Here is a 56,951-nt window from a genome sequence, read left to right on the forward strand (position 1 = left end):
AACTAGTCGCGGATAAGGAACGAGTCGATGCCATGATTGAAAAATTGGCAAGTGCCTACGAAGATCCTGATGAGCTTCGCCGATGGTATCAAGGGAGCAAAGAACGCTTGGCAGAAATTGAGGCGTTAGTAATGGAAGAAGTTGTTGCTGAAAAAATCAGTGAAAATGCTAAGCTTATCGAGAAAACGATGAATTATGATGCAGTAATGAATCCCACTAAGGAAAGTGAAACCGAAGGAGAATAAATAGATGGGTTATTCAGAAAATGTGATTAGGAATGCCAGCGGTTTGGTGCCAATGGTTGTCGAGCAGACCTCAAGAGGCGAGCGTTCCTATGATATTTATTCAAGGCTTTTAAAAGAAAGAATTATCTTTCTTTTGGGCGAAGTTGAAGATCATATGGCGAATTTGGTTGTCGCTCAACTTCTGTTCTTAGAATCAGAAAATCCTGAAAAGGATATTGCATTGTATATTAATTCACCGGGTGGTGTCGTGACAGCGGGACTGGCAATCTATGACACAATGCAATTTATTAAACCGGATGTAAGTACTCTGTGCATAGGTCAGGCTGCGAGTGCTGCAGCACTTTTGCTTTGCGCCGGTGCTGAAGGCAAGCGATTTTGCTTGCCGAATTCTCGGGTCATGATTCATCAGCCTTTAGGTGGTTATAGAGGACAGGCTTCTGATATTGAAATCCACGCCCGTGAAACGTTAGCGGTGCGTGAACGTTTAAATAGTATTATGGCTAAGCATACTCAAAAAACGCCTGACCAAATCTTGCGAGATACCGACCGTGATAATTTTATGAGTGCCACCCAAGCCTGCGAATATGGTTTAATCGATAAGGTTCTTTACGATCGCGAAGCCATGACTAAATCCGAGTAATAGGATTGCCAATCTGTTATAATTAATGACAGGTTGGCAATTTTGCTGGCTTTATTATTTCAATTGTCTAAAATTTTACTAGAGTATTTAGTTTAGCTAGTTAGCAAGTAATAATTCGCAGGGAAGGGAGACTCGTTATGTAATACTCCGATCTTATGCTGAAATTGCGAAATGCAATGAGAAAGGTTGGCTAATAAGATGTTTCCTGTACAGAGTGAGTTGTTACTAGCAGTAAAGAAGGGGTTTGTAGATGAGTAGAACCGGTAACGGCGATGGCGACAAAGTCTTGTATTGTTCATTTTGTGGAAAAAGTCAGCATGAAGTAAAAAAATTGATTGCTGGTCCTTCTGTTTTTGTTTGTGATGAGTGCGTCGAATTATGTAACGACATCATCCGTGAAGAGACTCAAGATACTCCAGAAGAGACTGAAACTCGCCTGCCTACACCCAAAGAAATTTCCAACTTTCTTGATGAGTATGTCATCGGCCAACCGCATGCCAAGAAAGTACTATCTGTTGCTGTTTACAATCATTATAAACGATTACAGCATAAAACAGAGGATGGGATTGAGTTAGGCAAGAGCAACATTCTGCTCATCGGTCCTACAGGAAGTGGTAAAACGCTGCTTGCACAAACACTCGCTCGATTGCTAAACGTACCTTTTACCATGGCAGATGCAACGACATTAACCGAAGCAGGTTATGTGGGTGAGGATGTAGAAAACATTATCCAGAAACTGCTTCAAAAATGCGATTACGACGTGGATAAAGCGCAACAAGGTATTGTGTATATCGACGAAATCGATAAGATTTCACGTAAATCTGACAATCCCTCGATTACCCGTGATGTTTCAGGGGAGGGCGTACAACAAGCGCTACTAAAATTAATTGAAGGAACGATTGCTTCTGTACCGCCCCAAGGGGGACGTAAACATCCACAGCAAGAATTTTTACAAGTGGACACCTCCAATATTCTATTTATTTGCGGAGGCGCTTTTGCTGGACTCGATAAGATCATTCGCGAGCGCAGTGATAAATCAGGTATCGGTTTTTCTGCACAACTGAAAAATCAGAAAAATCCCAAGGATATCGAAAAAATCCTTGAGCAACTTGAGTCTGAGGATTTGGTTAAATACGGGCTAATTCCAGAGTTCGTGGGAAGATTACCCGTAGTAACTACCCTGCATGAACTCAGTGAAGAAGCGCTAGTCGATATTCTGACCTGTCCTAAAAATGCACTCACTAAGCAATTCCATGCGCTATTTAAAATGGAAAACGTTGAGCTTGAATTCCGTGAAGAAGCATTGCGCATGATCGCTAAGAAAGCACTCGAACGAAAAATAGGTGCTCGAGGATTGCGTGCCATCCTTGAAAATATACTTTTAGACACCATGTATGAGTTACCTTCGCTTGAAGGGGTTAGAAAAGTGGTGATTGACGAAAACGTCATTAATAACACCAGTAAACCCATCCTTATCTATGAAGGTGAGGAAAGCAAACAAACTGCTGCAGGTGGAAGGGAATAGTAGTAGGACTTGTTTACTTTCTACTATCTTAGCCAAACATGGCAAAATGTAAACAGATTCTTGAAGTCGCGTGGCAGGCACCTGTAGCCTGGATGGAGCGCAGCGTAACCCGGGAATCCGTGGTATAAAATCCCGGGTTATGCTGTGCCACCCAGGCTACAGCCAGATAATTGTAAGATGTGCCAAATATGTGCTGTTTCTCATAGATTATCGTTTTGAATAAGGGCTCATTATGTCTAGCGAAAGCGAAAATGAAATCATGCCGTCTGAAAAGGAAGTAATGTCACCTTTACCCGTCTTACCTCTTCGGGATGTTGTCGTTTACCCGCATATGGTCATCCCTTTGTTTGTGGGCCGGGAAAAATCCATTAAAGCGCTCGAAGCGTCAATGGTAGATAATAAACAAATTTTTTTAGTTGCACAGCGAAAATCCTCCAATGATGATCCTGGAGTTAATGACGTTTATACAGTAGGAACGGTTTCCAGCGTTTTGCAGCTATTAAAGCTTCCCGACGGTACTGTGAAAGTGCTCGTGGAGGGGGAGCAGCGTGCCCGAGTTAGCTCATATACACTCGAGCAGGGTTTTCTCGAGGCAAACCTGGAACCCATTGAAGAGACAAACGAAGCATTAAAAGAGCAGGAAATCGAAATTTTAATGCGTTCATTGATGTCACAATTTGAGCAGTATATTAAACTGAACAAAAAAATTCCTCCCGAAGTATTAAGCTCTTTAGCTAGCATTGAAGAGCCGGGCCGGTTGGCAGACACCATTGCTGCACACTTAAGCTTGAAAGTAGATGATAAGCAAGAGTTGCTCGAGACTATCGATATCGGCACACGTTTAGAGCGACTAATGGCTGCTATAGAAGGTGAAATCGATCTGCTCCATGTGGAAAAAAGAGTGCGTGGTCGGGTTAAACGCCAGATGGAAAAAAGCCAAAGAGAATACTATCTCAATGAGCAAATCAAAGCGATTCAAAAAGAATTGGGTGAGCTGGGTGAAGAAGGCAATGAAATAGAGCAATTGGAAGCCTCTATTAAAAAAGCAGGTATGCCGAAGGAAGCCAAAGAAAAATCTTTATCTGAATTGCAAAAATTAAAGCTCATGTCGCCAATGTCGGCTGAAGCTACCGTAATCCGCAATTATTTGGATTGGATGCTTAGTGTACCTTGGAAGAGAAAAAATAAAATTCAGTTTGATTTACGCCGAGCTGAAAAGTTATTGGATAAAGAGCACTATGGGCTTGAAAAGGTTAAAGAGCGCATCATTGAATACCTTGCTGTACAACAGCGGGTCAAACGCTTAAAAGGCCCCATTTTATGTTTAGTAGGGCCTCCGGGAGTGGGTAAAACCTCTTTAGGGCAATCGATTGCTAATGCGACCGGAAGGACTTTTATCCGTATTGCACTGGGTGGTGTGAGAGATGAAGCAGAGATTCGCGGTCACCGACGCACCTATATTGGTTCTATGCCCGGTAAAATTATCCAAAAATTGTGCAAGGCGGGGGTAAAAAACCCCCTCATTATGCTCGACGAAGTCGATAAAATGGCGATGGATTTCCGCGGGGATCCCGCTTCGGCTTTACTTGAGGTGCTGGATCCAGAGCAAAACCACACCTTTAATGACCATTACCTTGAGGTCGATTATGACTTAAGTGATGTCATGTTTATTGCGACGGCTAATTCCTTAGAAATCCCCGCACCATTGCTTGATCGTATGGAGGTAATTCGCTTAGCGGGTTACACTGAAGATGAAAAAATAAACATTGCGACAAGCTATCTAGTCCCCAAACAGCTTGTTCTGAATGGACTTAAACCAGAAGAAATAAGTATTGGTGAGAGCGCAATTCGCGAGATTGTTCGCCATTACACTCGCGAAGCCGGCGTACGTAATTTAGAGCGTGATATCGCCAGTATTTGCCGTAAAGTGGTGAAGGAGATTTTAACAGGTAAACGAGTAAGAAAAGTCTCTGTGTCACGTACTAACATCGAAAAATACTTGGGTGTGAAGAAATTCCGTTATGGCCTTGCCGAAGAGTTTGATCAGGTAGGTCAAGTGACTGGTCTCGCTTGGACGAGTGTAGGAGGCGAGTTGCTCACTATTGAAGCATCTATGATGCCAGGTAAGGGCAAAACAACGCACACTGGGCAGTTAGGCGAAGTGATGCAAGAATCTATTCAGGCAGCAATGACTGTGGTTAGAAGCCGTGCCAAGACATTTGGTCTATCCGATGATTTTTATGATAAAAATGATTTTCATGTTCACGTTCCAGAAGGGGCTACTCCTAAAGATGGTCCCAGCGCGGGCATTGGCATGTGTACTGCTCTTGTTTCAGTAGTGACCCAAATACCTGTGCGCGCGGATGTGGCTATGACAGGCGAAATTACGTTGCGTGGTCAGGTTCTGCCGATTGGGGGTTTGAAAGAAAAACTTCTTGCTGCGCATCGCGGTGGCATAAAACACGTTATCATTCCTGAGGAAAATCGGAAAGATCTAGAAGAAATTCCAGATAATGTCTTAAGGAAACTGGCTATTCATCCAGTAAAAACAGTGGAAGAGGTTTTAGAACTGGCTTTGCAACGAAGTCCTATCGTGAAATCCACTGAATCATCTCCCTCTGAGGTTATTTCCAGCGAAACTTCTAAAAAAAGTAAAAATAAAGATTTACACGCCCATTAATACCGGGTATATTTCACACCGTTGCCCGCTACTGGCGGGCGATGCAAGGATGTGACTGCTTGACTGAGGTAGATGATTTTGTTCTAATCAAACCTCGGATAAGGAAGAATAACTGATAGGGGAAAAGATGAATAAGAGTGAATTGATTGAAGCAATTGCAAGTGGCTCAGGTGTAACAAAAGCAGACGCTAGTCGAGTTCTCGAAACTTTCATGATGACCGTCACTGACGCCCTCAAAAGAGGCGATCAGGTTGTTTTGCCAGGCTTCGGCTCTTTCTCCACTGGCAATCGCTCTGCGCGCACTGGCAGAAATCCACAAACTGGAGCGACGATTGAGATTAAAGCGTCAAGAGTTGCTAAATTTAAAGCTGGTAAATCTTTAAAAGAAGCTGTACAAGAAGGCTAAGTTTTTTGGGTGCTTAGCTCAGCTGGGAGAGCATCGCCCTTACAAGGCGAGGGTCGCAGGTTCGATCCCTGCAGCACCCACCAAGAATAGGAGTGGTAGTTCAGCAGGTTAGAATACCGGCCTGTCACGCCGGGGGTCGCGGGTTCGAGTCCCGTCCACTCCGCCAGATTAACGCGCCGAAGGGCGCGTTTTTTTTATCAGCTGTGTTAAATGTAATCGATCAAGTCCCCTATGTTTTCGCCCAAATTGCACCGTTCGGCGGTAGGAGGCTAATGATCATTACGAAAATTTGCGAATTGACCAATATGGAACTTCGAACATGTTGCAGAAGCTGAACGAACGCATACAGGGTATTATAGCCTGGGTAGTTATTATTCTAATTGCTATCACCTTTACCCTATTCGGAGTAGACTATTACATGCAAGGTCACCAAGCATCGGACGTTGAAGTCGATGTGAATGGACATGCGATTAGCAAACAAGCTTTTGATATGAGTTATCGTCGAATTCGCCAGCAACGTGATCCTTCACAAATGACTGCTGCCAGCGAATCGGCTCTTAAGAAGCAAGTGCTTACCGCCATGATTACCAATGAAGTAAGCGTGCAAGCAGCGAAAAAAGCGGGCTTTGCAGTCGGCAACCAGCAAGCAGATGCTGCCATTCTCAGTATTCCCCAATTTCAACAAGATGGTCACTTTTCACCGGAGCGGTATCAGCAAGCATTGAGCGGCGCTATGTTTACCCCCGAATCCTTTCGAAATGAAGTAAAACAAGGCATGCTATTGAATCAACAACGCTTCGCATTCATCGGCACTGCTTTTGCCTTACCTAATGAAATCAAGCGGTTCGTAAAACTTTATATGCAAACGAGGGACTATGAGTATTTAGAAATTCCTGCTTCTTTATTTATTAAAAATAATTCGATTTCGGATGCTGCAATCAATAATTATTATCAGCACCATCAGAAAGCATTTTTATCCCCTGAGACAGTCAGCATCGATTACGTCCGTCTCTCAACGCAACAAATAAAAGATAAGATTCAAATTACTCCTGAAGAGATAAATGCTTATTACGAAGAAAATAAGACTAATTTCCTTACCCCGGCGCAATGGCAAGTAGCGCACATTCTTTTCGCAGTTCCAGAAGACGCGTCTGATGAGGCTCAAAATCAAATAAAACAAAAAGCGGATGAAGCCTATCAAGTCTTGCAACGCAATCCGGAACAATTTAACGAGTATGTAAAAACTAAATCGGATGACAAATTATCCATTGCGAATAATGGGTTGCTTCCGTGGTTGGTTGCAGGTCAATCCGGTTTTGATAAGTCATTGGCGAATTTAACTCAACCTGGGCAGATTTCTTCCCCAGTACAATCACCGCACGGGTATGAGATTTTTAAGCTTATTGCTTATAAGCCGGCGACCATAAAACCCTTAACCGAAGTAGAGTCTAGTATTAAAGAGCAATTGCTCGTTGATCGTGCTCAAACGCAATATGCTCAAGCTTTAGAGCAGCTGAGTGATTTAAGTTACCAAAGTCCAGATTCATTAACCCCTGTCGCAGACGCTTTAAAATTACCCATAGAACATACGGAACCCTTTTCACGTCAAGGTGGAAGTAGCGAGTTAACTAAAAATAAGCAAGTTGTGAATGCGGCCTTTAGTCACGATGTACTGAATCTTGGCAATAACAGTGATCCTATACAAGTGGATAATGACAGTGTGGTTGTTTTACGAGTAAACCAGCACTTTCCTGCAGCAGAAAAGCCATTGGTTGAAGTCAAAGACTCTATCGCTAAGAAACTTGCGCTAATGAACGCTGAGCAGCAAGCGAAACAATTGGGTACAGAGTTACTGTCGGACAAAGAAGATGAAAGCCAGCAAGTTAAATTGATGCAGACGAATCAATTGCAATGGCGTGCAGTAGAAAAGGCCACCCGAGATACTGATAAAGCAGATCCGGCAATCAATGATTTAGCGTTTAGTCTACCAAAGATTAATAGCCGTGATGGCCGTGGTTTAAATAATGGCAATTACGTGATTGTGCGTTTAAAGCAAATCAATGATGGCCAATTAGAGTCGTTGGATAAAGAGCAGCAGGCAAGTATAGCTCAGCAAATTGAAGCGAGCTATGGGGTAATGGATTATGATTTGTACATCAACAATCTGATTCAAACTGCTAAAATAGAAAAACCTAAGTAGTAGGGGGAAAAATGCCAGGTAAACTAACAAACAATATGCTTGCTCAGCTGCAAATGGGCTTAGTGAGAGATTATCAGGATTTAAAGGCGGAAAGAAAGACATACGAACAAATTTGTATTGAGTTGCGTAATCGAATTGAATACGATTTATTCTTTAATAACAGCAGTTCCATATACAGGCTTGAGCCTCTAGAAACACAGAAGGTTTATACCGTTCTAAATACATTTTTAAATGCTGCACAACCTGATACTTTAGATGAAGAGAGTTATAGACCCCCGTTAGCTTATCAGCCAATCATAAAAGTCGAGGTTTTTGAAAATTACTTGCCGCGCCATCATTCCTGTTATTGCCCAACAGATAGCCTGCTTTTTGATTGGTTATTGATTGACGCCTTTTTCGCCCATCACCATCATGGCTCATATGTGAGTCCAAGCATAGGCTATTCAGGTTCTCACAACCATGGTTATTCAAGCAGTGGTGGAGGCAATGATGAAAAGAAAGCTGAGCTTTGGGCGGTACTTGCTTTAATTGCTCTGATTTTGATAGGAGTTGTGCTGACAACCCTTGCATTAGTTTACCTTTTTAGAACGTTTGCTGATAGTATGGAGCGTTTATGGCATAACGAGGGAATACGTCAAGCACTGGTTTCCATGTTGAGTGTAGCTGCATTTGCTACAGCGTCAGGCGTATTGTCCTATTTATACCTCACTGCACCACTTACTGCTCTTTTTTTTGCAGCTGGTATTACCAACCCTATCGGTCTACTTGTTGTAAGTATTATTTGCTTATCACTGATTGGGGCTGCGCTGGGAACTGCACTTATCAACTTTGCACAGACGAAAGCAATTCAACACTATAATCCCCATGCCCTCGATCCTCGAGATGCACATCGTTACACCATTGATGAAGAAGCCATAACAGAGGCTGGGCTTGATCCGATTAAAATAACAAGTGCTATCGCAACCCTTCGCCTACAACTTGGTAAAGACGGTGCAAACAATTGGTGGTTTTACCGTGATAGAAAGGATCAAGAAATCGTTGAGACAATTAGAAAATTGCGTCGTGGCGAACTCCGTTCGCTGGATATAAAGATTGATAATAACAATACACTTCACTTCGATTTTCGTCCTTTCCAAGCGCCACCCGTTGTGTATGTTCATTCATATAATCCTATGCCATCAGCGCCTTATGGTGCTACCATGGCTGATCAGCCGCCAAGTTATTACCCGCCGCACAACATTGATCCTTATTCGCACTCGCATACAGGCAATGTTCCGATGGGTTCACCCTACGGGGGACAGCCTCCTCAATATCCTTATGGGGGACAGCCTCCTCAATACCCTTATGGGGGACAGCCTTCTCAACACCCATATCCAGAGCAACCGGCTCAATATCAAGACCCCTCTCATCCTTATTATGGGCCTGGATATCAATAAAGCAGAGGCGGGTCATTTGACCCGCCGCTTTTATTGAGGTTGGAAATTATTGTTATCTGAAATGTCTGGGTGAGTTGTTCTGCTTTCCTGAAGCTTGATCGATTTCTCTTGACTGGAATTAAAGAAATCAAATTTTTTCTTAAGCGTTTCCGGGCTCATGATCGGTCTGTAGGTGATCTTTAAGTGGATATGTGGATACTGTTCCAATTCTTGTTGAATGATGTGTAATTCTTCCTCAGTAAAACCGTTAAGAATGGTTATTTTCTTTAAAGTCTTTTCATTGTTTTTAATCAACGATAGGAGATTCGCTAAATTTTCTTGAGATGGAATGAAGTCATGAATCACGATGCTTTCAAGCTTGGGAAATTTCATTGCTTTCAACATGCTACACGCGGCAGCAAATTCTTCTTTTTTTTCCGGAGGAGGAGGGAATGAGTGCGAAGGGAGAGCATCCACTATGCTTAAATATTTTATTTCACTAAAGAATGAATAATCGAAAGGACTATTAGACGCTGCTGTTGTTCCCATTTTTTTCCATTTTTCAACCATTTGCTTTAAAGTGGGTGAATTTTCCTCCCAATTTGTATTAAGGCTTAACTCTACGGAATCCTTAGACAGAAAAGGAAGGATTAACTCAAATTCTTTATCTGAAACAGAGGTGTTTACTTTTTTTTTGGCTTGTTCTTCCCGTAAGAGGCTAAGCTTTTTCTCTTTTTCATCGTCGTATAAAGAGGCAGTTGATTCTTGATTAGTAGAAAGTTTAGGCATTTTCTTAAAAGAGCGGGTGAAATGAAGTCCATTTGCTGAGTGATTATTGTTTAACGGATTATTTTGCAGTTGCCTCTGTTGACGTTCCTGTATTTTTGGTTCGGAGTCTTTTGAAGAAATGGCTAGCTTTGGATTATCCTCTTCCTTTATTTTCATTTGCTCAGGTGTACTCATAAATGCTCCTCAACGATAGTTGTTTGTATTGGATACTCAGATTGAAACATAATTCTACAAATCTGTGGTACATCAAAATATCATGAAGCTAGCAATTAAAATAGTTCTCTCAGCAAACAAATTTTATAAAAATTAGACCATATAAAGTTTTGATAAGTAAGAATGAGTGTTACCGTTGGGTAGAAGAATAAGCGTAGTCGTGACTCAGTTACTAATTTTTGAGTATCCGTGTTAAGAGCGTCCAGACCCAAGATAAGCCTCTAATAGTAATATACCCGTGATCCTTCAAAACGCTATTTTTGGTCTATTGCTTTTTCCGCCCGGGATTATTTTAAAACCTCGCAATAGGGCTTGCTATTACTCGTTTTTAAAATAATCCCAGCCAAAAAAACCAAGTTGCCCAAAAATAGCGTTTTGAAGGATCACGGGTATTTATAAAATCAAAAAATCTACTTTCCGCGCTTTATTGGAAAAAGACTTCTATTCTGATCGGAATGTATAACCCGCGCATAAAGCGCGGGAAGTAGGCAAAAAACAGGGATTAGGTTCAAAAATTAGAGGTGTTTGCTTAGGCTAGATTCGGGTTCGTTTGTGTGTCTAAAATATTGTGATGTTAAAGGGTTAACCCATCTTACCCAAATCGGACATCGCTACTGCATGATAACCAGCATCCACATGCACCACTTCTGCAGTAATTCCAGAGGCTAAGTCAGAGCATAAGAAAGCGGCGGTATTGCCTACTTCTTCTGCTGTGACATTACGCTTCATGGGCGTTGTATCAGCATAGGCAGCTTGCATTTTACGGAAATCCTTGATGCCAGCAGCTGCTAACGTTTTAATTGGGCCTGCAGAGATTGCATTAACGCGAATGCCACGTGGCCCTAAGCTAGAGGCCAAGTAGCGGACTGAAGCTTCTAAGCTTGCTTTAGCAATACCCATGACATTGTAATTGGGCACTGCTTTCTCAGCCCCATAATAGCTCAGTGTTAGAATCGCGCCTTGAGTCTCCTGCATCATAGGTAGGGCTGCTTTAGCGAGGCCTATTAGGCTATAGGCGCTGATGTCGTGGGCAATATGGAAGCCTTCACGATGCACACTCTCAATAAAATCACCACTGATTTGATCCGCTGGTGCGAAAGCGACGGAATGAATAAGAATGTCCAATTGATCCCAATGACTACCCAATTGTTCAAAAACGGCTTGAATATCAAGATCATTGGCGACATCACAAGGAAAAGTTAATTTAGAATTGAATTCAGCGGCCATTGTTTCGACACGGCTTTGCAATTTCTCATTTTGATAAGTGAATGCTAATTCAGCACCTTGTTCATAAAATGCTTTGGCAATGCCATAGGCGATAGAGCGATTGCTTGCTAGACCAACAATCAGTGCTTTTTTTCCACGTAAAAATCCCATCGTTTTCTCCTCTAACCGTTTGTGTGCTTTGCGAGTAACTCACGCATTTTTGCCTGAATCATATCAATGGCGATACGATTCTCTCCGCCTCTTGGAACAATGATGTCTGCATACCGACTGGAAGGTTCAATGAACTGTAAATACATTGGTCTGACTGTCGTTTCATACTGATGGACCACCGATTCGAAAGAACGCTGGCGCTCAACCACATCACGTTTCAAGCGGCGAGTTAAGCAAACATCCAAGGGTGTGGACATAAAGATACGGATGTCCATGATTTCGCGCAAGGCTTTGTCTGTAAATAAGAGAATCCCTTCTAAGACGATAATAGCATGCTGGCCTACTCGACGCGTTTCGGATAACCGAATATGCTTCGAATGGGAATAAATAGGAATCTCCACGGATTCCCCTTGTTGTAATTTTCGAAGATGATCACAAAGCAGGGCATGATCGAAGGCGTCAGGGTGGTCGTAATTAATTTTTTCTCTTTCTGTGAAGGGGAGATGACTATTGTCTTTATAATAAGCGTCTTCTGAGATTACCACGACTTGTTCAGAGCCCAATTCAGTAACAATCGTGTTAGCTAGAAGACTTTTCCCAGAAGCGGAGGGACCAGAAATCCCGATAATAATTGCTGCTTGTTTGTTCATGACGCCACTATTCGAAATTTTGTGCAAATGGTAAGGCTTTATGACGATAAATTCAATTCGTTTCTTCTTTTTGCCGCTTTAGAAGAACGTATAAAGCACCTTCACCACCGTCCCGTGCCAAAGCACTGTGAAAGGCTAAAACCTGCGGAAATTGAGTTAACCAGCGATTAACCAGATTTTTTAATACAGGTGCCTCACCTCGATGGCTGCCCTTACCATGAATAATTAAAAGACTCCGACGAGCTAAATCAGTTTGCTGCCCAATAAATTTAATTAATGCTTCCTTCGCATCATCCGGCCTAAGGCCGTGTAAGTCCAATTTTGCTTGCCAAGGAATTCTTCCTGCTTTTAATTCTCTTAATCGCTTATTAGGAATACGATGACTACTATAGAACAAGATTGTGTTTGCCTGTACTTCCTCAGCATAATAATCAGAAAGATAAACGGTAGTTGTTCGAGCTACAGGTATTCTTTCTTGCTTACGGTTTTTGGTCCCTGTTGAGCCTAAGTTAATCTTATCACTCTTTTTTAGAGGCTTGACATCGCCCATCATTTTACGAAACAAAGCTTTGTCGTCTTCGGACAAAGAATCATCAGACATAAGGATACTGAATTAACCGAAAGCATATATGAAGAGTATATACCCGTGATCTTTCAAAATGCTAGTTTTTGGACGACTTGATTTTTTTGGCTGGAATTATTTTAAAAACGAGTAATAGCAATCCCTATTGGGAGTTTTTAAAATAATTCAGGCGGAAAAAGCAATAGACCAAAAACTAGCATTTTGAAAGATCACGGGTATAACCCATTTATGATAAGAATAACGAAAGGATTCGTATCTTAGGATCCGCTTAAAGTGAGGTTTTTCGTCGCGACTCACGGAGTCGGTGAGACTTTACGATTGCTTGATCCCACGGTCAAGCAGCGGGATGTCGAGAACTTTGAGAAAATTCAAGGTCAATCAAATGGGAAAGGTTAAAGGACAAAGTCTCTAAAATAACGTACAATTTGTGATAATTATGTGCTCTACGTTAGGTAAAAGGTTAAATAATTTATGAATGATTCTTACGCAACAATAACAGCCCATTTTGAAACCATCATTGATTTTCTTCGGTTTGGTGTCAGTCAAGCGCATGCTTCTAATCTCTATTACGGTCACGGAACCGACAATGCATGGGATGACATGCTTGCATTGATTCTGGGAAGTTTATCTTTACCGCTTGATTGCGAGCCCATGCTTTTACAAGCGCGGCTGACTTCTGTGGAAAAGCAAATTTTGATGAATCGTTTATCCCGACGAATCATTGAAAAGGTTCCTGTGCCTTACCTTACGAATGAGGCTTATTTTTGCGAGCTGCCTTTTTATGTGGATGAACGAGTGTTAATTCCGCGCTCGCCTATTGCTGAGCTTATCAAACAGCAATTTTCCCCCTGGATACAAGCAGATAGCGTGGAGCATATTTTGGACATGTGTACAGGCAGTGCTTGCATTGCTATTGCGTGCCATTACGCTTTCCCTGAAGCCCAAATTGATGCTACTGATCTCTCTACAGATGCCTTGGAGGTTGCTGCAATCAATCGCGAGCGCCACGGGCTACAAGAAGTCTTAACCTTAATTGAATCGGATTGCTGGGCTAATGTTCCAAAAAAACGTTACGATATCATTGTCTCTAATCCTCCGTATGTCGGCTCGGAAGAAATGCAGACCCTGCCTGAGGAGTATCTCCATGAACCTCGACTGGCTTTGGAAACGGGTAACAATGGTTTGGCAATTGTTGAAAAAATTCTTATAAAAGCCCATGATTACTTAACAGACCATGGTGTGCTGGTTGTAGAAGTAGGCAACAGTGAAGATGCATTGGTTGATGCCTTTCCGCAGGTGCCTTTTACCTGGCTTGATCTCGAATACGGGGGACATGGTGTATTTTTGTTGACGCGCCAGCAATTAAAAGCGCATTTTGCGCCTTAAGGTAACTAAATGAGTGGAAACACATTCGGAAAATTATTTACAGTGACCACATTTGGTGAAAGCCATGGTACGGCGCTGGGTTGTGTAGTAGATGGTTGTCCTCCAGGATTAGTCTTATCAGAAAAAGATATTCAGCCCTTCCTCGACAAACGGAAACCTGGCCAGTCAAAATACACCACTCAAAGGCGGGAAGAAGACCAAGTCGAAATTCTTTCTGGGGTATTTGAAGGTTTAACCACAGGAACCCCCATTGCGTTACTGATTAAAAACAGTGATCAGCGCTCGAGTGATTACGACGCCATCAAAACCATTTTTCGCCCAGGGCATGCCGATTTTACCTACCATCATAAATACGGCTATCGTGATTATCGTGGAGGTGGGCGATCTTCTGCGCGAGAAACGGTGGCTAGGGTTGCTGCAGGTGCAATTGCTCGCCTTTATTTGCAACGAGTGCTCGGTATAGACATTTTGGGTTATTTGCAGCAAATGGGTAATCTCTCTCTGGATTTTGTTGATGAAACTGAAATAAATAATAATCCATTCTTTTGTCCTAACCAGTACCAAATACAAGATTTAGCAGAATACATCGACCAACTGCGGCGCCAAGGTGATTCGGTGGGCGCACGAGTGACAGTGATGGCACGTGGTGTGCCGATTGGATTGGGTGATCCCGTTTTCGATAAACTAGATGCTACTTTAGCTTATGCGTTAATGTCGATTAATGCAGTAAAGGGTGTGGAGATCGGTGCGGGATTTGCTGCTGTAACACAATTAGGAAGTGAACATCGCGATGAGATGACACGCGAAGGATTCCTAAGTAACAATGCAGGAGGGGTACTCGGTGGTATCTCCACTGGCCAGACTATAGTGGCAAGCATTGCTTTGAAGCCTACGTCGAGCATTATCAAGCCAGGTAAGTCGATTAATACTCAAGGTGAAGAAGTCACTGTGGTTACTAAAGGCCGCCATGACCCTTGTGTGGGTATTCGGGCGGTGCCGATTGCCGAGGCGATGATGGCTTTGGTATTGATGGACCATTATTTGCGTGATAAAGCGCAAAATGGCTAGGAGCATAAACGACTTACTAGGTCTCGCGAACAAGTGGCGGGGCTTAGCGATAAAGGCTCCATAACAATAAATGTTATTATTCCCAAAGGAAAATAAATAATTTAACCCTTAATTTGAGGTAGTAATGAACAGACGACTCAACATCGCAATTGTTGGTGCAACGGGTGCAGTGGGTGAAACGCTGCTGAAGGTTTTGGAAGAGCGCGATTTCCCGGTTGATAAGCTCTATCCTCTCGCAAGTCATCGCTCAGTCGGCAATACCGTTACTTTCAATAACAGTGAATTAGATGTGCTTGACTTAGCGGACTTCGATTTCAGTAAAGCGGATATTGCTTTATTTTCTGCAGGTGGTGCTGTATCGAAAGAGTATGCCCCTATTGCTGCTAAGGCTGGTTGCATTGTAGTCGATAACACGTCTTGCTTTCGTTATGACGCCGATATTCCGCTTGTGGTTCCCGAAGTCAATCCGCATCGCATCGCTGAATACAAAAACCGGGGCATTATTGCTAATCCCAATTGTTCGACGATACAAATGGTTGTGGCTTTGAAACCGTTACATGATGCAGTGGGCATTAGCCGTATTAATGTGGCTACCTATCAAGCGGTTTCGGGAACTGGAAAAAAAGCCATTACGGAATTAGTTTCACAAATGGGTGAATTATTGAATGGACGTCCAACACGTGCTTCTGTTTATCCGTATCAAATTGCATTTAATGTGTTGCCCCATATCGATGAATTTCAAGAGAACGGCTATACCCGCGAAGAGATGAAAATGGTATGGGAAACGAAAAAAATCATGGAAGATGAGACCATCCTTGTGAACCCAACAACTGTCCGCGTTCCAGTGCTTTATGGGCATTCCGAAGCCATTCATCTTGAATTAAAAGCGCCAATGACTGTAGAGGAAGCGCGCAGGTTGCTTTTAAACGCGCCAGGAGTTAAATTAGTAGACAAAACGTCTAAATTACAATATCCAACACCCATTACCCATGCAATTGGTCACGATGAGGTTTTTGTTGGCCGTATTCGTAAGGACATTTCTCATCCTAATGGATTAAATTTGTGGGTCGTTGCTGACAACATCCGTAAAGGCGCAGCAACAAATGCGGTGCAAATTGCAGAAATTCTGCAACGTGAGTATTTATAATTTATACTTTAAATTATGAGCGAATTAAGTAGACCAGACACTGATTTTCCTACCCGATTACCTACTCGTGATCGGGGCGAATCCTTATTGAAGGACGAAACATGGCACATGGAGAATCAACGACGTATTGAGGAAAAGAATGGCCATCGCAAACTCGGTGTGAGGGTTCATGAAAATGAACATTATGAACCCCAACAAGCACAAGCTGGGTTAGAAGAGGATTTTCAAAATGGGATGAAAGAACACCCTTCTTTGAAGGATAATCCCTATTTTGATGGTATTGCTGATATTTTAAATCAAAACCCTCATTTGAGTACACGCGAGGTTTTAACTAAATTTGAAAATGAACGCAGGGAACAGGAATATCAGCATAGATTAAAATTAGGGCTTGTGTCAGCACCAAAATTTAATCCAAACCCTAATCCTTAGGATCGTTAAATGACCATTGCTGATGATATTATTAGCTCCCGTATGCCTGATTTCGATCATTATTTGAATCAAGGCGAATCTTTGGATGATATTGATGAATACGGTTTCACGCCACTGATTGAGTGTGCGATTATTGGCCAAGTGGATATTGCTCAGCAATTACTCATACGGGGGGCTAATGTCAATAAGGGTGACGTTACAGGAAGGACGCCACTTCATTGGGCAGCTGATAATAATAACCTTGAATTAGCCGAGTTGTTTTTACAGCATGGTGCTGATCCTAATGCCTATACCAGTTCAGGCCTCTCTATCCTTGTTTATCCAGTTTTAAGAGGTTACGACAATCTTAAGCATTTACTTTATCAGTATGGAGCAAAATTGGATTTTGCCCTTGATTTTATAAATGCCAAATTACTAGGGCACCGTTACGAATTAAAAGGGTATGTCGATATCGTTAATGCTCAAAATGAATTTATTGAGCTTAATTATGAAGGCTTTATGCTTGAATTCACTGTAGCTGTCGTCAAAGATTCTCTGCGACGTTTTACCAGCAGTTATTCTACACGTCATTTGCGAGATCATTTTTCTCTTATATACCCGATAATGGATGCCTTTACCGTGGCAGGGGAATTATTAAAATTGCAACATAATCTCTCTGTGAATTTGGGGGAAACTAACAAACCTATACTTGCTCGCATACTGCAACAATCACCGATGCTAATTTTACCAGCAGCAAGCAAGGGACATGCTCTTGGTTTTATTCGTTATAAAGAATGGTGGGCTAAGATTGACCGGGGTGAGAATAGTTTGAGGGAAGGTACTGTTAACATTTACCGCATTACTAATCCAAAAGTCTTCGACATTCGTTTTTTGCAGGACTTTCTTTATAAGAGACAACCTCGCCGTTATTTTCACCAAGTGATTAACCAAAAATTAGGGTTAATCCCCTTTGCTAAAATGCCTATTAGTCCTCAAATCACGGGTAACTGTTCTTGGGCTAATGTGCAGGCCATTGTGCCTGTTGCTTATGCATTACAACAGCTTTCACAAGCCACGAATCAAGAATTTGATGCCCATACGGCGATAAGACTTTACGATGATTGGGTCGAGTGGGATAAAGATCGGGCACTTGATGAATGCATACATCGTTTTTATTTAGCAAATCCTATTCGTAAAGCAAGTTTTGCTGCCATGCTCGGAGCAGTCCTTTTTCAAGCCTGCGATTATGGTAAGGCATATCATGTGAAGCGCGCTGAGAAAATATTAACCATTCTTACGCTACCTGAATATTACTATATTCTGCAAAGTTACCTCGAAGCGTATTGCATTAAGCGATTAACTCGCCGAGGGAATAATTTACTTAAATTGCTCGATGATTGTGGAGTCAATCCCAATATTGGTGTCACACCCATTGCTACTGGTTTGAAAGAATCGGAATAAGATTCTACTTACAGGGCTTTGACAAAGCTTATATTGTAGCCTGAGTGAAGCGCAGCGTAACCCAGGATTCATGTGAAAAAATCCCGGGTTACGCTGCGCTTCACCCAGGCTACGACTATACTGTATATATCCCTTGCGTATAGTTGGGAGCTCTCATGTCTGATTTTTCATACGAGACTCTGAATACGACCCAAGATATTCCTAGAACCAAATTCGAAAATAGTAATAATAAGAGTTATGAGTATTACATCACCAATGACTCTCCTTTCGCGATTTTTGAACCACCCCAGGCAGAATGGGCAGATAAACCCGACAATCAATCACCTTGGAAAATTCATTTAAATGTCAATAAAGATCAGTTAGCACAAGCTTGGGATTTAATTCATCCTTTTTTGTTAGAGCAAGAGGTGCCTAGTTTCAAAGTGACTCGGCTAAGTAGGGCAGAGAAAGCAGAGACTGAAGATTCGGCAATGTCGTCGCGTGTCTCAGAAGGGGCTCAAATTACTATTTATATTCCTAAGGGAAAAGAATACCAATACAATCAGCTGGCTGCCCAGATCGAGCAAAAACTCCTGAAACATGGCATCCAGCCTGGTCAATTTGCCGACAGTGATAAAAAAATAGGTGTTTTTGCTTCAGTTCGTGGGGCAGGTATCCCAGGGGGTGAGCCTGCTTATTTGGAAGCAACTCAAGCTACTCATTACAATCCTCACCATTTGGATGATCCTTTTGTGATGCAAGAGTCTCAGATAATAGCTCAGTTTACTCAAAGGTTGTTAACTGGCTATTTAACAGAAGACTATGCACAGAAACGAATTGGAACCGCGATCGAGCATAAAGATCCAGGGATGCTTACTCGATTATTTGATCAGATGAAGTTTGATGGAAGTGAACTGTTAGCGAATACGAGAGCTGCGGCTGAGGCAGGTAATTTAGAGGGTTATTTAAGCCAGTTTGCGAGAGGTTGTGCTCGCCAGCTTTTTAATGATGATCTTACCGATCTTAATCCCTCGGTCAAAAACGCGATTGGCGAGCAAAATTATGACAAGCTTGTCGAAACGTGTGGGAGTAAAGAGGAGTTAATAAAAAAAATGCTTCAAGCAACGATTGCTTTGCATACTCAATTATTAACTTCGGCTTTTGAAAAAGAGCAAAGCATGACAATGGAAGACGTTGATTCTGGCAAACAAATGACTGCCGAACAGAATGAAGCCTTTCGTAAATTAAGCGAACAAGTTACAGTGCCCTCAGAAAATTTTGTAAAGCGGATAAATCCTCAAGTACTGCTTGAAGAAAAATTTTCCGCCAAAGCTACACAGGATCTTGGGGTTGAGAAGAAAAAAGAAGAAGCTTCAAAAGAAATTGAAAAATTTCAAAACGTTGTTTGGGAAGTGAAGGGAAAAGTAGAGGCTTATATTAGCTCTCTCCAAAAATGGGGGATATTAAAAGATAACTCAGAAAAAAATGATACTAATGGACAAACAATTAAAGTATTGCAAGGTATTAGCAATAGATTAGAAAGATTGTATGACCAAGCAGAAGGGTTTAAGGACAAACTTTCTCATACAAAAGCAGAGGAAATTGATCAAACCCTGAGTCAGTATCAAGAAAGGTATAAGCAGCAGATTGATGAAATAAGCTCTAGTATTAACATTGAAATCTCCAATCCACGAGAAAAAAACTGGCTAGAGAATCTCATTAGTGCACTTTATAATGCACTCGGCTGGGGAGAGTTTGAGTTTAAAGAGACTACAGAGGCTAAAACTAAAACCGAAGAAGTACGAGAGGCTCAAAAGGCATTGCGTTCATCTGTGGAAGAGATTAAATCAGAATCTAATGATGATGATATTGGGCAGGAAAGCTCTGATGAGGAAGAAGATGTATCTAATCTTTCAGGAGGGATGAAAGTTTAACTATCGCTATTTTTGTGGATATCCAAAAGGGTTTCGCTTTTCTCCATTCGCTCTCTTTTCAAAGTGCTGATAATCTTGGACATCATACCAGTTGCCGCCCCAATCCCAGCCATATTGAGTAAAAACTTTATAGATTAAACTTGCTTTAGTAATTTTCCCGGGAAAAGGTTTATTGCGATCGACAAAAGGAACACCGTTTTGGGGTAAAACAAACTTTCCTTTGACGTAGGGATTGATTTTAGGATTGATATCGATGGCACGACCGTAGCTGTGTTGAGAGTAAATGCCTGGTTGGCCAGTGACTTCTCTGCAATTGAATGCGCTGGTATTATTGGCTATAAGTGCTGCATTGTCGTCGCCTTTGAAGGTTTCCATAGGCTCCATTTTACCAATAGGGAATTGATTCAAGTAGAGGATTTTAAAAATTTGAACCATCTCTTTTGCCAGCGTTTTGTTAACAATTAAAACCCCTTGATGTGTTTTTTTATCAAATCCCCAGTAACTTAGATGAAGGTAACGAAGATCGTTGATGGGCAAGGGACAACCGGTGTGCCAGGTGTAAGCTTTCATGAGTTTTTTAAAATGAGGTGGAATAGCAGAAACTGAGAACGCATTTTCTTTGTGAGTTTCTGCTGGAACGCTAAAAGAAAGCGACAGAAGGACTAAAAATAGAGGGAATTTTTTTATCATGGCTTTATAAAAATGGTATGGAGTCAAACGCCTAATGGTGCTGTGCTAAGGACAAAACCCCTTTTCTATCGATGTCCCGCGGACAAGCCGCGAGCCATCGGGATGAGTTAAAATTGAGTTAAAATCGCTTAAGACAGTACCACTAGGTTAAACGACCCAACTGCAATGACCGGGGTTAATATTATTCTTTATTCACCGGCTCTTTTTTTTTATTCGCGTCGGTTTTTAAAGGAACTACTCTGCCACCACCTGATTGTTGACCCGCTGGATTTCTTCGACGCTGCGGGCTACCCGCACGTTGTTGATTTCCACCTGAACGCCGGCGGCGACCCGCTTGATTGGATTGGCGTTTCTCGCCACTTGTGCTTTGGCTGGACGGTTTATGGTGATGAACGCGTGTACTTTTCTCTTGGCGGGGCGGTTCAGCAGGTTCGGTCGAGGATTCAGAAGTACCACCAAATAAACTGGACCACAAACGCTTAATAAAGCTACTATGCGGAGTTTTAGGTGGTTGCTGTAAAGAAAAGCTCTTGACTGCTGGCTCATCGTGTTTTACCGCACCCTGGTCTGAACGTACTATTGTTAATTCGGGTTGCTGAATTAAGGTATAACTTGGTTTTTTATTCTTACCGACATTGTCTTCTTTTAGACGCACAATGCTGTATTGAGGCGAATGCAAGTAAGGGTTCGAAATAATCAAAACGTTAACGTTATGACGTTTTTCTATATTTAGGATAAAGTCCCTTTTTTCATTGATAATGAATGTGGCTAATTCCACAGGCAACTGCACTTGTACTTCAGCGGTTTTTTCTTTTAATGCTTCTTCTTCAATGAGGCGGGTGATTGCTAATCCTTGAGATTGAACATTTCTTACAGTGCCTCTTCCTTCGCAACGCGGACAGACTTCTTGCGCATTTTCGCCTAAAGAGAGTCGAAGGCGCTGACGGGACATCTCCAGTAAGCCAAACCGAGAAATGCGGCCGACTTGGATACGTGCTCTGTCTGCTTTAAGTGCCTCTTTCAAGCGGTTTTCGACTTCGCGCTGGTTTTTGCTTGAGCTCATGTCAATAAAGTCAATGACAACTAATCCACCAAGATCGCGAAGACGTAATTGACGAGCAATTTCATCGGCTGCTTCTAAGTTAGTGTTTAAAGCAGTTGCCTCAATGTCGGCACCACTGGTTGCTTTGGCCGAATTGATATCAATCGAAATGAGTGCTTCGGTACGATCGATCACTAAAGCACCGCCTGAAGGCAACAACACTTCGCGCTGATAAGCAGTTTCTATTTGGCTTTCAATTTGATAGAAGTTAAAAAGTGGTATTGTGCTGTTGTAGAGCTTTAAGTTCGGTAGAAAATCAGGTTTAACTTGCTCAATGTATTGTTTTGCTTTGACATAGGAAACTTGGTCATCGATGATAATTTCACCAATGGATTTACGTAAATTATCGCGAATAGAGCGAATAATAACGTCTCCTTCTTGATGAATAAGACAGGGGGCTAACTGCGTATTGTAAGCCTGGCGAATTGCTTGCCACTGATTACACAACATATCAAGGTCAGCCTGCAACTCATCTAAGTTTTTCCCAACGCCGGCGGTACGAATAATAAGACCCATTCCATCCGGTAGTTGGAGTGCATTTAATGTTTCTTTTAACTCGTCTCGATCGTCACCTTCAATACGTCGTGAGATGCCTCCTGAATTAGGATTATTGGGCATTAAAACAAGATAACAGCCCGCTAAGGTAATATAAGTCGTTAGCGCAGCGCCTTTATTTCCTCGCTCTTCCTTATCGACTTGAATAAGTAATTCCTGACCTTCACGAATTAAACTCGTAATAGGCGGTTTTTCATCTCCGAATTCGTCAGGATGTTTGCTTAAATATTCAGGTGCTATTTCTTTAAGGGGTAAGAACCCTTGGCGTTTTGCACCGTACTCAACAAAAACAGCATCTAAACTAGGCTCTCGCCGCGTCACTAACGCTTTGTATATATTGCCTTTTTTCTTAACTTCCGAAGGACATTCGATGTCCAAATCATAAAGTTCTTTATCTTTTACTAGCGCAACCCGGATCTCTTCAGTCTGGGTTGCATTGATTAACATTTTTTCCATTATTTACCCCATAAAAGGGCGCAACACACTTAAGCAAAGATAGTGTAAGGCTATCCATTTTGTGTTTTGAGGTTACGCTCTTGCTTATGCCCAACGGCACGAGCTTCACTGGAATTCTCCAAGAGCTTCATTATTTTAAGCAATGACTCGTATCTCATTTTGAACTATTATCAGTTTATTGACTAATAACAGTTCCCTCAATAACAAAAAATATCCACTTTAAGCAACACCCAGGACCATAAAGACAGACCGCACGCATGGTACCGGCAAATATTGCGGCGCATGTTGGGTAATATACATCTGTGTTAACCGATTTCGTGATAAATAGGAGCGAATGGTCGTTTCATGCGTGTGAAAACGTCCTCTGCCTAAATCTGCAAAATGTTTGGTGACTGATGTAAAGCATGTCTGACATGCGCGGGTATCTGATAAGTTCGTTTTCAATTTGGCTCTAGTACTGGGCTGCTTCCTTATATCACATACTTAAGGGAAGCGCGTATTTGGTTTGTCTTCTACTCTACTATTATAGCTCTAAATCATTGTGTCATCGTGCTCGAAAGCTCGCGTTCAAAGCGCATTCTAGTAGGCAAAAGAACAAAACCCCAATTAAATTAGTCGAGTTATTGTCGACCCATAAACTTTTTATTTGTTTATGCGTTATAATCCGGTCGTGCGAATAGTTTCACACGATTTAGAATAGTATCAAAAAAAAACAGCTCCAGCAAATAGGTTAATGCACAATGAGTGATGTACGTTACACTGAAATCGGTGTTGAAGATGAAGGCCAGCGCCTCGATAATTATTTAATGCGGATTCTAAAAGGAGTGCCAAAAAGTCATATCTATCGCATAATACGCGCCGGTGAAGTTCGCATTAATAAAAAAAGAGCCCAGGTATCTTCACGATTGGTGCAGGGTGATTGTGTACGTATTCCTCCAGTGCGCACAGCGCAAGAAAAAGAGGTTTTTGTCGGAACTAAGCTAGCACAGAGACTGCATGAGAGCATTATTTTTGAGGACGATAGTCTTTTAGTCATTAATAAACCCGCAGGAATTGCGGTTCATGGTGGTAGCGGTCTGAGTTTAGGTGTAATTGAGGCGCTACGCAAGACACGACATGATTTACCTTATCTTGAGCTAGTGCATCGTTTAGATAAAGAAACTTCAGGTTGCCTGCTCCTTGCAAAAAAACGCAGCATGTTACGAGCAATTCACGCTCTACTGGAAGCGCGTGAGGTGGAGAAAATCTATTGGGCATTGCTGTATTCTTCTTGGCAAGGTAAAAAAACGGTGGTGGTTAATGCGCCCCTTGAGAAAAATATTCTTAAATCAGGTGAACGAATAGTAACGGTCAATGAAGAGGGTAGGGCTTCGCAGACTGTTTTTAAATTATTAGAGAATTATCAACAAGCATGTTGGGTTGAGGCTTCACCGAAGACAGGACGTACTCATCAAATTAGAGTGCACAGCGCTCATTTAGGCCATGCGATTGTTGGTGATCAGAAATACGGCAAACCAGAACTCATTGAGGGTTTGGAGTCAAAATCACGACTTTATTTGCATGCTAGGGCAATTCAATTTAACCTGAACGGAAAAAATTATTTGTTTGAAGCAAAGTTGGACGAACAGTTTGCAAAAACGCTAAAAAAATTGAGTCTATTGACAAGGGATTCCGCAAAGTGAAAATTAATTGTCAACAGACCCTAAATGCGAGGAGTTTATTGACTCATGGGTAAACCATATCGCTTGGTAGTATTTGATTGGGAAGGGACTTTAGGCGACATCCTAGGACAAATTTTAAACAGTGTTTCTACCGAGGCTAGACGATTACAGTTTGGTGAATTGGATGAGCAGCTTGCCCGTCAATCGGTTGGTTTAGGGCTTGTTCTCGCTTTAAAAAAAGCTTTTCCTCACTTAAACGAAGAACAACAGGAACAACTTCTACTCGCTGTACATCAGTCCTTAGTTGCTAGGACAACGGAGGTTTATTTAATTCCTGGCGCGAAAAAAATGGCTGAACGCTTGGACAATGCGGGTATTCATTTGGGAATTGCTAGTAATAAGGGGCAGCAGTCTTTGCAGCGTGTTTTGCATGCCAGTGGGTTAGATAAATTGTTCAAAGTAACACGTTCAGCAGGGCAGGCTCCAGCAAAACCCTGCCCGCAGATGTTGGAAGAGATCATGGATACCTATGGTGTCAGTGCGAAAGAGACCTTGATGGTAGGCGATTCGGTGAGCGATATCGAAATGGCAAAAAGTATTGGCGTGGATGCCATCGGGGTGGATTTTTATCATCAACAAGAAGCAGCACTGCTCGCAGCAGGTGCTTTGGCAGTGTTTGATGATTACCAACAGCTTGCTGAGTATTTGCAGTTGAATTAGAAGGGGATTTGAGTGAGTAAATTAACTAGTTTGCCCAATTTATTGACTTTAATGCGAATTATATTAATACCGATCTTCATTATCCTTTTTTACCTTCCGTTTCCTTGGGCCCATAGTTTAGCAGCGACTGTTTTTGCCTTGGCTAGTTTTACGGATTGGTTGGATGGCTATCTGGCACGAAAACTTGAACAAATTTCACCTTTCGGTGCTTTTCTTGATCCTGTAGCGGACAAGTTATTAGTGGCTTGTAGCTTGCTCCTTTTAGTAGGCGAAAAGGATGTAGGGTATATCACCATACCAGCAATTGTGATTGTTGGGCGTGAAATTGTTATTTCAGCGTTACGTGAATGGATGGCTGAGATTGGCAGCCGAGCAAGTGTCACTGTCAGTTATATTGGCAAGATAAAAACGACGTTACAGATGTCGGCTTTATTTTTATTAATCGCCTTTACGCCATCAGAATCTTGGTGGGGTGTTTTGGGCTTTATTATGCTATATGTGGCGGCAATCTTAACTATTTGGTCAATGATTATTTATCTTAGCATTGCTTGGCCACAGTTAATGAAAAAAGGTCACATGGCCAGTTGACAGCGCTCTAAATTTCGGTAGAATGGCACCCCGTAGAGACGCGGGAATAGCTCAGTTGGTAGAGCACAACCTTGCCAAGGTTGGGGTCGCGAGTTCGAGTCTCGTTTCCCGCTCCAAATTAAAGCGACGACAGTCGCTTTTTTTTTAAATGGGTTAACTAAAATAGCATTGACTGGTTTATGACCTCGAATTTAGGCTTTGTAAATTTGTGAACGCTGAAATAAGTAGGTAAAATCCATAGGATTCACTCATTTGGCTGGGTGGCAGAGTGGTTATGCAGCGGCCTGCAAAGCCGTGGACGCCGGTTCGATTCCGACCCCAGCCTCCAAAATATGCCCAGGTGGCGAAACAGGTAGACGCAAGGGACTTAAAATCCCTCGGAGCTTATCACTCCGTGCCGGTTCGACTCCGGCCCTGGGCACCAATTCATGATTTTCTTACATTTCAAATTTTATCTTTAGAGTTTTAGGCGAATCGTTTTAATAGAGGATCGATTGTTGAGGGGCTGATGCTCTATAGAGTTGACCACGAATTAAATCATCAAGTAATCCTTTCTCTTTTCGTAGAGCGGTAAACCAGTTGCAAAGATTTTTTATAATGGGCTCCCTTTTAATGTATTATATTTACTAGAAATGTATTTAAAGGAAAGATACATGAGCGCTGCATTTAGCGATTATGTTGTTTAAGTGGATGAAAGAGCAACAGCAGATAAAGAAACGAACTCCTATTATTTTTGAAAGCAGAGGCAAGAAAGAAGATAAGATTTAGAGCTTGAGTTCAAGCGAGTTTGTGGTGGGGCAAATCGATGGGGTGAGCTGCCATTTGATATTGTGCTTGCAGATAAGAAATCAAATTCTTGTGGATTACAGCTAGCTGATTTAATTGCTCGTCCTATTGGACGGTATGTTCTTAATCCCGAACAAGAAAATCGGGCATATTCCATAATAGTGAAAAAATTTTATTGTAATGAGAAAGGTAAAAAAGAAGGGTGGGTATCAAATGCTTCCCCTAGAAAGCGAAAGGCCCCGATATTCACCGAGGCCAGACGCCGACTGGGATTCCCCAATCCACTTAAATAAGTTTTAGGTGATGTGCAGGATAAAAGTCAAATTATTACTACCGAAAAAATTTCTTAAGTTTTTCTGTTACCAGTGCTATTCTTTACTGTCTTATTTTATCTATAATCAAAATCTTCGAATAGTAAAGACAATTAAGATCTACTTATATTCGTGGCTTTGCGTAGCATTGCAAATCGGTTATTATGTGAAGCGAAGTTATGGGGCTTAAAAGCTTATTGTTTAAATTAGCTAATTTCAACTGAATTCTTTTACTTAAATCTCACTAATCAATGCAGCATGTAATCATTGGTAATTTTGGTAACCATTCTCTTGCAGCGATGCAGGCCTTAATTGAAAAGGGTATGCCTGGGCTTCATTTCGTTTATGTGAATACTGGTTGGGCAGCTGCTTCGTGGCCTGAAAGGGTGTTTGCTTGTTCTAATTATGCGAAGAGTCAAGGCGTAGAAGTGCATTCATTAAATGCTCAAGCTACGTTCGCAGAAATGGTTAAGGATCGCAAACAATTTCCAAGCCGTAAGTTTCAATGGTGTGCTAGTTTTCTTAAAGGGTTAGTCTTGCTTGATTTCTTAGATCACTTTGATCCAGCTTGCGAGGCTATGATTGTATCGGGTAAGCGTCAATGTGATTCAAGAAGGTATGCTAATTTACAAGAGTTTGAACAAGAAGAGGATTTATATCAAGGAAGAACGGTTTGGTATCCTCTTTGGCAAACCGATCATCAAGAATTAACGGCACTAATTCAAAGAGCCGGTTTTCCCCTCCTATCCCATCAAAGTTTAGAATGTAGCCCCTGCATTCATGCAAAGAAAGAGGAATTAACCTCACTGGATACCCACTCTATTGCACGTTTAGAAACCCTTGAGCAAGAGATTGGTGGGTTTATGCATTCAGCCCCCATCCGAAGCTTGTGTGGATCTACAAATACCCCAGCTTTCGTAGATAACCCCAACCTAAAGCAGTTTGATCTTGGATGTGGTGCTGCCTGGGGATGTGGGGAATAGCTTGCTTACGGGTGATTATTCTTCTCTTGGAGAGCGGCTCATCAGATTGATTACTGCTTGTTGAGGCGTAATCTGTTCCAAGAGAAGTGCGTTAACCTGAGAGCATATTGGCATTTCCACATCAAATTGATTTGCGAGATAGCAAATTTGTGATGCATTATGTTTTCCTTCTACAACCTGTCCTATTTGCTGCTCAGCCTCAGTAATCGCAACCCCTTTTCCTAAAAATAAGCCGAACCGCCGGTTTCGTGATTGATCATCAGTACAAGTTAATACTAAATCACCCACACCCGCTAGACCAATGAACGTTTCCTCTCGAGCTCCCATTTTTATTCCCAAACGCTTCATTTCGGCTAAGCCGCGAGTAATCAATGCTGCTTTGGCGTTAGCACCGTAACCTAAGCCATCACTGATACCGCAAGCGATAGCTAAGACATTTTTTACTGCTCCACACAATTGCACTCCGATCACGTCATTACTCGAATAGACGCGTAAGTTATTATGATGCAGTAGTGTTCTTATTGTTTTTTGATAAATCACATTATTAGAGGCCAAGGTAAGAGCTGTGGGTAAAAAATGAGCCACTTCACGCGCGAAAGAGGGACCAGAAATCACTGCAATAGGGAAATCGGTACCCCAACGATCAAAAACTAGCTCACTCAGCAATTGATGACTAACTGGATCAACCCCTTTAGTCAGCCAAGCCAGCCCCTGCTTGGGTTTGCTTATTTGGGATAATAAATTCGCAAAGGCATGTGAGGGGACGGCAATAATAATTTCGGATGCCTCTTCTAAGCAATGTTGAAGATCTGTGGTAGGAGTCAGTGAATCGGGAAAATGAATGGAAGGTAGATAGCGTTGATTACAGCGTTGTTCAATCATATCTTGAACATGTTGGGGGTTATGACCCCACAACATGACTTGATTACTATTTTTTGCCACATGAATAGCAACGGCAGTGCCCCAAGAGCCGGTACCGAGTATAGCAATCATTGCTTTTTTCATAGTACGTGCTCAGCCTCTGCTTGAGAAAAGTCACACTTGGCGCATTGCGTGAGCGAATCCGGCCGTTTGCGTAAACATAGAGAGAGAGAACTTGAGCGGTTCCTGTTCATGATTTAGTGGGTAGTCTCTTCAGCCTCATTTTGCTTAGCCTTTTTTTCTTCGAGCTGCTGCATATATAAAGCATCAAAATTAATTGGCGCCAATACTAATTGGGGGAAGCTACCGTGAATCACTTGCGATGTAATGGTTTCTCTTGCATAAGGGTAAAGAATACTGGGGCAGAAACTCCCTAACAAATGGTCGAGCTGTTCGGCTGGAGCTCCATCGATGGAGAAAATGCCTGCTTGCTTAACTTCAACTAAGAATGCGATGTTGTTTTGATTTTTCACTGTCGCAGTCACTGTTAACACAACCTCATACACGCCTTTTTCAAGCTCAACATTTTGTGTGTTTAAATCCAGAGTGAGTTCAGGGTCCCATTTTTGTTGAAAAATGGCAGGGGTGCCTGGGGCTTCAAAAGAAGAATCCTTTACATAAATACGCTGAATCATGAATTGGGCTTCTTGTTGGTTATTTGCTTGTTCTGACATGTTTTTTCCTATTTTCGTAAAAGTTCATCTAATCGCCCTTGGTGGTCCAGGGCATACATATCATCACAGCCACCAATGTGCTGACTGTTTATGAATATTTGCGGTACCGTTCTTCTGCCGCTTTTTTGAATCATTTCCTCACGCTTGCTAGGATCTTCGTCAATGCGGATATCAGTGTATTCTACTCCCTTTTTTTCGAGTAATTCCCGAGCTAAACGACAATAAGGACAATAAGCGGTACTGTACATAATCACTGTTGCCATAGTCTATTTCCCTTTTACTAACGGTAGCTCTGCAGTTTGCCATCCAGCAATGCCTCCTGCTAAAACCATTAGTTTTGAAAAACCTTGTGTTTGTAATTTAGTTGCTAATTGCGCCGATTGCAAACCACGGGAACAAACCAGGATGATGGGTTTTGTTTTATATTTATCCATACGCTGCTGGGTAAAATCATCCGGTGTCGCTCTTACTGCATCAATGATATGCCCTTTGCGAAAAAGCTCAGCATCACGCAAGTCCACAATCACAGCATTTTCATGATTAATTAAATTAACTGCTGTTTGAGGAGAGATTTCCTTTGCTTTTTTTCTCTGTGTGAAGAGTTCATTAATGAAAATTAACACTAAAACAATAGCTAAAGCGAGCCAAAGTCCCCAGTGATTAGTAATAAATTGGCCTAAATGTTCCATACGCTACCTAGCATTTAACACAAAAAACGAATTATCCTTAGAATGGTGGTTCAACGCAAGTTTATCAACCTAAGCAGCTAACATTTTTTAAGAGAAATTCGAGTCGTTGGATCAGAAGCTCAGTATGAGCAAGGTTCAATGGAAAGTTTATCAGGAAGTGCAACATTTCCGCCACATGCTTTGTCCAAATCGTTTTGTTTTAAACCATAAGTATTACTTAAATCAGCATTAGTGAAATTAGTTTTCTGAAAGATAACTTGATTAAACCAAGCATTTTTTAAATTAGCACCCGCAAAATTAGCCATAGTAAGATTCGTTTTGTCAAACTGAGCTAAAGATAAATTGGCACTGCTTAACCTTGCTAAAAACAAATTAGCTTCTTTAAAATTGACGAATTGTAAATTAGCGCAGTTTAAATTCGCTTCAGACAAATTGGCTTTGGAGAAGTCAGCATTTGCTAAGTTTGCTTTGACCAAATTGGCACCTCGTAAATCGGCCCCTGAAAAATTGATATGACGCAAATCACGTCCTTCTAAATTAGCATTCCGTAAATTAGCTCCAACCAAATAGCCTGAGGTGCTTAATGGATTTTGCGGATTGATAAGTGCCTTATTATTTAGTAGCCGTGAGAGCTGTGCTTTGGATGAAATTTTACCAATATCGATAAGAGGTAATGCGAGGATCAAATAAATGAGTGCCATAATGAGGGCAATCGTTGTATTGACATTTTTTATCATGGATAGCCAAGGTTTGGTGCTGAGAAAAACAGCAAGGCTATAACAGAAATGATAAGCAAAAAGAAAAAGAAGCTGTAAGAACAGTAAAAAAATTTCGGGCTTGAACCCATAATTGTGCATGTCCGTGAGAGGGAACCGCAAAATATACAAGGAATATAGCGCAAAAATAATAAATGAGACATAAATTAAAATTGAAAACCAGCGTGCATAAGGCGATAACGTAAACCCCGCCTGGAAAATGCCATTAAACAACACGATATTGATAATACTTAATCCAGCGATGACAGGCCAAAAATCGCCTAACGCTTTGTGAGCAAAGGGAATGACGAGCAAAAAGCTTAAGCTAATGACCACAAAAATTGGGTACAGAAAGCGGCAAAAAGCCAATAAGATATTCCTTAGTTTGGTAAGAAGCTCTTCGTAATGGGTGAGGATGGTCATTGCAATACCAAAGAAAAAGGGAAGCATGATATAAGTGAAGGGTTTACTGAATACGAGGTTAGCAATTAAGGAGATGCCCAATAATTCAAAAAGTTTTGCGGCTAAAAAAAATAATCCCCAAGTCAAATAGACTAAAAATTGTCCTAAGAGTACTTTTAGAATAAGTTGCCAAGACTCACTAAATAATGTGAGATAAGGAAAATGAACCTCTTCCTCTTCCATAATGACACAATAAAATACGAATAAGATAAAAGCGCTAGTTAAACCCTGAGAGGCTAGAAGATAAGGGAGGAAACTATTAGACGCTTGCATCATGTGGATAAGATGATAGGCTGCATAACCGTAAACAAGCCCCATTAAAATAAGAATCCCCACCCCTAAAAAAAGCATTTTTTGGGAAGGGAGCTTGATTTGTAATCCCCATAAAGGAAAGGTCAGTGCGATAAGAGCGAATACCGTTCCCGCTCCCGTAAGATGAGCTTGAGTAATGATTAAATAGGTAATGAATCCTTGAGTAAATCCAAGTAAAGGCCTTAGAAACGTCATCATACACATCCTTTTCCTGTTGAACTTGTCGCCTATTCCTTCTGTTCTCACGTTGGGCCTTGGCCCACAATTTTAAAGCATCATATTCTCGTTGGGTCAAGGCCTAATTTTTGCCTAAATTTCTCGTGCCATTGCTTGAAGGCGTCTAATCCGTTCTTCAGTGGGTGGATGAGTAGAAAACAGCTGCGTTAATTTTGCTGCACTTAATGGATTAACGATAAACATGTGTGCTGTATTAGGGTGCTCATCAGCCGCTTGAAACTGGCCTTGACCGTTCGCTTCTTCCAGTTTTGCTAAAGCACTGGCTAACCACAAAGGATTTCCACATAATTTAGCGCCGCTTGCATCAGCATCGAACTCACAAGAACGGGACACTGCCATTTGAATAAGACCTGCTGCTAAGGGGGCAAGCATCGTCATGGCGATAGCGGCAATAGGATTGACCCGCTCCTCTTCAGAAGAGCGAGCAATCGAACTCCACATGAAAATATTAGCCAATGAACCAATAGCTCCAGAGATGGTCGCGGCGACAGCACTAATCAATGTGTCACGATGAATCACATGGGATAACTCATGCGCGAGTACGCCTGCTAATTCCTGCTCATTCATGCGACCCAAAATACCAGTGGTTACAGCCACGCTGGCGTGTTCAGGATTACGGCCCGTGGCGAAAGCATTAGGCACAGGGGTGTCGACATAATAAACTTTAGGCATGGGTATTTGTGCTTTTTTTGCTAATTCAGCGACGATATTGTAGACGGGGTGCGTTTCATCGAGAGGTTGTGCTTGATAGGCTCGTAATACAATTTGATCAGAGTACCAGTAAGCACTAAAGTTCATGATGACTGCCAAAGCGAGGGCTATGATTAAACCCGTATGCCCTCCTAACAAATGACCTACGACTAGGAGTAAAGCGGTTAGGGCCGCTAAGAGAATAAATGTTTTTGCTTTATTTTCCATTAAATACTCTTGTCATTTTAGAGCTTTTATTTATTAAAGTAGCTAGAACCCAGAGTAATTTCAAGCCAGGAATCATGATATGCTAGTCCACGGTCCAACCTTTTTTTTAGGCTTAGCTTCTTTGTTTCATGTTTGAATTAGGTAAAAACGCACGCAAAACTTCTGGAAGGGGATTTCCCACGGCTGCTGAAGGTAATTTAACTGCTAATAAGGCTGCTAAAGTCGGTGCGATATCGGTCGTGCTCACTGCATGATTAATGCGTTTTGCTTTAAATGCAGGATTGACAAACAATAACGGAACATAGCTGTCATATTGCCAAGGGGTACCATGAGAAGCGCGTTGTTCGTTTTTATCGCCTAATGCCTGGTAGGGTGGAGGGACCAAATAAAGATCACCTACTCTTTTTGGAAAAGCCATTTTATCAACTTTCGCGCTTAGCCAATCCCGTTCGGTATTCCCTAAAGGCAATGTATACACTTGAAAGATACCTTGATGTTGGCGCAGAACCTCTGCAAGATAGGTATTCACTTCATTGATTGTTAATTGGTGTTCATTAATAATTTGATGGTTAAGATAAACGTAGGGTAATGAGATCGCCTGTAAACTATTTGCGGGTAATTGGTATCGCTTCGCTAAAGTGTTTTCAATTATTTTTTGTAACTGGGGAATTTTTAAGGAATGATTTTCATTAATATGATGGGCAGCAAGATAAACCGGTGAATCGCTGACCCCATGATCGGCGGTGAGCACGATGAGTGTGTTGTCCAGCCCAACTTGTCGATCAAGCGTTGCAAGTAGTTTAGCCAGAGTTTTATCCAGACGGAGTAAATTATCTTCTGATTCGAGGCTATTAGGCCCGAATTGATGTCCAATCGCATCAACAGCAGAAAAACTAATCGCCAAATAATCGGTTTTACCGGGAGATTGACCTAAATTCTCGTTAATCAAAAGCCTGGCAGCAAAATCAGCGGTTAGCTCGTCGGCAAGAGGACTCATGGATAAAAATTTGTAATATTCCGCTGAGCTAGGAGCCCCTAAATGATGCGGAAAATCTTGTCCGAAACCGGGAAATCGATTGGCAAATCGGGGGGCTTTAGCAAAATAATAGTGGTCTATTTGATGGCTTAAGTTCCAAGTCTCCTCTTTGGGGGCGTACTGCTTGTTCCATTCAGTGACCCATTGTGGGTAAGCGGAATAATAATGTTGACTCGTGACGAAACCTCCATTTTCTTTATCAAACCAGAATGCTTTGCCTGCATGACCCGCTAAAGTAATTGCAGAGCGGTCTTTTAAAGAAACAGCAAATGCTCGGCCCATTTGCGCTAAGACGAGTTCGTCACTTAAGGTAGAAGCCATTAGGTGACGTGGAGAACGCCCTTCTAAAGGTTTTTGTGAGCGGGGGGTAGGCAAAATAGTGCTTTTATCATCCGCTACGCAATAAAGAGGCTGCCCCGTTTTTCTATCATACCACTCATTATCGACTATACCATGTAGCGCTGGGTATGCACCTGTTGCAATAGTGGCATGGCCAGCACAGGTTACAGTATTCGCATGAGGATGATGCGCATTATGGTAGTCAAGCCCGTGCGTAAGTAAGTAATTAAAGCCAGTTGCTCCAAATTCATGACGGTATTTTTCGATTAAGTCGCCGCGTAATTGGTCAATGACAAGCTGCACGACCAGTTTAGGTGGTTTAGGGGTAGCCAATAGTACGCTAGAAAAAGTCAATAGAATCAGAAGGAACCCTTTTTTCATAATCCTCTCACAGCAAGCGATAATGGTGCCATCCTAAATGAGTTTTGATGAAGGGTAAAGTAATCGGGATAAAAATGTCATCATGCTTAAATAAGACCAAGCTGTTTTTCTCTTGCTGCTTCCGTATTGAGCAGATAACCTTTTTTAAATCCAATCATAAGCGTGTAAATTGAATAATTCGTATAAAGAAAGATCATGACGAACGAATTTAATTAGTTTACACTGAGGACGGTGAAGTGATTTACCAGCCTATTTCATGAAGTCTAAGGAGAGCAGCAAATGAGAGGTAGAGTCGAGCTTAAAACAACTTTTCGTGTAAGACCGTACACCGAAATACTCAATGGCAGTATGCCGAAAGAAGGTAGTCAGCAAATAATAGGATTTTTTTATAATGCCGATCTTTTACGATTGGAACATGGAAAAGTGCTTGCGGATGAATTCCTGCCTGAGCCGCGCAAACATCAAGTGTTGTTAATCAAAAAGGTTGATGAACTGTTAACCAAAGAAGAGCCTGCGCGAGATGAGTTAGAAAAACGATATATTCTGACAAGCATGATTACGCTGATTGGGGCTGAGATCACCGAGGCATATGGTGAAAGCATTTTAGATCCTAAGCATGTTGAGGGGACCAGTTACACGTGTCTAGGTGGCAAATTAGGCCACGGAAGTGATTTTTTTCGTCGATCACTAACGAATATCGATAGAATAAAAGGCAATGACATGGATTCTCATGATATGGAGGTTTTTATGAGCATTGCGAAACAATTTATTGAGTCTTATGTTTATGATAATGGGACATCGACCGGCAAATTTAAGCTGGATGACCCTTTTTCTTCTATTGAGGGTGTGGATGTTCCTTATTATTTGCAGCTGTGCAACAATGTGATTCATGAGGCCGCTAATAAAACAATTCAGCAAAACGTAAAGCAAAAAGAAATGGATAAGAGGAGAAAGCAAGCCGAAGAGGAAGAAATCTTACGCAAAGAACATCAGGCTCAGATAGAACGAATGAAAGCTAGCGCTCCGCCGAGTGATGCGCAACCCTCGTATTTGGGTAGTGCTCTTACGGGTGTATTTGGTTTTCTAACTTCCAAAAAGGCAGATCCCCAGGCTGCAAAAACTACCCTCCCGGTGGATTCCTCTAAGGTGGTTAATGAAGGAAGCAATCCTCCTGTTGGAAATCCAACTCTGACCGAGGAAGAACAAGCGAAAATTACTTTAAATTAAAACTAGAAAAGTAAGGTAGGAGGCCTTGATTTCACCATCATCGGACTCTCGTTAACCCCTTTTTGTTGTACCAAGGTCCAACCTACCTATTTTATTGAAATATATTTCGGTTCCACAGTGATTGGCAGTACGTCTGTATTCATCTGGATTCTCGTCCCGGGCTATTTTTCAATGGGATATCCAGACGCAGCCCATTCAGCTATCCCGCCATCCACCGAATAAACTTCTTTATATCCTTTAGTTAGCAAACAGTTTGCGGCATAAAGCGAGCGGACACCACCCTTGCAATGCAAATAAATGGGTGTATCGCAATCGGGAATTTTTGCTTCAATGGAGAACGGTAATTCATCTTTAGGGATATGCAGGGCACCGGGAATCCGTAGGGTTTGCCATTCATGTAATTCTCGTACGTCAATTAAACAGAGATTAGGATTGGCATCTAGTCGCTTTTTTAATTCGTGTACATCAATCGTATTTATTTTAAGATCGTTCATAGTGATTCTCTCTAACTGTTGGTCGTGTGAGGGTCGAATGATGGATAAACCAGTAAATAGCTGCTGTTACTACCCCTCCAATTAACGTGGCGAAAGCCCAAGTGGCTGCTGAAACCAAGGCTGGGCGCTGACCTATTTGATAAAGATTCCCTGCGTCGCGTGCGACTGCGCCTGCGAAAAGGACATGCAAGATCGCGTTAATTAGAATGAGTAAATAATGAAAAGTCTGTATTTGGTTGTCATATTGCTGAATAAAATCGGTTAGCATGTCCTATGCTCCCTAAGATAGTTCTAATTGTCGCCATAATAACAGAAAAAGAGTAAAGCATGCATGCTGGCAAGCTTTCAAAGAAGACCATTCATCCCAACAGTGAATTTACAACAAGTTTTAATTTATTCAATCTTGAACCTGAGTTAACATCGTTTGATATGCTTTTTTGGGGAGAGAACATGCATCATGAAAATATTCCTGTACCTCATTTAACCACAGCTCATTGCGGTCCATTGCATCATGTTGAGAAAATACTTTTAAATCAGGTGGTTACTATTGAGTCTTGGTTTCGGCAAAAATGGCAAGAAACACCACCACCGATTACCTCCTCAGTGGATTTGCGCCATGCAGGATTTAAACTTGCACCAGTTGATACGAATTTATTTCCAGCCGGGTTTAATAATCTTAATCACGATTTTTTGCCACTATGTATACAAGCAGCCCAATCCGTAATGGTCGATTACTTGCCAAAATGCAAAAATATATTACTTATTCCAGAAAGTCATACGCGCAATAAATATTATTTACGCAGTTTAGCAGTTTTACGTGATATTTTTATGAAAGCAGGATTCGTTGTTCGTATCGGAAGCTTAAACCCTGAAGTGCAGACCGCGACAGAGGTGATTACTGATGAGGGGCAGACTCTCCTCATGGAGCCTCTCCAACGTAATAACGATAAAGTTGGATTGCACGATTTTGAGCCGTGTATGATCTTGCTAAACAATGATTTGTCATCAGGTATCCCCGCCATTTTACAAAATTTACAGCAGCCTATAAGGCCTGCTCCCAACTTGGGCTGGGCTTTAAGGCTTAAATCAAGTCATTTCCAATTTTTTGACGAGGTCGCTTGCGAATTTGCCAAGTTAGTCGACATGGATTCTTGGTTAATTAATCCCCATTTTAATGCAGTGGATGGCGTTGATTTTATGGCGCAGGAAGGGGTTGATTATTTAGCCTTTCAAGTGGACCAATTGTTAGAGAGGATAAGAGATAAATACGCCACTTATGGGATCTCAGATAAACCGTTCGTGGTAGTGAAAGCGGACAATGGCACTTATGGTATGAGTGTAATGATGGTGCATGAAGGAGAAGAACTACGACAACTCAATCGAAAACAGCGAACGCGGATGGCTGCCAGTAAAGGAGGGCGAAAAGTGGAGAGGGTGATGATTCAAGAAGGTGTGTATACCTACGAAACGATGCCTGATGGGGCTGTGGCCGAACCAGTTGTGTATATGATAGGGCAATTTGTTGTTGGGGGTTTTTATCGCGTGCATCAAGGTCGTGGAGCTGATGAAAATCTCAATGCGCCAGGCATGCATTTTGAACCCCTTGCTTTCGCGCAAGCCTGCAATATGCCACGAAATGACTTAGCCGCCATTGAATGCCCAAATCGTTTTTATGCCTACGGAGTCATCGCTCGGTTGGCGGCGCTTGCCGCAGCAAAAGAAATTGCTGCGATTGGAGGGGAATGATGAGGCTTGCTGTATTAATGGATCCGGTTCATAAGGTAAAAGCGTATAAAGATTCTACCGTGGCCATGATTAAAAGTGCGCAAGCACTTGAGTGGGAGTGTGTTTATTTTACCCAAGAAAAAATGTATTGCCGAGAGGGACATGCTTATGCTCAAGTCTCCTCAATTCGAATTGGAGATGAAAAATCGAGCAATTGGGCAGAAGTTAAGATACTCGGGGAACAGCCACTCAGTGAATTCGATATTATTCTAATGCGCAAAGATCCCCCTTTTGATATGGAATATATTTACGCGACTTATGCCTTGCAACTTGCCGAACGCGACGGAGTTCTGGTTGCCAATAAACCCAGCAGCCTGCGTGATGCCAATGAAAAATTTTTTACACTCAATTTTCCTCAATGTTGCCCGCCCACCTTAGTCAGTCGAGACATTAGCCGTTTGCGTGCTTTTTGGCATGAGCATCACGATGTGATTTTTAAACCGCTCGAGGGCATGGGAGGAAATTCCGTTTTTCACGTGGATAAAAAAGCAGAAAATTTATCCGTTATTTTGGAAGTACTCACTCGAAGTCAAACAGTGAGTATTATGGCGCAACATTACATTCCGGAGATTACCACTTCCGGTGACAAGCGTATTTTATTAATTAATGGAGAACCAGTGCCTTATGCTTTAGCGCGTATTCCAGCCAAGGGCGAGTTGCGAGGTAATCTAGCTGCAGGAGCGCGCGGTGAGGTGGTGCCGCTCACCGACAGAGACAGATGGATTTGCCAGCAAATTGCTCCTACTTTTCAATCAATGGGACTTTATTTTGTTGGGATCGATGTCATCGGAAATTATCTAACAGAAATCAATGTGACTAGCCCAACGTGTATTCGCGAAATTGCCGCGGAGACAAACTTGGATATTTCGGGGGATTATTTACGTTGTCTTGCTGATTTAGTGACGTCGTAAACTATACTAGTACAAGAAGAAATGCTTAGGTAGGGATACCTTATGAGCCTAGGTCACTATCGCAAAAAAAGGGATTTTAAGAAAACCCCTGAGCCTAAAGGGCATGTGCATAAAACCAAAACCTTTCTTTTTGTGATTCAAAAACATGCCGCAAGCCATCTTCATTATGATTTTCGTTTAGAGCTTGATGGTGTTCTTAAAAGTTGGGCAGTTCCCAAGGGTCCTTGTCTTGACCCTCAGGTAAAACGATTAGCGATACATGTCGAAGATCATCCTATCGAATATGGGACATTTGAAGGAATTATTCCCAAAGGAGAATATGGCGGGGGAACAGTCATGCTTTGGGATCAAGGGCATTGGATTCCGCTGGATGATGATCCGGAAAAAGCCTATGAGCAGGGCCATCTTCGATTTGAATTAAAAGCCCAAAAAATACAAGGCCGTTGGGATCTTATTCGCTTTAAAGAAAAGCAATGGTTTTTAATTAAATATAACGATAAATTTGCCAAACCTTTCTCAGAGTATGATATTACGGTAGAAAAACCCCGAAGCGTAGTGAGTGATCAATCCATCGATGAGATTAGCCATAACTATCAAGGTGTCTGGAGTAAAAAGGAAGCTAATCCTAAGATTGATTTTATAACTTCGGAAATAAAAACAAAGCTACACACGAGTGCTTTTCCGAAATCGGTTTCTGTCCAATTAGCTACGTTAGTGGATAAACCACCCCCAGGGGATGAGTGGATTCATGAGATTAAGTTTGATGGGTATCGCATGATTGTTTTTAAAAATGGAAACCAAGTGCAATTTATTTCTCGCAATCAAAAGGATTGGACAACCGAATTCCAGCAGCTCATTCCTGATTTGCAAAAATTACCGGTAGAAAAGGGAATTTTTGATGGAGAAATTGTGGCTTTAGATGAAAATAGTCGCTCCAATTTTCAATTATTACAAAACGCAATAAAATCAGAAAAGCAGCCTCCACTTTTTTATTGTATTTTTGATCTTTTATATCTTGAAAACTATGATTTGCGTGCTTTATCACTTGTCGAGCGAAAAAGTATTTTAATTTCACTCTTAGAGGATGCGCCTTCTTCCATTCAATACAGTGATCACGTGGAGGGTGAAGGAGAGTCCATGCTTAAGCATTCCTGTGACTTTGCATTGGAAGGCATTGTATCTAAGCGCGCGGATAGTCGTTACATCGGTAAACGCAGTAAATCTTGGCTTAAAATTAAATGTTCAAAACGCCAGGAGTTTGTGGTGGGAGGATTTTCTCAACCTAAGCATTCTCGAGAGTATTTTGGTTCACTTTATTTAGGCTTTTTTAATGAAAAAGGAGAATTCGTATTTGTGGGTAATGTGGGGACAGGGTTTACGCATAAATCCCTAGAAGCCATGTACAAAGAATTAGAACCCCTTATAGTGAAAAAGAACCCTTTCAAGGCGTTGCCACCTGAGGCAAAAACGGCAACGTGGGTGAAACCCAAAATAGTGGTTGAGGTTGAGTTTTCTGAATGGACTGGCGATGGAAGATTAAGACACCCTAGTTTCAAAGGACTTCGTACCGATAAAAAAGCGCAAGAAGTGATTAAAGAAAAAGAAATTTCAGTGGAATCAATAGAAACTGATCCTCCTGCTACAAAGGGTAATCCATTGAAACTTTCCAATGCTGGAAAAATTCTCTATAGGGAAGATAAGATTAGTAAACAAGATCTTTATGATTATTACGAAGAAGTCAGCGATTATATTTTACCCTACATTAGCAATCGCCCTTTAACTTTAGTCCGTTGCCCTGATACCTATGAATCCTGTTTTTATCAAAAACATCTCAATAAAGGATTGACGAAATTGCATGCAGTCCCCGTTAGAAATAAGCGAGGCGAAACAGAGCAGTATATCTACCTCGATAATAAAGACGGATTGCTTAATTTAGTACAAATGGGGGTTTTAGAGATTCATCCTTGGGGGAGCACCATCAAACATCTAGAGTGTCCTGATATTTTGATTTTCGATTTAGATCCCGCACCGGATGTGGAATGGAAAACAGTGGTTGAGGCTGCTTTTGAGGTCAAAGATCAGTTAGGGCAGTATCAATTAACTTCGTTCGTTAAAACGACAGGCGGAAAAGGGCTTCATATCGTTATACCCATCAAACCGGAATATGACTGGGAGGAGGTAAAAAATTTCACGCGTGTTTTTGTTGAGTTCTTAGAAAGAAAAGATCCAGAAAAATACATTAGTAAAATGACAAAAGCGAAGCGAAAAGGAAAAATTTTTATTGATTATTTACGCAATCAACATGATGCAACAGCAATTGCTCCCTACTCCACTCGTGCTCGAATTCATGCGCCGGTTGCAACCCCTCTTTATTGGGATGAGCTGAGTGAGCATTTTGAAGACACGTTTTTTACCCTCCGTACCGTTTTAAAGCGGTTAAGCTCATTAAAAAACGATCCATGGGAAGCATTTTGGACAGTAGTGCAATCGTTAAGATTGGATTAGAGTCACTATAACCAGGTTGGAGTCTCCGAACCTAACTACTCTTCCTCTATTGGTACATCCAACGCATTCAGCACGCGAGGAACCATTGCGTAGAAACTTGCTGTCATGACTAATTCGATCATTTCTGCCGCAGTAAAATGCTGTGCAGCCGCGGAATGAGTCGTCTCACTGACCTGACCATTCACGATTGCTTCTGTTAATCCTAGTACTGCCTTTTCTTTTGCATTAAAGGCATCAGAAGATTCCCACATGGGTAATTCGGCAATCTGGTATTCTTCAACACCAACCGTGTGTGCCATTTTTCGATGCTGATGCCATTCATAAGCTGAATTTTGCAGTTGTGCGGTTCTAAGAATCATCAACTCTCGGAGGTAGCGTGGGGTTTTTGCAGAAAGGCGTAAACTATAGGCAAATTCTAACCAGGCATCCAGCATATCCGGTTGATTAGCCAAAATGCGATAAAGATTAATTGGTTTCCCCCCAAGTTCATTAATACGCGCCGTCGTTTTGGCATTAATTTCCGCAAAAGAGTATCGCTTCATTGCTGATTCCTAGTTGATGGAAAACGGTACTATACCTTATACCCTTGAAAATACCAGATTTAGGGGGACTCGATTATTGCGAAAACGTTTAAATACAGTTGCTTGGTATAAAAATTTTGACTAAAATGAGCTTTTTTTACTTAATTTGGTGACTTAGCATGTTCTTTTTTACAAGAATACATCTTCCACGGTTCTCCTCAACAGATTATGAAAAATTAATCCAGAAAAAATTATTAAGCGACGCAATGTTGGAAGCAGAAAATCACAAATATAATGCTTTGTTGCAATTAGCAGAACATGCTGAAAAGATAGCAAACAGTATTCATCAATTGCAAGGCATTTTAAGCTCTAGGAACTCTGTTAATCTTCTCCACAATAGACTCCATGCGGCTATTGTGGATGCAGTTTGTAATCCGCAATTTAATCCCTTGCCGCATGCAAATCCAGTAAAGAACTCGCTTGCTAAGATAAAGGCTGAGCTAAGTCATGAGACGGGCCGAAAAGTATGGTCAGGTTTGTTTATTTTTACTAACTCGATAGTAGTTGCCTCCTCTGCTTTCGGCGTTGTTCTTTTTGGGGCTGCCGTTGGCACGGGTCCATTGGGTATTGCTCTTCTAGGATTAGGTTTGGCAATTCTATCGGCTTTAGTGTTAGCGTTGGCAGCTTATAGTATTTATGTGGATAGCCGTAACATAGCGGATAGCCCAGTTAAAGAAATTGAGAAGGGTATCGCATTTTTAGAGTCTTATCCTGCTCTTTTACAAGGGCACAGCAATCTTGAAGCTCCTAGTGCGGAACTTACTGCGCAACTATAACTGCCGGTGTTTTCTATTTCGACTCTTGGAAATCAAATTCTATTGAGTGAGGAAGAAGGCTTAAAAATGGACAATATGTTGGTGGGCAACTAAACTTACTTTGTGCTTTGCAGCATAAGGAGTAATGGGATTAATCTATTTTCATTTTTAAGGATATCAAAATGAACACCAGACACGATAAACCAAAGCTTTCTCCTAATCGACATGAATCACACCGAGCTGAAATCGCCGAGCAAGCGGATCATGTGTATCATGAGGCCAAAAAATTGGGTGAGCAAATTTATGATGAAGGTAAGCATCGATTTGATGAGCTCCATGAAAACGTAAAAGGACACACGGATAAAATTGCACATAAAGTCCATGAGAGTCCCTTGTCATCCTTGCTTATGGCCGCAGGAATTGGCTTTATTTTAGCGCGTTTATTCCGACGATGAGCGTATAACTTTCGGGGCCTCGCAAACAAGTTGTGAAGAGGAGCGATTCATAACGCACATTTCGTTTTTCTTAGGCCTAAAACGGGAGTAAGTACATCTCTCGGCTTGTCCGGGGCTCCATCCACAGTGAGGGATTCTTGGAACCATGGACAAAGCCGTGGGAACGTCGTGTAAGGTGGTAGGAATGACCTAATTACTAAACGAATTTCAAACGCATTTAATGCATTGAATGGAATTCTTGCCATTCAAAATCCACATAATTTTTAATTAATTTTTTAATTTCTTTTTTAGCGCCACTCTCTGTGTAGTGTTCTGTATGAAATTTTTGTGCGACTCTTGAACCACCTTTTCCTTGTTTAATCACTTTTCCATCTGCTTTATATAAATTATCTTTGGATACATTAATTTTATAGGAAATACGGAATCCCCTATAATTGTATTCTGCCATAATTATTTTCTCTCTCCATTTCTGTAACTCATTATAAGAATAGTGTATTGAGCCAATTAAATCTAAAATATTGTGCATAAATTTACTCTATCATTTGATTAAATCGGGATTAATTGGGCAATTGACTAGTAATAATGTGATTAAAATCAGTGGTAAAAAGAACTACACACTGCCGATGAAATCAAGCTGCCTCCATGCCTCAAAAAGGATAATGGCAACCGAATTGGATAGATTGAGACTGCGATTATTAGGACTCATCGGAATACGAATCACTGTATAAAGTTCCCTTAACTCAGGAGGTAGCCCTCGAGTTTCGGCGCCAAAGAGCAGCATGTCTTCATCGTGGTAACGGACTTCATGATACTTTTTTTGCCCTTTCGTTGAACAGGCAAAAATCCTTCTTTGTTGGTTTTTTTCTTTAAAATCCTGCTCATTCGGGTAGTGAATAATGTTAATCCATTCATGATAATCAAGCCCTGCGCGGCGCATTCGCTTGTCATCGAGAGTAAACCCGAGCGGGTGGATGAGATGCAATTGTGCGCCACTATTAGCGCACAAACGAATTATATTACCCGTGTTAGGAGGGATTTCAGGTTGATGCAGAGCGATGTGGAGCATTTTTACTACTACGTGAATTAACCGGTTTTTTCGTGGAGGAAGATTCTTCATCGACATAATCGCTCACATCTACTTCGTCCACATACAGCGAGGCATCCGTATCTGCTTGTTCACCCGTGATTAAGAAATTGCGATGCTGTAGATAGGCATCTCGCATGAAAGCATATTTATCCAGTGCTTGGTTCATAATCGCGTCGGTCTCAAGCAATTGTGAGCGTAGATCAATGTATCTTAGTATTGCAATGGAATAGATTGCGACCCCACTCGGTATATAAGGGTAAGGGGTAAATGCGTAATCGAGAGGTAAGCCTAATGCATCGCGAACAGTACTTGGGCCTAAAAAGGGCAGCATCAGGTAAGCGGATTTTTTATGGCCCCATTTAGCAAAGGTTAAGCCGAAATCATTGTAGTGGGGGGGAAGGCTAAAACTTTTATCGGCAACATCAAAAAAGCCAGCAATGCCAAAAGTGGAGTTAATCAAAAAACGCCAACTGTCTTTTATTGCTAGTTTCCACTCCCCCTGAAAAAGATCACTGGCTACTGTCGGCAACATGTATACGTTATTGTAGGCATTGTTAATGCTTTTACGTACCGGCGCAGGGATTGCCGCTTTATAAAGCTTAGCAGGGGGTTTTAATACGGTGGCGTCAAAAGCCATGTTAAAATTATAGATCTTGCGGTTCATTGACTCATAAGGATCAACCGGATTGTTGCCTTTATGAATACAGGCACAAAGCATTAAAGAACTTATCAGAGTGGCAATCAAACGCATGATTCTTCTATTTTTTAGGATGCGAAAATTGATGTTACACCACTTTCTTATTCTTGGGAACTAAGCATGAAAGCTTACCTATTAAAACTTAAGCAAAAAAGTGACTGGGCCATCATTACATAAATGGACTTTCATGTCTGCACCGAACTGACCCTGCGCAACGGAGGGATATTTTTCTCGAGCCAGATGCAATAATTGATGAAATAAGGGTTGACCTAATTCAGGTGGCGCAGCATTAGAAAAACTGGGCCGTAACCCTTTATTGGTATCAGCCATTAAGGTGAATTGGGGAACAAGTAAAAGACCCCCGTTGACTTCTTTCAAACTTAAATTCATTTTCCCCTGGGAGTCATCAAAAATGCGATAATTAAGACATTTTTCTAACATGCGAACAAGGGTAATTTCGGTATCGTGCTTTTCAAAACCACAAAGAATCATCAAGCCACGGCCTATTTCCCCTACGACTTGATTGTTGACAACCACTTTAGCTTCACTGACTCGCTGAACAACAGTTAACATGCATCTAAACCCTGGCGTGAAATCTCTATGCTTGCATCGATGAGGGCATCAATAATGCCTACCTCTCGATCAGAGTGACCGGCATCTCGGACAATCCTTAAACTGGAGGCAGGTAGGGCTTGATGTAATGCCCATGCGCCTTCAAGCGGGCATATCATATCGTAGCGGCCATGTATTAAATACGTAGGAATATGCCTAATTTTGTGAACTTGTGATAACACTTGATTTTCTTCAATAAAATAATGATGGTTAAGGTAATGAGATTGTAAGCAAGCAAGCGCAAGAGCAAAATGAGGATCACTAAATTGATCAATGACAGAGAGATGTGATTGTAAACTGTTGCAGTGTGCTTGCCACAAGGCCCAGTTTTTTGCCGCAGACATCCGTACTAACTCATTATCTCCCTGTAAGCATTTGGCATAAAAGCGAAGTAAATCATGCTGTTCTTCACTGGGTACGAAATTTTTAAATTCTTGCCAGCAATCAGGATAGATAAGATTGGTCCCGGCTTTATAAAGCCAGTCGATGTCTTTTTTCCTGCCTAAGAAGATTTGCTGCAACAATAAGGCGGATACCTGTTGAGGATAAAATTGCGCATAAAGCAGTGCAAGTAAAGCGCCCCAGCCGCCACCAAATAACACAAAGCGATTAATTTTCAAGTAATCACGAATGGTGTCGATGTCGTCTAGCAAACTTTGGGTGTTGTTGTTGTGTTGTTCAATATGAGGAGTTGAGCGCCCACAGCCTCGTTGATCAAAAAGCACAATGCGATAGATTTGGGGATCAAAAAAGCGTCGTAAATGGGTATCTCCCCCTGCTCCTGGTCCACCGTGTAAACCAATAATCGGTATGCCTTGAGGGTTACCTATCTCCTCGATATAAAGCACATGTGGTTTACTAACAGGTAACTCGTGGCATTGGTAGGGTTTAATAGCAGGGTAAAGAGTATGCATAATTATCTCAGCATTTTTTAGTTATCTTATACTTAAGAGACTTAAAAATGCTAGCGTGTTAATAATTCTACTCATTATCATACTCAAAGAACTGCGTTTCTTTTAAAGTGGAAATGAAACGCTGAGCATCATGACTGAGTTTGTGTCCTTTACGATAAATAATGAAATAATTGATGGACAAATCGTTGTGCTCATAAATGGTTATTAAGTCTTTATCGATAATGTTTTTTGGAATAAAGCTCCATCCAAGACCCAACTTGGCGAGCTTCAATAAGGCAAAAATGGGTTCGGCTTCATGTTGAATAGTTAAAAATAAATTTTTACGATAAAGGAAACTATCCAGTACTTGGCGAGGCGGAGCATATTTGGGCATGACTATGCCTGGGTATTGCAAAATCTCTTCCAAGCTTATTTTTTTCTTTCTCATGAGAGGATGCCTGCGAGAGACTTTGATAACAAAAGGCAGAGTAAAAAGAGGGATTAACTCAAATTCATGAATCACTTTGTTACTGATGCAATTGAGACACAGCTCAATTTCACGATTGCGCAGCGCTCTTAGACTCATTAAAGGCGATAAATAATTGACAGAAAAATCCATATTAGGGTGATCATTGTTAAAAGAAGCCAATAAATCGGGAAGCATGAAACTGCCAATTAAAAAATCTAAACCAACTTTAAAAGGTTTTTTTTGTCGTTCTAGAAAAAGATTAACAGAGGAGATTCCTGTTTGCACTGTTTGTAACACCTCTATTGCATGAGGTAGGAAAATTTTCCCTGCTTCGGTAAGCATTAAGCGATTATGGTCTCTAATGAAAAGCGGTGTTTTAATTTCCGCTTCGAGAGAAGCAATGCGTTTACTGATCGCTGATTGCGTGATGTAAAGGAAATCAGCTGCTAGGGTAAAGGAGCCAAAATCCGCGGCGGCAATAAATGCACGAATTTGATTCAGGTCCATGTTGATATTACGCATGTGAAGTTCGCTATAGTTTAAGTATAACTTAATCAAGTTAAATTAAAGGGGTAACAGTAACTAATGGGCAATGAAGAGTTGTAAGCCTTTAGCCTGCTTCGCAGCTCAATCGGTAGAATATTAGGCCACAATGCCTAAGTATATTACAGGTAATTTTTGGAATCTGACTAATCGTGTTTGGAATGCATCAATCATAGAATCGCTGATTAACCATAGCTGGGTTTGCGGAAGAATCCTTGAAAAGGCTAGGGTCAAACCCTAATCAAAATTTAAAAATAGGCGACTACCTTGTGTGAACTGAGCAATTTTCGTTACATCCGCATTAATCCTACAACTAATCGCGTTCACCGGTTGGTTTCTTTTATTGCTGATTTTGATATCAGCACTGACAACACGTGTAAATCAGAAATAGAATAAAGGCTTTTTTTACAAATAGTTATAAAAGTGTGGAGAATATTTTTCTCGCAGAGCTTTCTTGAAGAAGTGTACTGGGAATTTACACCCGCTTAAATGCCTGATTGAATCATTTTGTCAATAGACCTTATTAAAATCATGTAGTTAGAGGTTTCTTTTTTATTGAATGTTGCTCATAATCTTATTATTGATCTAAAGAGGAATATCAATGCAAGTTAAAGCCGCTGTTGCTCATCGAGTGGGCAAACCCTTAACCATCGAAAGGGTTGAGTTAGCAGGACCACGGCATGGCGAAGTACTTATCGAGGTAAAAGCAACAGGTGTTTGCCATACCGATGCCTACACCTTGTCAGGGGTGGATCCAGAAGGCTTATTTCCCGTCATTTTAGGACATGAAGGTGCAGGCATCGTGGTTGAGGTCGGCCCTGGAGTATCATCCCTTAAACCCGGCGATCATGTCATTCCCCTTTATACGCCTGAATGCAGGGAATGCGAATATTGTCTTTCACAAAAAACCAATCTTTGCCAAGCGATACGTGGAACGCAGAGTAAAGGACTCATGCCTGATGGCAGTAGTCGCTTTAGCTTAAATGGTGAACCTTTATTTCACTATATGGGAACTTCGACTTTTGCCAATTATACGGTTTTACCTGAAATTGCTGTGGCAAAAATTCGCGAAGACGCCCCTTTTGAAAAAATTTGCTATATCGGCTGTGGAGTGACGACTGGTATTGGTGCGGTTATTTATACGGCCAAAGTAGAGGCAGGGTCCAAAGTAGTGGTGTTTGGGTTAGGTGGTATTGGTCTTAATGTCATTCAAGCGGCACGTATGGTGGGTGCGGATCAAATTGTTGGCATTGATAAAAATCCAAAGCGACGTGCTTTAGCCGAAAAAATGGGTATGACTGATTTTGTTAATCCGAATGAATTGGGTGGTGATCTCGTCAATTACCTCATCGAATTAACTAAAGGTGGCGCCGACTACAGTTTTGAATGCGTGGGAAAAGTAGATCTCATGCGGCAAGCATTAGAGTGCTGTCATAAAGGTTGGGGAGTCTGTACTATTATTGGGGTAGCTGGTGCTGGGGAAGAAATTTCCACAAGGCCTTTTCAGTTAGTCACTGGTCGAGTTTGGAAAGGCAGTGCTTTCGGCGGTGCGAGAGGACGAACAGATGTGCCCAAAATAGTGGATTGGTATATGGAAGGTAAAATTAATATTGATGATTTAATTACTCATGTTTTGCCTATCGAGCGAATTAATGAGGCATTTGATTTAATGCGTCGGGGAGAATCAATACGGACTGTTGTCACTTTTTAATTGGGGAATTAATAGATGACGATCGAACTCATTGAGGAGCATCTTTGTTTTGGTGGAGTACAGTATGTTTACTCACACCCCTCTTCTATAACTAATTGTCCAATGCGCTTTGGTTTATTTCTCCCTCCCCAAGCAAAACAACATAAAGTGCCAGTACTGTATTGGCTGTCAGGGTTAACAGCCAATGAACAGAATTTTATCACGAAGGCTGGGTCACAACGAATAGCTTCCCAATTAGGACTCGCCATCGTTGCTCCTGATACAAGTCCTCGAGGCATCGAATTGCCAGGGGATAGGGCGAGTGATGATTTCGGTGTAGGCGCAGGTTTTTATCTCGATGCAATAAAAGAGCCTTGGTCGAATTATTATCGGATGTTTACTTACATTACAGAAGAGTTACCACATTTACTTAATCGGCTTTTTCCTTTGAATGAGCGCCGTACTGGTATTTTTGGTCATTCCATGGGAGGACATGGGGCATTGACTTTGGCGCTCAAAAAGCCAGAACAGTATCGTTCTTTATCGGCCTTTGCACCCATTTGTGCACCTATGCAATGTCCCTGGGGACAGAAAGCGTTTAAAGGGTATTTAGGTGAAGACAAAGAACTTTGGAAAAATTATGATGCTTGTGAGTTAGTCCTAAAAAAAGGGTGGCCATACGGCCCTATTTTAATTGATCAAGGTACCCAAGATCCGTTTATTGAAACCGAATTAAATCCGAAACGATTCGAAGCTGCCTGTACAACTGCAGGTGTGGATTTAAATTTACGATGGCAAAAAGGCTATGATCACAATTATTATTTCATTGCCAGTTTCATTGAAGATCATTTACGATTTCATGCCACTCAATTAGAAGGTTAAGAGAATGCAAATTTTAACTCAATTCTGGCCTTTTTAAGATCTTTTATCCAAAAATAGGTGATTAATGGTTTTTGCAGTGGATAGCCGTATTGAAATGAGTTCTGTTTTGTTGGCTGACTGGACTTTGTCGCGGCTCTATTTTAAGAAAGATGCTAATTTTCCTTGGATCATTTTGGTGCCTCGCGAGGAGAATGTTCAAGAAATTTATCAATTATCGTCACCCAAGCGTCAGATCCTCACTGAAGAAATAGCTGCTATTTCACAAATAATGAGGGATTATTTCCAGCCGGAGAAATTAAATATTGGGGCTTTGGGTAATATTGTTTCGCAGCTCCATGTCCATGTGGTTGCACGGTTTAAAGAAGACAAAGCTTGGCCGCACAGTATATGGCAGCCTAACTTGACTATGGGCGTTTATGCAGAAGAAGTGCTGAATAACCATGTGAATGCATTAAAAGAACGGATAGCACTGCTACAAGTATTCAGGTAGGGGTTTCTGATTGGGGAAAATTTCTTCTAAAGACACTGAAAAACCATTTTCCGTAACTATGCGTGCATGGCTTCGTTGTAGTTCTCTAGGTTCATTAACACCACACGAATGACAAAGAACGGCTACTTCATGAGCCATGTTCGTTGCATAATGGTAAACACGCTCAGCCTTATCCTCTACCACTAAGCCGCGTTGTAATTTAGGATCATGAGTGGTAATACCCGTAGGACAAGTGTTTTTATGGCATTTCATTGCTTGAATACAGCCTAAGGCAAATAAAAATCCTCTTGCTGAATTGATAAAGTCTGCACCAGCACAGAGCGCCCAAGTGACTTCAGCTGGAGTAATGAGTTTACCGCTGGCGATGACTTTAATGCGATCGCGCAAATTATAAGTGACTAGAATATCCACAAGACGAGGTAGGGACTCTTGAATAGGTATTCCCATATAGTCCATAAGACCTTGTGGCGAAGCACCAGTCCCCCCATCGGCACTGTCTAGGCTAATAAAATCGGGAGCAAATTGGATGCCTCGCTGGTGTATTGTAAAACAAAGATCATTAAGCCACTCATAACTACCCAGGACAAATTTGCATCCAACAGGTTTACCGGTCACTTGACGAATATGCTCGATTTTATCTAAAAGCTCGCTTACATTCGCAATATCTGTATGTCGATTAGGACTAATCGAGTCTTGGTAAGGGGGAATGCCCCGAATCTTGGCCACTTCTTCAGTGACTTTTACCGCAGGTAAAAGTCCCCCTTTCCCGGGTTTTGCACCTTGGCTTAATTTGATTTCAAACATTTTAATGCAATCATAGGCAGCAAGCTCACGTAAACGCTCGTCTGATAAATTCCCTTGCGCATCGCGGAAACCGTATTTTGCAGTCCCAATTTGAGCTATGATATCGCACCCTACCTCAAGATGATAAGGAGAAACGCCGCCTTCTCCTGTATTAAGCCAGCAGCCTGCTTTTTTTGCTCCTCTTGCTAAGGCTTGAATGGCTGGTTTTGAAATGGCACCGTAACTCATCGAAGAAATATTAAAAATATGATTGGAGGTATAAGGCTGCCTGCAATGAGGGCCAATGGTTACAGGTTTGATAGTTGCTTTATTCGTTTCTAGAGGAGGAAAGGGGGCACTCACAAAATAAACGGTTCCTGTGGTATGTAAAGGCCGGGTTGAACCAAAGCCGACTGTGGTATCCTCATTTTTAGAAGCGCGATAAACCCAGGAGCGATTTGCCCTATTAAAAGGTAATTCTTGTCGATCATCTGCAAAAAGGTATTGTCGAAGATACACACCGATGTATTCAAGGAAATAACGAAAATGACCAATGATGGGATAATTGCGTAAGACAGTGTGTTGCTTTTGATTCCTATCCCAAAGATAGATAGACACTAACAGAATGACCAGAGTAGTAGTAAGAATGATGATAAGAAGTTCATCGGTTTCCAAAGCACGTAGAAAGAATACGTCGCGCTTCTTAAACTGTATCGATTCCACTAACAAAAATCCTTATTATCCTGAAAGTTGTAGAGTATACACTAGAGCTCTTTCCAAACTCTACTGGGGTGAATGCTGGGGTAAGTGCAGTGCTCGACTCTTCATTCTAAAGCGTGAGGAGGCAACGATCACTGGGAATGGCCAGGGTTTGTTTTTGATAATAAGAGATTGGTCGATGAATTAGTTAATAAAAAATAAACTGGCTTAGCAATTTGTAACAATTTATTTAGTATATACTTAAATTAAATCTGGTGAGATTTTAGGGGGCTAACATGCATTCCTCACTGGCCAACCATCTGCTGATAGCCATGCCCTCTCTCACTGACCCTAATTTCGAGCGATCCGTAATATACATTTGTGAACATCACGTGCAAGGTACCGTTGGTTTAATGATTAACCGGCCTATGCAGTTTCCGTTAGGTGTGGTTTTTGATCAAATGCAAATCGAACCCACATCAACCGAACGCTATCAAATGCCGCTCCTTTTTGGAGGCCCAGTACAGCCTGAACGTGGTTTTGTTATTCACCGCCCTGTGGGTGGTTGGCGCTCGAGCTTGTCATTGAGAGATGAGGTGACGGTTACGACTTCGAATGATATTATTCGCGCAATAGCTGCTGACACTGGGCCAAAAGACGTTTTGGTGACTTTAGGATATACGGGTTGGGGTGAAAGTCAGTTAGAACAAGAGGTGCTTGCTAATGTTTGGCTGATTTGTCCTTTTTCTTCTGAGATTCTTTATGAGGTCCCTTTTTCTAAACGCTGGGAGTATGCGGGCTTGACTATTGGCGTTAAAATGAACCAGTTAACAAATCAAGCAGGCCATGCCTGATTCAAAATAATAGGTAAATATGCCAGAAGGGGTTTTTTTAGGATTTGATTTTGGTTACAAACGTATCGGTGTAGCTGTGGGTCAACAAATTACTTGCAGCGCCAGGCCATTAACAACGCTTGATGCAAAACAAGGTGTTCCCCATTGGGTTGAAGTCCAAAAAATAATTAACGAATGGCGTCCACAAGCGTTGATTGTAGGTTTGCCTACCTGCATTGATGATAGAGAGCTGTACACCACTGAGGCAGCTCGTCAATTTGCAAGCCAATTACAGGGGCGTTTTTCTTTGCCGGTCCATTTAGTTGATGAGCGATTATCCACCGTAGAAGCTCGTGCTCAGTTGTTTGCTAAAGGCGGATACCGTAAAATCAAGCAATCTCAAATCGACAGCTTTGCTGCCTGTATTATTCTTGAGCAGTGGCTGCAGCATTCCTAACAAGTGAATCATGAACCATTTTTTAGAAATCAGTCAACTTTCCAGCCAACAAATTAATTCCCTTTTACAAAGATCTTTGGATTTTAAGCGTAATAATCGATACCCTGGTTATGCTCAATACACCGTCGCCAATTTGTTTTATGAAAACAGTACGCGCACACGCGTGAGTTTCGAGTTGGCGGCTAAAAAGCTCTCCATGACAACCATTAACCTTAATTTACAAAGTTCATCTGAGGCAAAGGGAGAAGCGATTGAGGATACCATTCGGACTCTGTCTGCAATGGGAATAAATCTATTCGTTATAAGGCATCGACAAGATGGCTTGCAAAACGCATTAGCTGAAAAATTGCCCAAGAATATCCATATTATTAATGCCGGTGATGGACAGCATGCTCATCCCAGCCAAGCAATGTTGGATTTGATGACAATAGTCGAGAAAAAACCTGATTTAACTCAGCTTAAATTAGCTATCGTTGGTAATATTAGACATTCACGAGTGGCAAATTCATTGCAATGTCTTTGTGCCACATTGGGTATTAGCGAATTGACATTGGTTGCTCCTGCTCTTTGGCAACCCCAAAAAGTGCACTATGGAAGAGTGACACATTCTTTAAGAGAGGGTTTAGCTGATGCAGATGTGGTGATTTGTTTACGTGTTCAGCATGAGCGATTGCAGGAAAATGAGCAAATGGATTTAGCCACTTATCGTCGTGAATATGCTTTAACGCAGGAGACGATCAAATACGCGAAGCCTGATGCCTTAATCATGCATCCGGGGCCTATGAACCGTGGTGTAGAAATTGATAGTGAGGTCGCTGATGGGCCTCAATCTTGCATTTTACAGCAAGTTACTAATGGGGTATTCATGCGCATGGCGATACTTGAATCTTTAATTTTATGTGAAGCCTAAAAGGACTTTGGTATGAGTAATAAAAAACCTCTTGTGGTGATAACAGGAGCCAGTGCTGGTATCGGTAGAGCTTTGGCTAATAAATTTTCAGAGGAAGGTCACCCTTGTTTGCTGATCAGTCGTCATATGGAACCGCTACCAGAGTTAACAGGACGAGAAATCAGCTATGCTCAGGTGGATGTGACGAATTATCTCCAATTGGAAGAAGCCATTCGTGACGCAGAAAAAAAATACGGTAAAACAGAATGTCTTATTAATAATGCGGGCCTTATCCATATTGGTGAATTTAGCGAGATGCCCATCGAAAAAATTCACGAGGAAATTGCAGTGTTATTGAATGGGGTCATTAATGGTATAAAAGTTGTTTTATCGGACATGGCAGAAAGGAAGTCCGGGACAATTATGAATATCAGCTCGATTGGGGATCGAAAACCAGGGGCTTTAGGGGTTAGCTATCATGCCAGTAAGCATGCTGTTCGTAGTGTGGCGGAAAGTTTGCAGATGGCTGAAGCTAAGAATAATGTACGAATTATGAATATTGCTCCCGGATTAATTCGAACTAATATTCATGCGAATATGGGAATAAGTTTTGAAGAATATTGCGAACTCTTAGGCAATCCCACTTTTATCATGCCAGAGGAGTTGGCTGACATTATTCTCTTTTGTTGGAAGCTGCCTCAGAAAATATGTATTAGAGATTTGGTGGTTATGCCCACTGATTGTGCTTTTTAACCTTCAGTTGACGACCAAATCAAATGTTCTGAAATTCACCTCTTCTTCCTGAATCCAGGCTTGGGTAATTGAATATTCAGGTAACTCTATCCAGGTAGTGCGGTCCGTTGATAAGGGTTCTGAAGCAAAAAGGATGTTTCGCCTTATTCCGGTACCGTGCATCTTGTATATGCCATTCACGATGCTATAGCTTTCGCCTACGGTTAACCAGAGACTATGGTACTCGAGAAATGCCTTCTGCACATTAGAGGTGTTGCAACCAAAGTTAAAAACAAAACGTGTAACGAAAAGGTATTCGCCATTGGTAATGAATAAATTAACCGGCGAAGCCTCCTCGATACCACATTCTTTCCTCGCTTTGCCTAAAATTTCGAAGGTATTAACGATGGCCTGAAACGCTTCTTCCATGGGAACATTTTCCCGGTAATCTTTAAACTGTGATAAAAATAAAACGTAGACCCATTCGCTATCTGTTGTGCCCTTAATCATGCTCATTAATTGCGGTTTTATGTATTTGACTAAAGCTACTTTTAATCGCTCCATGTGCGCTAGACTGCCATTGTGTGCTAAAGCGAAACACGTATCGTCGAATTTGAATGGATGGACATTTTGCTCTGAAACAGTTTCTACTGTTTTGTATTCGACACCACGCACATGAGCAACCATGCAATGAGTGGTTAATTTTTTTGATAAGCGAAAAAGATTCTTATCAAAAAAGGGTAGGCATGTTGTTTTATAAAGATAGGGTTCCTTGGGATAATGAGATGACTTAGACCACGCACAAAATCCCAGCCCTGCTAGGTTTTGAATATGTTTCATAAGCTGTGGAGCATAACTTTGGTGGACTAAACCATTGTCTGGGCCGTAAAGTAAGTCAAAAATACTTGATTCATTTTGACCGAGGTAAATTAGTACTCTACACATAATTTTATCCTATTAGGTTTTCGTACTCACAATTGATTCTGACAAATTGGCGATTTACGACATAAACTAATCGTGCAATGTGGTGATTTATCTGCCTGCTAATATGAAAGAAGATGTCTGGATTAAGGTCGCGGATTTTGTAATAAGAATCAAAATCCAATTCAAGGAGTGTGGAGTTCTCGCTAGTAAGATAAGCCACATGATGCTGAAATTCAGGAAAAATACTGGTTGGGTTTTCTAAAAAAATTTCGCCTATGCCAGAAACTGCGAGCGATTTATTTAATACTTCATCTTGTTTGATGAACATCATTACTGCGCCTGAATAGGGAATACACAATCGCGAATTTTTGGAGTTATGAAGTTGAAATGGATAACCGCGATCATACTGGCGAAAAGACATAAAAGATAACAAGAAATGAAGCTGCTCCTCTTCTAATGTGGAAAAGAAATGCATTTGTTTAAGGTAATTAAAATCCAACTGATTATTCGATAATTTTTTACATCGAGCTTTGTGATTAAGTAGAGATAGTGCGTACTGCGATGAAATATCTATCCGTTCAGCTATTTTTCTAAGGAGTGAGATCAGTAAAAGAATTTGATTAATAATTTTTTTTCGGGTTTGACGGATTATATTGGTTTCGAACTTATATGCCGTACTAGGATAAGAAAAATGAAGTGTGTTCAAAATTTCTCGCGAAAAACTTAAGCAAGTGCAATTGTTTTCAGCAATAATCGACGCGGTAATCGGGGTATGCGTAAGAAACGTCACCTCTCCAAAAATCTGGCCACAATCAAGTTTTGTTGCCAGTTTTTGAGTATCGCCGGGTAAAGTGACATACACTAAAACGCTTCCCT

At 41.4% G+C, this 56,951-nt stretch carries 55 protein-coding genes and 5 tRNA genes (2 of these 60 only partly in view); 35 read left to right on the forward strand and 25 right to left on the reverse strand.

The window, feature by feature from the left end:
* From tig to B5D33_RS02865, 9 genes are all read left to right on the forward strand, one after another.
* Positions 1-245: the 3' end of a trigger factor gene (tig, locus tag B5D33_RS02825; RefSeq protein ID WP_058453279.1), read on the forward strand. The gene continues 1,087 nt to the left of window position 1, outside the view; 245 of the gene's 1,332 nt are visible here — the last part of the coding sequence; its start codon lies beyond the left edge, outside the window; the stop codon is at positions 243-245.
* A gap of 4 nt (positions 246-249) precedes the next feature.
* On the forward strand, positions 250-885 hold the full coding sequence (gene clpP, locus B5D33_RS02830; RefSeq protein ID WP_058453280.1) for an ATP-dependent Clp endopeptidase proteolytic subunit ClpP: 636 nt from the start codon (positions 250-252) through the stop codon (positions 883-885).
* 250 nt (positions 886-1,135) lie between these two features.
* A complete protein-coding gene (gene clpX / locus B5D33_RS02835; protein WP_058453281.1) occupies positions 1,136-2,410 on the forward strand; it encodes an ATP-dependent Clp protease ATP-binding subunit ClpX in 1,275 nt (424 codons plus the stop codon).
* 232 nt (positions 2,411-2,642) lie between these two features.
* Positions 2,643-5,090 carry an endopeptidase La gene (lon, locus tag B5D33_RS02840; RefSeq protein WP_058453282.1) on the forward strand — a complete coding sequence of 816 codons (2,448 nt, stop codon included), beginning with the start codon at positions 2,643-2,645 and terminating at the stop codon, positions 5,088-5,090.
* Positions 5,091-5,217: 127 nt separating this feature from the next.
* Complete coding sequence (locus tag B5D33_RS02845; RefSeq protein WP_045100047.1) at positions 5,218-5,496, forward strand: HU family DNA-binding protein; 279 nt, start codon at positions 5,218-5,220, stop codon at positions 5,494-5,496.
* 7 nt (positions 5,497-5,503) lie between these two features.
* A tRNA-Val gene (locus tag B5D33_RS02850) sits at positions 5,504-5,579 on the forward strand.
* 6 nt (positions 5,580-5,585) lie between these two features.
* A tRNA-Asp gene (locus tag B5D33_RS02855) sits at positions 5,586-5,662 on the forward strand.
* Between the two features lie 153 nt (positions 5,663-5,815).
* Complete coding sequence (locus tag B5D33_RS02860) at positions 5,816-7,696, forward strand: SurA N-terminal domain-containing protein (protein ID WP_058453283.1); 1,881 nt, start codon at positions 5,816-5,818, stop codon at positions 7,694-7,696.
* An 11-nt stretch (positions 7,697-7,707) separates the two neighbouring features.
* A complete protein-coding gene (locus tag B5D33_RS02865) occupies positions 7,708-9,132 on the forward strand; it encodes a hypothetical protein (protein WP_058453284.1) in 1,425 nt (474 codons plus the stop codon).
* Positions 9,133-9,162: 30 nt separating this feature from the next.
* Here B5D33_RS02865 and B5D33_RS02870 read toward each other — a convergent pair whose 3' ends face one another.
* From B5D33_RS02870 to B5D33_RS02885, 4 genes are all read right to left on the reverse strand, one after another.
* Entirely contained in the window at positions 9,163-10,074 is a 912-nt protein-coding gene (locus B5D33_RS02870; protein ID WP_058453285.1) for a hypothetical protein, read from the reverse strand.
* 621 nt (positions 10,075-10,695) lie between these two features.
* Positions 10,696-11,490, reverse strand: coding sequence for an enoyl-ACP reductase FabI (locus tag B5D33_RS02875; RefSeq protein ID WP_058453286.1), 795 nt, complete (start codon positions 11,488-11,490; stop codon positions 10,696-10,698).
* 11 nt (positions 11,491-11,501) lie between these two features.
* Positions 11,502-12,140 carry a uridine kinase gene (udk, locus tag B5D33_RS02880; RefSeq protein ID WP_058453287.1) on the reverse strand — a complete coding sequence of 213 codons (639 nt, stop codon included), beginning with the start codon at positions 12,138-12,140 and terminating at the stop codon, positions 11,502-11,504.
* Positions 12,141-12,192: 52 nt separating this feature from the next.
* Positions 12,193-12,741, reverse strand: coding sequence for a Smr/MutS family protein (locus B5D33_RS02885; RefSeq protein ID WP_058453288.1), 549 nt, complete (start codon positions 12,739-12,741; stop codon positions 12,193-12,195).
* A 453-nt stretch (positions 12,742-13,194) separates the two neighbouring features.
* Here B5D33_RS02885 and prmB point away from each other — a divergent pair, with 453 nt between their 5' ends.
* The 6 genes from prmB (at position 13,195) to B5D33_RS02915 (ending at position 20,106) form a co-directional block, all read left to right on the forward strand.
* Positions 13,195-14,109, forward strand: a complete 915-nt coding sequence (prmB, locus tag B5D33_RS02890; RefSeq protein WP_058453289.1) for a 50S ribosomal protein L3 N(5)-glutamine methyltransferase — start codon at positions 13,195-13,197, stop codon at positions 14,107-14,109.
* A 9-nt stretch (positions 14,110-14,118) separates the two neighbouring features.
* Positions 14,119-15,177, forward strand: coding sequence for a chorismate synthase (gene aroC, locus B5D33_RS02895; protein WP_058453290.1), 1,059 nt, complete (start codon positions 14,119-14,121; stop codon positions 15,175-15,177).
* 124 nt (positions 15,178-15,301) lie between these two features.
* Positions 15,302-16,324 (forward strand): aspartate-semialdehyde dehydrogenase, encoded by a 1,023-nt coding sequence (locus B5D33_RS02900; protein WP_058453291.1) that lies wholly within the window; start codon positions 15,302-15,304, stop codon positions 16,322-16,324.
* 15 nt (positions 16,325-16,339) lie between these two features.
* Entirely contained in the window at positions 16,340-16,753 is a 414-nt protein-coding gene (locus B5D33_RS02905) for a hypothetical protein (protein WP_058453292.1), read from the forward strand.
* 9 nt (positions 16,754-16,762) lie between these two features.
* On the forward strand, positions 16,763-18,193 hold the full coding sequence (gene ankH, locus B5D33_RS02910) for a Dot/Icm T4SS effector AnkH/LegA3 (protein ID WP_058453293.1): 1,431 nt from the start codon (positions 16,763-16,765) through the stop codon (positions 18,191-18,193).
* A gap of 155 nt (positions 18,194-18,348) precedes the next feature.
* Complete coding sequence (locus B5D33_RS02915; protein WP_058453294.1) at positions 18,349-20,106, forward strand: hypothetical protein; 1,758 nt, start codon at positions 18,349-18,351, stop codon at positions 20,104-20,106.
* 6 nt (positions 20,107-20,112) lie between these two features.
* On the opposite strand, the gene B5D33_RS02920 is transcribed toward B5D33_RS02915, so the two are convergent.
* Complete coding sequence (locus tag B5D33_RS02920; RefSeq protein WP_058453295.1) at positions 20,113-20,796, reverse strand: M15 family metallopeptidase; 684 nt, start codon at positions 20,794-20,796, stop codon at positions 20,113-20,115.
* 181 nt (positions 20,797-20,977) lie between these two features.
* Positions 20,978-22,909 (reverse strand): Rne/Rng family ribonuclease, encoded by a 1,932-nt coding sequence (locus B5D33_RS02925; RefSeq protein WP_058453296.1) that lies wholly within the window; start codon positions 22,907-22,909, stop codon positions 20,978-20,980.
* Positions 22,910-23,649: 740 nt separating this feature from the next.
* Here B5D33_RS02925 and B5D33_RS02930 point away from each other — a divergent pair.
* The 7 genes from B5D33_RS02930 (at position 23,650) to B5D33_RS02965 (ending at position 27,958) form a co-directional block, all read left to right on the forward strand.
* Positions 23,650-24,591, forward strand: coding sequence for an RluA family pseudouridine synthase (locus B5D33_RS02930; protein WP_058453297.1), 942 nt, complete (start codon positions 23,650-23,652; stop codon positions 24,589-24,591).
* Positions 24,592-24,636: 45 nt separating this feature from the next.
* Positions 24,637-25,290: an HAD family hydrolase gene (locus B5D33_RS02935; protein ID WP_058453298.1), complete on the forward strand. Its 654-nt coding sequence runs from the start codon at positions 24,637-24,639 to the stop codon at positions 25,288-25,290.
* A gap of 12 nt (positions 25,291-25,302) precedes the next feature.
* Positions 25,303-25,878 carry a CDP-diacylglycerol--glycerol-3-phosphate 3-phosphatidyltransferase gene (pgsA, locus tag B5D33_RS02940; RefSeq protein WP_058453299.1) on the forward strand — a complete coding sequence of 192 codons (576 nt, stop codon included), beginning with the start codon at positions 25,303-25,305 and terminating at the stop codon, positions 25,876-25,878.
* A 40-nt stretch (positions 25,879-25,918) separates the two neighbouring features.
* Positions 25,919-25,994, forward strand: a tRNA-Gly gene (locus B5D33_RS02945).
* Positions 25,995-26,132: 138 nt separating this feature from the next.
* Positions 26,133-26,206: transfer RNA gene (locus tag B5D33_RS02950), tRNA-Cys, on the forward strand.
* Between the two features lie 6 nt (positions 26,207-26,212).
* Positions 26,213-26,302: transfer RNA gene (locus B5D33_RS02955), tRNA-Leu, on the forward strand.
* A 924-nt stretch (positions 26,303-27,226) separates the two neighbouring features.
* Entirely contained in the window at positions 27,227-27,958 is a 732-nt protein-coding gene (locus B5D33_RS02965) for a phosphoadenosine phosphosulfate reductase domain-containing protein (protein ID WP_058453301.1), read from the forward strand.
* Between the two features lie 15 nt (positions 27,959-27,973).
* Here B5D33_RS02965 and B5D33_RS02970 read toward each other — a convergent pair whose 3' ends face one another.
* The 7 genes from B5D33_RS02970 to B5D33_RS03000 form a co-directional block, all read right to left on the reverse strand.
* Entirely contained in the window at positions 27,974-28,963 is a 990-nt protein-coding gene (locus B5D33_RS02970; protein ID WP_058453302.1) for an NAD(P)H-dependent glycerol-3-phosphate dehydrogenase, read from the reverse strand.
* A 113-nt stretch (positions 28,964-29,076) separates the two neighbouring features.
* Positions 29,077-29,553 carry a protein-export chaperone SecB gene (gene secB, locus B5D33_RS02975; protein ID WP_058453303.1) on the reverse strand — a complete coding sequence of 159 codons (477 nt, stop codon included), beginning with the start codon at positions 29,551-29,553 and terminating at the stop codon, positions 29,077-29,079.
* A gap of 8 nt (positions 29,554-29,561) precedes the next feature.
* A complete protein-coding gene (gene grxC, locus B5D33_RS02980; protein WP_058453304.1) occupies positions 29,562-29,816 on the reverse strand; it encodes a glutaredoxin 3 in 255 nt (84 codons plus the stop codon).
* Between the two features lie 3 nt (positions 29,817-29,819).
* Positions 29,820-30,242 (reverse strand): rhodanese-like domain-containing protein, encoded by a 423-nt coding sequence (locus B5D33_RS02985; RefSeq protein WP_058453305.1) that lies wholly within the window; start codon positions 30,240-30,242, stop codon positions 29,820-29,822.
* 119 nt (positions 30,243-30,361) lie between these two features.
* Complete coding sequence (locus tag B5D33_RS02990) at positions 30,362-31,969, reverse strand: pentapeptide repeat-containing protein (RefSeq protein ID WP_160158644.1); 1,608 nt, start codon at positions 31,967-31,969, stop codon at positions 30,362-30,364.
* A 111-nt stretch (positions 31,970-32,080) separates the two neighbouring features.
* Positions 32,081-32,926, reverse strand: a complete 846-nt coding sequence (gene htpX, locus B5D33_RS02995; protein WP_058453307.1) for a zinc metalloprotease HtpX — start codon at positions 32,924-32,926, stop codon at positions 32,081-32,083.
* Between the two features lie 112 nt (positions 32,927-33,038).
* A complete protein-coding gene (locus tag B5D33_RS03000; protein ID WP_058453308.1) occupies positions 33,039-34,682 on the reverse strand; it encodes an alkaline phosphatase family protein in 1,644 nt (547 codons plus the stop codon).
* Positions 34,683-34,961: 279 nt separating this feature from the next.
* Between B5D33_RS03000 and B5D33_RS03005 the strand changes: the two genes are divergently transcribed.
* Positions 34,962-35,909, forward strand: coding sequence for a hypothetical protein (locus B5D33_RS03005; RefSeq protein WP_058453309.1), 948 nt, complete (start codon positions 34,962-34,964; stop codon positions 35,907-35,909).
* Positions 35,910-36,070: 161 nt separating this feature from the next.
* Here the strand turns inward: B5D33_RS03005 and B5D33_RS03010 are convergent, their stop codons facing one another.
* Positions 36,071-36,403 (reverse strand): rhodanese-like domain-containing protein, encoded by a 333-nt coding sequence (locus tag B5D33_RS03010; protein ID WP_058453310.1) that lies wholly within the window; start codon positions 36,401-36,403, stop codon positions 36,071-36,073.
* Positions 36,390-36,671, reverse strand: a complete 282-nt coding sequence (locus B5D33_RS03015; protein ID WP_058453311.1) for a hypothetical protein — start codon at positions 36,669-36,671, stop codon at positions 36,390-36,392. The genes B5D33_RS03010 and B5D33_RS03015 overlap by 14 nt, the downstream gene beginning before the upstream one ends.
* 182 nt (positions 36,672-36,853) lie before the next feature.
* On the opposite strand from B5D33_RS03015, the gene gshA reads away from it, so the two are divergent.
* Genes gshA through ligD form a run of 3 tightly spaced genes read left to right on the forward strand, consistent with a single transcriptional unit; the run spans position 36,854 to position 41,604 of the window.
* Positions 36,854-38,149: a glutamate--cysteine ligase gene (gene gshA / locus B5D33_RS03020; protein WP_058453460.1), complete on the forward strand. Its 1,296-nt coding sequence runs from the start codon at positions 36,854-36,856 to the stop codon at positions 38,147-38,149.
* Positions 38,149-39,099: a glutathione synthase gene (gshB, locus tag B5D33_RS03025; protein WP_058453312.1), complete on the forward strand. Its 951-nt coding sequence runs from the start codon at positions 38,149-38,151 to the stop codon at positions 39,097-39,099. Before gshA ends, gshB begins: the two co-directional genes overlap by 1 nt.
* Before the next feature lie 42 nt (positions 39,100-39,141).
* Complete coding sequence (gene ligD / locus B5D33_RS03030) at positions 39,142-41,604, forward strand: DNA ligase D (protein ID WP_058453313.1); 2,463 nt, start codon at positions 39,142-39,144, stop codon at positions 41,602-41,604.
* Between the two features lie 35 nt (positions 41,605-41,639).
* Here the strand turns inward: ligD and B5D33_RS03035 are convergent, their stop codons facing one another.
* Entirely contained in the window at positions 41,640-42,146 is a 507-nt protein-coding gene (locus tag B5D33_RS03035) for a carboxymuconolactone decarboxylase family protein (RefSeq protein WP_058453314.1), read from the reverse strand.
* Positions 42,147-42,304: 158 nt separating this feature from the next.
* On the opposite strand from B5D33_RS03035, the gene B5D33_RS03040 reads away from it, so the two are divergent.
* Both B5D33_RS03040 and B5D33_RS03045 read left to right on the forward strand, forming a co-directional pair.
* Positions 42,305-42,961: a hypothetical protein gene (locus B5D33_RS03040; RefSeq protein ID WP_058453315.1), complete on the forward strand. Its 657-nt coding sequence runs from the start codon at positions 42,305-42,307 to the stop codon at positions 42,959-42,961.
* 161 nt (positions 42,962-43,122) lie between these two features.
* The gene (locus B5D33_RS03045) at positions 43,123-43,395 is read left to right on the forward strand and encodes a hypothetical protein (RefSeq protein WP_058453316.1); all 273 of its coding nucleotides are present in this window, start codon (positions 43,123-43,125) and stop codon (positions 43,393-43,395) included.
* Between the two features lie 217 nt (positions 43,396-43,612).
* Here the strand turns inward: B5D33_RS03045 and B5D33_RS03050 are convergent, their stop codons facing one another.
* The 6 genes from B5D33_RS03050 to B5D33_RS03075 form a co-directional block, all read right to left on the reverse strand.
* Positions 43,613-43,921: a hypothetical protein gene (locus B5D33_RS03050; RefSeq protein WP_058453317.1), complete on the reverse strand. Its 309-nt coding sequence runs from the start codon at positions 43,919-43,921 to the stop codon at positions 43,613-43,615.
* Between the two features lie 84 nt (positions 43,922-44,005).
* Complete coding sequence (gene trmL, locus B5D33_RS03055) at positions 44,006-44,461, reverse strand: tRNA (uridine(34)/cytosine(34)/5-carboxymethylaminomethyluridine(34)-2'-O)-methyltransferase TrmL (protein WP_058453318.1); 456 nt, start codon at positions 44,459-44,461, stop codon at positions 44,006-44,008.
* Positions 44,433-45,233 (reverse strand): MlaA family lipoprotein, encoded by an 801-nt coding sequence (locus B5D33_RS03060; protein ID WP_058453319.1) that lies wholly within the window; start codon positions 45,231-45,233, stop codon positions 44,433-44,435. The genes trmL and B5D33_RS03060 overlap by 29 nt, the downstream gene beginning before the upstream one ends.
* A gap of 81 nt (positions 45,234-45,314) precedes the next feature.
* Positions 45,315-45,752, reverse strand: coding sequence for a D-aminoacyl-tRNA deacylase (gene dtd / locus B5D33_RS03065; RefSeq protein WP_058453320.1), 438 nt, complete (start codon positions 45,750-45,752; stop codon positions 45,315-45,317).
* Positions 45,746-46,705, reverse strand: coding sequence for a prolyl aminopeptidase (pip, locus tag B5D33_RS03070; protein WP_058453321.1), 960 nt, complete (start codon positions 46,703-46,705; stop codon positions 45,746-45,748). Before pip ends, dtd begins: the two co-directional genes overlap by 7 nt.
* Before the next feature lie 67 nt (positions 46,706-46,772).
* Positions 46,773-47,675 carry a LysR family transcriptional regulator gene (locus B5D33_RS03075; protein WP_058453322.1) on the reverse strand — a complete coding sequence of 301 codons (903 nt, stop codon included), beginning with the start codon at positions 47,673-47,675 and terminating at the stop codon, positions 46,773-46,775.
* 622 nt (positions 47,676-48,297) lie between these two features.
* Here B5D33_RS03075 and B5D33_RS03080 point away from each other — a divergent pair.
* The 3 genes from B5D33_RS03080 to B5D33_RS03090 all read left to right on the forward strand — a co-directional run bounded on the left by B5D33_RS03080 (position 48,298) and on the right by B5D33_RS03090 (position 50,758).
* Entirely contained in the window at positions 48,298-49,407 is a 1,110-nt protein-coding gene (locus B5D33_RS03080; protein ID WP_058453323.1) for an S-(hydroxymethyl)glutathione dehydrogenase/class III alcohol dehydrogenase, read from the forward strand.
* A 15-nt stretch (positions 49,408-49,422) separates the two neighbouring features.
* A complete protein-coding gene (gene fghA, locus B5D33_RS03085; protein ID WP_058453324.1) occupies positions 49,423-50,268 on the forward strand; it encodes an S-formylglutathione hydrolase in 846 nt (281 codons plus the stop codon).
* 64 nt (positions 50,269-50,332) lie between these two features.
* Positions 50,333-50,758 carry an HIT family protein gene (locus tag B5D33_RS03090; protein ID WP_058453325.1) on the forward strand — a complete coding sequence of 142 codons (426 nt, stop codon included), beginning with the start codon at positions 50,333-50,335 and terminating at the stop codon, positions 50,756-50,758.
* On the opposite strand, the gene B5D33_RS03095 is transcribed toward B5D33_RS03090, so the two are convergent.
* Positions 50,741-52,264, reverse strand: a complete 1,524-nt coding sequence (locus B5D33_RS03095; RefSeq protein ID WP_234802439.1) for an FMN-binding glutamate synthase family protein — start codon at positions 52,262-52,264, stop codon at positions 50,741-50,743. The two genes, B5D33_RS03090 and B5D33_RS03095, sit on opposite strands and share 18 nt — an antisense overlap.
* Before the next feature lie 272 nt (positions 52,265-52,536).
* Here B5D33_RS03095 and B5D33_RS03100 point away from each other — a divergent pair, with 272 nt between their 5' ends.
* The 4 genes from B5D33_RS03100 to B5D33_RS03115 are packed head-to-tail and all read left to right on the forward strand — an operon-like array spanning position 52,537 to position 55,172.
* Positions 52,537-53,094: a YqgE/AlgH family protein gene (locus B5D33_RS03100; protein ID WP_058453326.1), complete on the forward strand. Its 558-nt coding sequence runs from the start codon at positions 52,537-52,539 to the stop codon at positions 53,092-53,094.
* Positions 53,095-53,113: 19 nt separating this feature from the next.
* On the forward strand, positions 53,114-53,530 hold the full coding sequence (gene ruvX / locus B5D33_RS03105) for a Holliday junction resolvase RuvX (protein WP_058453327.1): 417 nt from the start codon (positions 53,114-53,116) through the stop codon (positions 53,528-53,530).
* 10 nt (positions 53,531-53,540) lie between these two features.
* On the forward strand, positions 53,541-54,440 hold the full coding sequence (locus tag B5D33_RS03110; RefSeq protein WP_058453328.1) for an aspartate carbamoyltransferase catalytic subunit: 900 nt from the start codon (positions 53,541-53,543) through the stop codon (positions 54,438-54,440).
* A 12-nt stretch (positions 54,441-54,452) separates the two neighbouring features.
* Positions 54,453-55,172: an SDR family oxidoreductase gene (locus B5D33_RS03115; RefSeq protein WP_058453329.1), complete on the forward strand. Its 720-nt coding sequence runs from the start codon at positions 54,453-54,455 to the stop codon at positions 55,170-55,172.
* 3 nt (positions 55,173-55,175) lie between these two features.
* On the opposite strand, the gene B5D33_RS03120 is transcribed toward B5D33_RS03115, so the two are convergent.
* Both B5D33_RS03120 and B5D33_RS03125 read right to left on the reverse strand, forming a co-directional pair.
* Positions 55,176-56,096 (reverse strand): class II glutamine amidotransferase, encoded by a 921-nt coding sequence (locus tag B5D33_RS03120; protein WP_058453330.1) that lies wholly within the window; start codon positions 56,094-56,096, stop codon positions 55,176-55,178.
* 4 nt (positions 56,097-56,100) lie between these two features.
* Positions 56,101-56,951 carry the 3' portion of a cyclic nucleotide-binding domain-containing protein gene (locus B5D33_RS03125; protein ID WP_058453331.1) on the reverse strand. 166 nt of this gene lie beyond the right edge of the window, so the window shows 851 of its 1,017 coding nt (coding positions 167-1,017); its start codon lies beyond the right edge, outside the window; the stop codon is at positions 56,101-56,103.

It is taken from the genome of Legionella maceachernii (assembly GCF_900167045.1).
Classification (GTDB): domain Bacteria; phylum Pseudomonadota; class Gammaproteobacteria; order Legionellales; family Legionellaceae; genus Tatlockia; species Tatlockia maceachernii.

Excerpts from the sequence above, each read along its gene's own strand:
- clpP (WP_058453280.1), top strand. The coding sequence starts at position 250 with ATGGGTTATTCAGAAAATGTGATTAGGAATGCCAGCGGTTTGGTGCCA.
- clpX (WP_058453281.1), top strand. The coding sequence starts at position 1,136 with ATGAGTAGAACCGGTAACGGCGATGGCGACAAAGTCTTGTATTGTTCA.
- lon (WP_058453282.1), top strand. The coding sequence starts at position 2,643 with ATGTCTAGCGAAAGCGAAAATGAAATCATGCCGTCTGAAAAGGAAGTA.
- B5D33_RS02845 (WP_045100047.1), top strand. The coding sequence starts at position 5,218 with ATGAATAAGAGTGAATTGATTGAAGCAATTGCAAGTGGCTCAGGTGTA.
- B5D33_RS02860 (WP_058453283.1), top strand. The coding sequence starts at position 5,816 with ATGTTGCAGAAGCTGAACGAACGCATACAGGGTATTATAGCCTGGGTA.
- B5D33_RS02865 (WP_058453284.1), top strand. The coding sequence starts at position 7,708 with ATGCCAGGTAAACTAACAAACAATATGCTTGCTCAGCTGCAAATGGGC.
- B5D33_RS02870 (WP_058453285.1), bottom strand. The coding sequence starts at position 10,074 with ATGAGTACACCTGAGCAAATGAAAATAAAGGAAGAGGATAATCCAAAG.
- B5D33_RS02875 (WP_058453286.1), bottom strand. The coding sequence starts at position 11,490 with ATGGGATTTTTACGTGGAAAAAAAGCACTGATTGTTGGTCTAGCAAGC.
- udk (WP_058453287.1), bottom strand. The coding sequence starts at position 12,140 with ATGAACAAACAAGCAGCAATTATTATCGGGATTTCTGGTCCCTCCGCT.
- B5D33_RS02885 (WP_058453288.1), bottom strand. The coding sequence starts at position 12,741 with ATGTCTGATGATTCTTTGTCCGAAGACGACAAAGCTTTGTTTCGTAAA.
- prmB (WP_058453289.1), top strand. The coding sequence starts at position 13,195 with ATGAATGATTCTTACGCAACAATAACAGCCCATTTTGAAACCATCATT.
- aroC (WP_058453290.1), top strand. The coding sequence starts at position 14,119 with ATGAGTGGAAACACATTCGGAAAATTATTTACAGTGACCACATTTGGT.
- B5D33_RS02900 (WP_058453291.1), top strand. The coding sequence starts at position 15,302 with ATGAACAGACGACTCAACATCGCAATTGTTGGTGCAACGGGTGCAGTG.
- B5D33_RS02905 (WP_058453292.1), top strand. The coding sequence starts at position 16,340 with ATGAGCGAATTAAGTAGACCAGACACTGATTTTCCTACCCGATTACCT.
- ankH (WP_058453293.1), top strand. The coding sequence starts at position 16,763 with ATGACCATTGCTGATGATATTATTAGCTCCCGTATGCCTGATTTCGAT.
- B5D33_RS02915 (WP_058453294.1), top strand. The coding sequence starts at position 18,349 with ATGTCTGATTTTTCATACGAGACTCTGAATACGACCCAAGATATTCCT.
- B5D33_RS02920 (WP_058453295.1), bottom strand. The coding sequence starts at position 20,796 with ATGATAAAAAAATTCCCTCTATTTTTAGTCCTTCTGTCGCTTTCTTTT.
- B5D33_RS02925 (WP_058453296.1), bottom strand. The coding sequence starts at position 22,909 with ATGGAAAAAATGTTAATCAATGCAACCCAGACTGAAGAGATCCGGGTT.
- B5D33_RS02930 (WP_058453297.1), top strand. The coding sequence starts at position 23,650 with ATGAGTGATGTACGTTACACTGAAATCGGTGTTGAAGATGAAGGCCAG.
- B5D33_RS02935 (WP_058453298.1), top strand. The coding sequence starts at position 24,637 with ATGGGTAAACCATATCGCTTGGTAGTATTTGATTGGGAAGGGACTTTA.
- B5D33_RS02965 (WP_058453301.1), top strand. The coding sequence starts at position 27,227 with ATGCAGCATGTAATCATTGGTAATTTTGGTAACCATTCTCTTGCAGCG.
- B5D33_RS02970 (WP_058453302.1), bottom strand. The coding sequence starts at position 28,963 with ATGAAAAAAGCAATGATTGCTATACTCGGTACCGGCTCTTGGGGCACT.
- secB (WP_058453303.1), bottom strand. The coding sequence starts at position 29,553 with ATGTCAGAACAAGCAAATAACCAACAAGAAGCCCAATTCATGATTCAG.
- grxC (WP_058453304.1), bottom strand. The coding sequence starts at position 29,816 with ATGGCAACAGTGATTATGTACAGTACCGCTTATTGTCCTTATTGTCGT.
- B5D33_RS02985 (WP_058453305.1), bottom strand. The coding sequence starts at position 30,242 with ATGGAACATTTAGGCCAATTTATTACTAATCACTGGGGACTTTGGCTC.
- B5D33_RS02990 (WP_160158644.1), bottom strand. The coding sequence starts at position 31,969 with ATGATGACGTTTCTAAGGCCTTTACTTGGATTTACTCAAGGATTCATT.
- htpX (WP_058453307.1), bottom strand. The coding sequence starts at position 32,926 with ATGGAAAATAAAGCAAAAACATTTATTCTCTTAGCGGCCCTAACCGCT.
- B5D33_RS03000 (WP_058453308.1), bottom strand. The coding sequence starts at position 34,682 with ATGAAAAAAGGGTTCCTTCTGATTCTATTGACTTTTTCTAGCGTACTA.
- B5D33_RS03005 (WP_058453309.1), top strand. The coding sequence starts at position 34,962 with ATGAGAGGTAGAGTCGAGCTTAAAACAACTTTTCGTGTAAGACCGTAC.
- B5D33_RS03010 (WP_058453310.1), bottom strand. The coding sequence starts at position 36,403 with ATGAACGATCTTAAAATAAATACGATTGATGTACACGAATTAAAAAAG.
- B5D33_RS03015 (WP_058453311.1), bottom strand. The coding sequence starts at position 36,671 with ATGCTAACCGATTTTATTCAGCAATATGACAACCAAATACAGACTTTT.
- gshA (WP_058453460.1), top strand. The coding sequence starts at position 36,854 with ATGCATCATGAAAATATTCCTGTACCTCATTTAACCACAGCTCATTGC.
- gshB (WP_058453312.1), top strand. The coding sequence starts at position 38,149 with ATGAGGCTTGCTGTATTAATGGATCCGGTTCATAAGGTAAAAGCGTAT.
- ligD (WP_058453313.1), top strand. The coding sequence starts at position 39,142 with ATGAGCCTAGGTCACTATCGCAAAAAAAGGGATTTTAAGAAAACCCCT.
- B5D33_RS03035 (WP_058453314.1), bottom strand. The coding sequence starts at position 42,146 with ATGAAGCGATACTCTTTTGCGGAAATTAATGCCAAAACGACGGCGCGT.
- B5D33_RS03040 (WP_058453315.1), top strand. The coding sequence starts at position 42,305 with ATGTTCTTTTTTACAAGAATACATCTTCCACGGTTCTCCTCAACAGAT.
- B5D33_RS03045 (WP_058453316.1), top strand. The coding sequence starts at position 43,123 with ATGAACACCAGACACGATAAACCAAAGCTTTCTCCTAATCGACATGAA.
- B5D33_RS03050 (WP_058453317.1), bottom strand. The coding sequence starts at position 43,921 with ATGCACAATATTTTAGATTTAATTGGCTCAATACACTATTCTTATAAT.
- trmL (WP_058453318.1), bottom strand. The coding sequence starts at position 44,461 with ATGCTCCACATCGCTCTGCATCAACCTGAAATCCCTCCTAACACGGGT.
- B5D33_RS03060 (WP_058453319.1), bottom strand. The coding sequence starts at position 45,233 with ATGCGTTTGATTGCCACTCTGATAAGTTCTTTAATGCTTTGTGCCTGT.
- dtd (WP_058453320.1), bottom strand. The coding sequence starts at position 45,752 with ATGTTAACTGTTGTTCAGCGAGTCAGTGAAGCTAAAGTGGTTGTCAAC.
- pip (WP_058453321.1), bottom strand. The coding sequence starts at position 46,705 with ATGCATACTCTTTACCCTGCTATTAAACCCTACCAATGCCACGAGTTA.
- B5D33_RS03075 (WP_058453322.1), bottom strand. The coding sequence starts at position 47,675 with ATGCGTAATATCAACATGGACCTGAATCAAATTCGTGCATTTATTGCC.
- B5D33_RS03080 (WP_058453323.1), top strand. The coding sequence starts at position 48,298 with ATGCAAGTTAAAGCCGCTGTTGCTCATCGAGTGGGCAAACCCTTAACC.
- fghA (WP_058453324.1), top strand. The coding sequence starts at position 49,423 with ATGACGATCGAACTCATTGAGGAGCATCTTTGTTTTGGTGGAGTACAG.
- B5D33_RS03090 (WP_058453325.1), top strand. The coding sequence starts at position 50,333 with ATGGTTTTTGCAGTGGATAGCCGTATTGAAATGAGTTCTGTTTTGTTG.
- B5D33_RS03100 (WP_058453326.1), top strand. The coding sequence starts at position 52,537 with ATGCATTCCTCACTGGCCAACCATCTGCTGATAGCCATGCCCTCTCTC.
- ruvX (WP_058453327.1), top strand. The coding sequence starts at position 53,114 with ATGCCAGAAGGGGTTTTTTTAGGATTTGATTTTGGTTACAAACGTATC.
- B5D33_RS03110 (WP_058453328.1), top strand. The coding sequence starts at position 53,541 with ATGAACCATTTTTTAGAAATCAGTCAACTTTCCAGCCAACAAATTAAT.
- B5D33_RS03115 (WP_058453329.1), top strand. The coding sequence starts at position 54,453 with ATGAGTAATAAAAAACCTCTTGTGGTGATAACAGGAGCCAGTGCTGGT.
- B5D33_RS03120 (WP_058453330.1), bottom strand. The coding sequence starts at position 56,096 with ATGTGTAGAGTACTAATTTACCTCGGTCAAAATGAATCAAGTATTTTT.